Here is a 57,671-nt window from a genome sequence, read left to right on the forward strand (position 1 = left end):
AAAACTCCATGCCTTGCGATATCGCTGGCGCGAACCACCACGAAAGCGCAAGTTTCAGTCCATGCCAAAGCTATCTTAGCGCCTATGCCCTTGTGGGGAGGGTCGCTGCGAAGCAGCGGGGTTGGGGTCGGCGCGAGGCCCCCACCCGGACCTGCGGTCCGACCTCCCCACAAGGGCCCAAGGGGGAGGTAGGGGTTTGCGCTAGGCAGCGCAGACTTCGCGGATCGAGCTTTCCAGAATGTCGAGCGCCTCGTTCATGACATTGTCCTGGATGGTGATCGGAGCCAGGAAACGGATGACGTTGCCGTAGACGCCGCAGGTCAGCAGGATCAGCCCCTTGTCGAGCGCCTTCAGCCGGATCGCATTGGCGATCTCGGCCGACGGCAGGCCCTTCTTGACGTCGTTGAATTCGACCGCGTTCATGAAGCCGAGACCCCTGATGTCGACAATCTCGGGCACATCGTCGCGGATCGACTGCAGCCGCTGTTTCAGCCGGGCGCCCAGCGTATTGGCGCGGTCGCACAGCTTTTCGTCCTCGATTACGTCGAGCACGGCGTGTGCTGCGGCGACACCGATCGGGCTGCCGCCATAGGTGCCGCCGAGCCCGCCAGGACCGGGCGCATCCATGATCTCGGCGCGGCCGGTGACCGCCGCCAGCGGGAAGCCGCCGGCCAGGCTTTTCGCCATGGTGGTAATGTCGGCCGCGACCTCATGATGATCCATGGCGAACATCTTGCCGGTGCGGGCAAAGCCGGTCTGCACCTCATCGGCGATCAGCAGCATGCCGTGCTGGTCGCAGAGCTTGCGCAGCGCCGTCAGGAATTCGCGCGGCGCGTCGTAGAAGCCGCCCTCGCCCTGGACCGGCTCGATGATGATGGCGGCAACGCGAGCCGGATCGACATCGGCCTTGAACAGTTTGTCGAGTGCGACCAGCGAATCGGCTGTAGACACGCCGTGCAGCGGCACCGGAAACGGCGCGTGGTAGACGTCGCCCGGCATGGCGCCGAAGCCGACCTTGTAGGGCACGACCTTGCCGGTCAGCGCCATGCCCATGAAGGTGCGGCCGTGGAAGCCGCCGGCAAAGGCGATGACGGCTTGGCGGCCAGTGGCGTTGCGGGCGATCTTGATGGCGTTCTCGACCGCTTCAGCACCCGTAGTGACGAAGATGGTCTTCTTCTCGAACTTGCCGGGCAGCATGCCGTTCAGCCGTTCGGCCAGCCTGACATAGCTCTCATAGGGCACGACCTGGTGGCAGGTATGGGTGAAGCGGTCGAGCTGTGCCTTGACCGCCTCGATCACCCTGGGATGGCGGTGGCCCGTGTTGACGACGGCGATACCGGAGGAGAAATCGATGTATCGGCGGCCTTCTACATCCCAGATCTCCGAATTCTCGGCGCGGTCGGCATAGATCTGCGTCGTCATGCCGACGCCGCGCGAGATCGACTGGTTCTTGCGCTCAGAAATGGCTGCGTTCTTCATTTCGTCCCTCATCGGGCCGACGCCCGTTCTCGTTAGATGAATGCCAAGGCCTCTTCTGACCTTATTTCACGTTTTCCTCAAGTTGGCACCGCCGCCGGGCGATTGGGCCTGTCGTCGATGCGGGCCACTTCGACAGACCGGTCTTAACCAGCCGACCGATACACGTACGGGGCAGTCCGTGACAGCTCACCCGTCACCGGGAACGGCGAAGCGATCCCGCTCGCCGCGGTGGCGAACTTCCGCTACGACCTCGAACAGCCGACGGTGTGGCGGCGCAACCGCATCCCGACGATCACCGTTCGCGCAGGCCTCGTTGGCGACGTGCTGCCGGCCACCGTCGTCAACGAATTGAAGCCGTCGGTCGACGCCTTCATCGCCAAACTGCCGCCCGGCTATTCCGTTGCAACCGCCGGCTCGGTCGAGGAAAGCGCCAAAAGCCAGGGACCGATCGCAGCGGTGGTGCCGCTGATGCTGTTCGTGATGGCGACCATCCTGATGATCCAGTTGCAAAGTTTTCAGCGCCTGTTCCTGGTCGTGGCGGTGGCGCCGCTCGGCCTGATCGGCGTGGTCGCGGCCCTGGTGCCGAGCGGCGCACCGCTCGGCTTCGTCGCCATTCTGGGCGTCCTGGCGCTGATCGGCATCCTGATCCGCAACTCAGGTGATCCTGATCGTGCAGATCGAGGATCTGGTGGCCGAGGGCCAAGACCGCTGGGAAGCCGTGATCGAAGCGACCGAGCACCGCATGCGGCCGATCGCGCTGACGGCCGCGGCCGCCAGCCTAGCGCTGATCCCGATCGCGCGCGAAGTGTTCTGGGGCCCGATGGCCTACGCCATGATGGGCGGCATCATCGCCGGCACGGCGATCACGCTGCTGTTCCTGCCGGCGCTTTATGTGACGTGGTTCAGGATCAAGGAGCCTAAGCAGGGGGACGAACCATCTGTTCCGGAGAACGGCGAACTGGCGCAAGACCCCGCTTAAGGCTTTGCCGGATCATTCGTTATCGTTAGAGGGTTCGGGGCGCGATTTCGCTCGCTGCCATGGCGATGATTTTGACGTCCGCCAAGCATGCCAGCCTTTTGGCAAGTCGGCCAATGCCAGGATGCTTTCATCCTGCTGCACCACCTCTTGCAGGCCAACGAGCATTATCTCGCGTTCATCCCAATCTCGAGAGTCGCTGCTATAGAATTGCCAACTGCCCCCTTCATCGTTGTAGTTCTCGTCATCGTCAGCTTCATGCACAACGTATGCGATCCAGTCGCCCCGTTTGAATATGCTCTTGTCCGATAGCACCGCGACATTGGGCGGATCTGCAAACTTCCATTCTTCCATGGAATTCCCCAAGCGATTATTCTGCGGAAGAAACTAGTTCACGCCGTCCGAACAAACCCCTCGCTCGCCCTAAGCAAATTGCGTGTGTAATCCTTCTCCACGCGGTGCCCGATCAGCTGGCCCGCCGTCAGGTTCTCCACCGCTTCGCCATTCTGCATCACCATCAGGCGCTCGCACATATGGGTGATGATGGCGAGGTCGTGGCTGACCATCAGGAAGGTCAGCTTGCGCCGACGGCGAACCTCTTCCAGCAGGTTGAGCACTTCCGCCTGCACCGAAGCGTCGAGCGCCGAGGTTGGTTCGTCGAGCAGCAGGATCGACGGTTCGAGGATGAGCGCCCGCGCGATCGCCACGCGCTGACGCTGACCGCCGGAGAGCTGGTGCGCGTAGCGGAAACGGAAACCGTTGCCTAATCCGACCTCGTCGAGGGCGCGCTGGATGCGTTGCTCGCCATCGGCAAAGCCGTGAATGGCGAGCGGCTCCTGCAGCAGGCGGTCGACGGTCTGACGCGGGTGCAGCGAACCATAGGGGTCCTGGAAGACCATCTGCACTTCGCGATAAAAAGCCTTGTCGCGGCGCGCTCCCAGCGTCTTGCCATTGACCGTGATAGTACCGGATGCGACAGGCACCAGGCCGGCAATGGCTTTGAGCAGCGTCGACTTGCCGGAACCGCTCTCGCCGACCAGGCCGAAGGATTCGCCGGACTTCACCTCGAGGTTCGCCCCTTTCAGCGCGCGAAAACGGTCGAACACCACCTCCAGCCCTTCAATCGAAATGGCTGGCGTCATGCCGCCCACTCCGGCTTGCGGTCGAGCACCGGCAGCGGGTGGCGTTCGTAACCGATCCTGGGCATGCAGTTGAGCAGGCCGCGCGTGTAGGGATGCTGGGCGTCGCGCAGCTCCGACGCCTTGAGCTGCTCGACCACCTTGCCGGCATACATGACGATGACGCGGTCGCAGAAGGAGGCGACCAGCCGCAGATCGTGCGAGATGAAGATCAGACCCATGCCGCGCTCACTGACCAAGCGGTCGAGGATGCCGAGCACATCGAGCTGAACGGTGACGTCGAGCGCCGAGGTCGGCTCGTCGGCGATCATCAGTTCCGGTCCGGCGATCAGCATCATTGCGATCATGGCGCGCTGGCCCATCCCGCCGGACACCTCGTGCGGATGCAGGTCGAAGACACGCGAGGGATCGCGGATCTGCACAGCTTCCAGCATGGCCAGCGCCCGCTCGCGCGCTTCGGCCTTGGAGACCTTTTCATGCGTGCGCAGCGTCTCGACGATCTGGCGGCCGATGCTCATCACCGGGTCGAGCGAATATTTCGGATCCTGCAGGATCATGGCGATGCGTTTGCCGCGCAGCGCCCGGCGCTGGCGGGCGGGTATGTCCAAAAGATCGATGCCGTCCAAGGCGAGCTTCTTGGCCGAAACCAGAGCCTGCGGCGGCGTCAGCCCCATGATGGCGCGGCCGGTCTGCGACTTGCCGGAGCCGCTTTCGCCGACAATGCCCAGCCGCTCTCGGCCGAGCGAGAAGGTGACGCCGCGCACCGCCTGGATGAGGCCGGTCCGAGTCGGGAAGGTGACGCGCAGGTCGTCGACATCGAGAAGTGCACCGCTCATTGGTCACCACTCATTGGTCGCCACTCCGGGGATCGAGCGCATCGCGCAGGCCGTCGCCCAGCAGGTTGAAGCCGAGACTGACGATCAGGATGGCGAAGCCGGGCGCGCCGGCCACCCACCATTGGTCGAGCACGAAGCGACGGCCGGACGCGATCATGGTGCCCCATTCCGGCAGCGGCGGCTGCGCGCCGAGGCCAAGGAAACCGAGGCCGGCGGCGGTGAGGATGATGCCGGCCATATCGAGCGTCACCCGGATGATCAGCGAAGAGATGCAGAGCGGCATGATGTGGCGCAGCACGATGCGGAACGGCGAGGCGCCCATCAATTGCACCGCCTTGATGTAATCGGAATTGCGCACGGTCATCGTCTCGGCCCGCGCAATTCGCGCGTAAGGCGGCCACGAGGTGATGGCGATGGCCAACACCGCGTTTTCGATCCCGGGGCCAAGGGCGGCGACAAAGGCCAGTGCCAGGATCAGCTTGGGGAAGGCGAGGAAGATGTCGGTAATGCGCATCAGAATGGCATCGGTCCAGCCGCCGGCATAGCCGGCGACGGTGCCGACCAAAAGGCCGATGGGGGCTGCGATGACAGCGACAAGAATGACGACATAGAGGGTCCAGCGCGAGCCGAAAAGAATGCGCGAATAGATATCGCGGCCGAGATCGTCGGTGCCGAACCAATGCGCCGCACTCGGCGCCAAAAGCCGGGCATTCTTGAGATCGCCGATGGTCGGCAAATAGGGCGCCAGCACATCGGCAAAGGCTGCGACCAGCAGCAGCGCGATGATGATGAGCAGGCCGAGAAACGCCAGCCGGTTGGCGGAAAAGCGCCGCCAAGCGACGTAGGCGCGGCCGAGCCGTGCCTGCATGCGCGAGGCCGGCCGATCGCTGAGCAGCCAATCGCGGCGCGTTTGGATTGCTTCGGCGCTCATCCTGTCTTCGTCCTCGGATCGAGCACCTTGTAGAGAACATCGGACAGGAGATTGATGCCGATGAACACCGAACCGATGACGATGGTGCCGCCGAGCACGGCGTTCATGTCGGCGTTCTGCAGCGAATTGGTGATGTAGAGGCCGATGCCGGGCCAGGAGAACACCGTCTCGGTCAGCACCGAACCTTCGAGCAGCCCGGCATAGGACAGCGCGATCACCGTGACCATCGGCACCGCGGCGTTGCGCAGCGCATGGCCCCAGATGATTCGCGTTTCAGACAGGCCCTTGGCGCGCGCGGCGACGATGTATTCCTGCGACAGCTCGTTCAGCATGAAGGAGCGCGTCATCCGGCTGATATAGGCGAGCGAGAAATAGCCCAGCAGCCCTGCCGGCAGGATGATGTGGCGGTAAGCGTCGTAGAAGACATCCCACTGGCCCTGCAGCGCGGCGTCGAGCAGGTAGAAGCCGGTGATCGGTGTGAATGTGTACTCGTAGACGATGTCGAGGCGGCCGGGAAAAGCCACCCATTGGAGCTTGGCGTAGAACAGGACAAGCCCCAAAAGCCCGATCCAGAAGATAGGCACGGAATAGCCGATCAGGCCGACAATGCGAACGATCTGGTCGATGAGACTGCCGCGTTTTACCGCTGCCAGCACGCCGAGCGGCACGCCGATCAACGAGCCTATCAAAGTGCCCAAAGTCGCCAGTTCGATCGTTGCCGGAAAGGCACGGCGGATGTCGGTCATCACAGGATTGGTGGTCAGCACAGAGGTGCCGAAATCACCGTTCAGCGCATGCTTGAGATAGATATAGAATTGCTCGATCAACGGCAGGTCGAGCCCCATCTCGCGGCGGGTGCGCTCGATGACATTGGCCGGTGCGCGGTCGCCGAGCACCGCCAGCACCGGATCGATCGGGATGACGCGGCCGATGAAAAAGGTCACCGCGAGCAGGCCGAGATAGGTGGTGACGGCGATGACCAGGAAGCGGCCGATCGCCAACAAGATAGCGACGGCGCGGGCGCTTCCCTGCCCCGCCGTCGCCTGGTTTTCAATCGCGCTCATCAGGGCGCGTCCGCCGGCGCTATTCCTTGGAGACCGGGCCGACGAAGTTGGTGTCGAAGCTCGGACCGAGCGCAAAGCCTTTCAGGTTTTTGCGCAGGCCTGCCACTTCCAATTGCTGGTGGATGATTACGAAGGGGCTGGTGTCGAGGATCGTCTTTTCAAGGCTCTTGTACATATCGGCGCGCTTGCCGGCATCCTTCTCCAGCAAGGCTGCTTCGGTCTGCTTTGTCAGGTCCGGGATGTCCCAGGCATTGCGCCAGGCCAGCGTCTTGGTCTTGCCTTCATCCGAATTGTCCGGGTTTGAGGCAAAGGTCTGGGCGTTGGAGTTCGGATCGAAATAGTCCTGGCCCCACTGGCCGATATAGATGTCATGATTACGGGCGCGGTATTTGGTCAGCGTCTGCTTGCCGTCGCCCGGGATAATTTCCAGCTTGATGCCGGCCTGGCCAAGCGTCTGCTGGATCGATTCCGCCATGCCGGTGGTCGGCTGTCCCGTGCGTACGTCCATGGTTACGCTGAAGCCGTCGGCCAGGCCGGCCTTGGTCAGCAGTTCCTTGGCCTTGGCGACGTCGAACTTGAACGGATTTTCGTCCAGTTCGCCCAGAACGCCCTTGGGCAGGAAGGTCTGGTGAATCTCGCCAATGCCCTTGAGGATGGTCGTGCTCAGCGCATCGTAGTCGACCAGATATTTGAACGCCTGGCGAACCTCGGGCTTGGCGAGGTTCGGATTCTTCTGGTTGAGGCTGATATAATAGACCGTGCCCTTCGGCGCGCTGGTCGTGGTGAGATCGGCATTCTTGGCGATGGCGTCGAGATCGTTCGGCTCGAGGTTGCGAGCAACGTCGATGTCGCCTGCTTCGAGCGCCAGGCGCTGCGCCGAGCTCTCCTTCATGTTGCGGTAGATGACGCGCGCGAGCTTGGCCTTCTCGCCATTGTAATTGTCGTTGCGCTCGAGCACGACGACCTCATTGGCCCGCCATTCGCGCAGCTTGTAGGCGCCGGAGCCGGCATAACCGGTCTTCAGGAAGGCGTTGCCGAAATCGTTGTCCCATTTGTAGTCGGCACTCGGCGTCACCGCGGCGACATGTTCCTTCACCAGCTTTGCGTCGACGACCGAAGCGACCGTTGCCGACAGGCAGTTTAACACGAAGCTCGGCGCATAGGCCTTGTCGACGGTGAACTGGAAGGTGGTATCGTCGACGGCCTTGGCCTTGTCGGCAACATTGTCGCCGCTGATGCCGAACTGGTTGATGATGAATGCCGGCGGCTTGTCCAGCTTGATGGCGCGCTCGAAGGAATAGGCGACATCGGCGGCCGTCAGTGGATTGCCCGAAGCGAACTTTAGGCCGGGCTTGAGCTTGAACGTATAGACCAGGCCGTCGTCGGAGACGGTCCAGCTCTCGGCAAGGTCGCCCTTGACCTTGGAGGTGTCGCTGAGATCGAGGCGGACCAGCAGATCATAGGTGTTGCCGGTGACCTCTGCGGTCGACAGTTCGAAGGCCTCGCCCGGATCCATGGATATGATGTCGTCGATGGCAAAACCTTCGACCAGCGTGTCGGCGGGCGTCACGGCGAAGGCGGGCGCAACGCCAATGAGCAGAGCGGACATGGCTGCACCTGCGAGCCAGACGCGCGAACGTAGAGCAAACTTTTCCATCATCATGATGATTGTTCCCTGTTTTGTTGATTGTTGACCCCGAGTTCCCGGCTCAGGGCTGCAGTAATCTTTTTCGCGGCCGGAGGACGACCGTTAGACCCCATACCGTGTTGATTTTTTTCCAGTTGGTCAACACCCTATCCGGCAGCCCTCCAACCGGCAACGGGCATTTTGCGAGCCGGCATACTGGACCGGAATATGCTGTGCGCGTCGAAGCATGGGCAAGCCAATTGCAGCCGCCGATGGGGAAAAATCTGCTCTTTTCGGTGTTACTTGATGGCAGCAACCAGATCGGCGTCGGGGAAGCAGGTGGCGGGGCGGCCATTCTTTTCCTGCCAGCTGCCGATCGAGCGGCGGGTCTTGAAGCCGGGCAGGCCGTCGGCGCTGCCGACATCGTAGCCCTTGGCCTCCAGCGCCCGTTGCAGCGCGGCGATGTCGGAACGATGCAGGCCGCCAACCGCACCCCAGCTGCCGACGAAATCAGCATCGCCATGGGCGATGCGGTCAGCGCCATGGCCGATGAACAGGGCGTACAGGTCGCTGGTGTTGTACTGTTTCAGCACGTAGAAATTGGGCGTGGCGATGAAGGCGGGGCCGCTGCGTCCGGCCGGCATCAAAAGGAATCCTTCCGCTTTCAGTTCGCCGGCCGGAAAGGCTTTGCCGCCGACGCGGCTGATTCCCATCGCCGCCCAGGCTGAGATTTTCTTGCCCTGGTCGGGACCTTCGAGCGAGCAGGAAACGCTTTCCGGCACCGTCACCTCGAAACCCCAGCCACGCCCCTTCACCCAGCCATAGTGGACGAGATAGTTGGCGATCGAGGCCAGCACGTCCGGCGTCGAATTCCAGATGTCGGGGTGGCCGTCACCGTCGTAGTCGACGGCGTGCTTCAGGAACGAGGTCGGCATGAATTGCGGCTGGCCGAGCGCGCCGGCCCAGGACGATTTCATGGCGCCGACCGGCGCCAACCCATGCTCGACGATCTCGAGCGCCGCCAGCACTTCGGTGCGGAAGAAGTCTTTCTTGGTCGACATGAAGGCCTTGGTGCCGAGCACTTCGAAAGCGTCGTAGGGCATTTTCGCCGCGCCGAAGCCGGTCTCGCGGCCCCAGATCGCCAACAGTATCTCGCCCGGGACACCGTAGCGCTTTTCGATCGCAGCCAGCGTCTTGGCGTTGGCCGCCTCGCGCGTGCGCCCACCTGACGTGACGGCGCGCACCGTCTTTTCGGCGAAATAGGCGCCGGGCGAACCGAACTCGGCCTGATGCTGTTTTTGCGGGGTTTTGGGTTTCTCGCCGGGCAGGACGAGGTCGGGCAATTTGAGGTTCGGCTTCACGCCATCGAAAGCGGCGTCGAAGGTGGATTTGGAGATGCCTTTGGTCTGGGCTTCCGGCCAGAGATCGGTTTGCAGCCAGGCGCGGAACTGGTCGTCGATTTTGGCGGCGGAGGCGGGGGCTACAAAAAGCAGGGCAACAAGGGATGCGAGAAGCGCAACGAGCGCCAATCCGAAAGGTCCGCTTTCTGTCGCGCCCCCCTCTGTCCTGCCGCACATCTCCCCCACAAGGGGAGAGATTGGCTGTCGCTTCGGTTTTCGCCAACCACCAGCGTTGAAAGAAGAATGCCGCCCGAGAAGCTGCTGATCTCCCCCCTTGAGGGGGAGATGTCCGGGAGGACAGAGGGGGGTGTTTGGCGCAAACCTCGAAGAATGCGAAGCTTTCATGTCGCACATCCTGCCCGCCAATTGCGTCAAAACGCCGTCCGCGAGCGCAAGGCCGCCGCCAGCGTCCCCTCATCCAGATAGTCGAGTTCGCCGCCGACCGGCACGCCATGTGCAAGCCTGGTGACCTTGATCTTGAAACCCGAGAGCTGGTCGGTGAGATAATGCGCCGTCGTCTGGCCCTCGACCGTGGCGTTGACGGCGAGGATCACCTCCTTCACCTCGCCGCCGGCGACGCGGTCGACCAGCGAGCGGACATTGAGCTGGTCGGGGCCGATGCCGTCGAGCGGCGACAGCGTGCCGCCGAGCACATGGTAGCGCACATTCATGGCCGCCGCCCGCTCCAGCGCCCAGAGGTCGGAGACATCCTCGACGACGATCAGCGTCGAGGCATCGCGGCGCGGATCGGTGCAGATCATGCAAGGGTCGGAGGTATCGACGTTGCCGCAGGTCGTGCAGATGCGCACCTTGTCGGCGGCTTCAGCCATGGCGGCGGCGAGTGGCGACAAAAGCTGCTCCTTCTTCTTGATGAGGTGCAGTGCCGCACGCCTGGCCGAACGAGGCCCTAGCCCCGGCACCTTGGCCAGGAGTTGGATCAGGCGTTCGATCTCGGGACCGGCGATTCGCTTCGACATCGCACTGATCTAGGATTTTTCCGCGCGCTTTGAAACATGCGCATACGCACCGAGCCCGCCATGCTGCCATGGCGGGCTCGGAAACTGTTTTAGGCGTCAGTAAGCTGACGCTGGCCGGGTCTGGTCGATAATCATCGCGCCGATAGCGTCGGTATTCTCAGGCGTCGACTGGAAGCCCATCGACGCTTCCTGCGTTGCCGATGGAACCGAGGTGATGTAGCGGGCGTTCAGCGTGCCGCCGAAACGCGAGGCATCGGGCTCGGCCATCGGCTCCTGCATCGCCACCTCCGTCTGCTTGGCGGCGACGCGGGCGCTCTTGGCGGGCGCCGCGGAAGCCGTCACATAGGTCTGCTCGGCCGGGGCACGTGTCGCCTTGGCTGCGCGAACCGCCGCGGCCTGCTTGGCCGGATCTGGACGGACAATGGTCTTCACCACCGGCTCGGCGTAGGCAACCTGCAACGGCGCTTCAGGCACAGGCGCGCGCGGCTGCGCCGAGGCAACCATGGTCGTGGATTCATCCGGCAGCGGCTGCCAGTTGCGACCGCGCTTCTCGTAGAAGGCGTTGCCGCCGGCAACCATGGTGTAATGCATGTTCTTGTAGGGGAACCTCAGGCCGGCGGTGTGGAAGTACATCGTGTTCTTCAGCTTGGCCTTGCGCTCGCCCTTGAGCACCGCATCGGCGGCCTCCTCGACATCGGGCATCGCTTTCGAATTCATCGCCCGCGTCATCACGCCGGGCGCGAACTGGCCCGGTTCGCCAACCACTTGGCAAATGGTGCTGCCATGATTGCCGGAGCGCAGCCGGTTCATCACCACCGTGCCGACGGCGATCATGCCGTCACGGCTCGAGCGGTTGGACTCGAAGAACATCGCCCGCTCCAGGCATTCCTTCTCCTTCGGCGTGTTGCGGTAGGCGCGCGTCGAAAGGAAGCTGGGCGTGATGGCGTCGGTCAGGCTGGCGACCGACAGGCCGTGCGAAGACGTGGTCTGGCTACAACCCGCCAGGAACATAGGGGAGAAGATGATGCCGAGCAGAAGCGGCGTCTTCCATCGCGTCGCGATCAACAAAAATGCCTCATTGTCCAGATGCCAGCCCGCCCCGAGATGTGGCAAGAATGAGACTCTTAAAGGCAAAAAGATGGCTAAAGGATTAGCTTTCGTGCAGCATAGGTAAAACTTTATAAATGCCCGGATATGTCCGCGTGAGCAAAGCCGGAGAAAGTCTTAACAACAGCTCCGCAGCCGATTTCCCTTCATAATCAATTAACTGGTTGGAGCCGGCTCAGAACGGCAATTTCATTCCGGGCGGGATCGGCAAGCCTGCCGTTAGCGCCTTGGTCTTCTCCTGCATAATCTGCTCGACCTTATTTTTGGCGTCATTGTGAGCGGCCAGCAGCAGGTCTTCGAGAATCTCGACCTCGTCCTCCTTGAACAGCGACGGATCGATCTTCAGCGACTTCATTTCGAACTTGCCGGTCAGCGTGACATTGACCAGCCCGCCGCCCGCCTGCCCGCTTGCTTCAATCGTCGCGATCTCGTCCTGCATGGCCTGGAACTTGGCCTGCATTTCCTTCGCCTTGCCCATCAGGCCGAGAAGATCTTTCATGGTCGGGTCCTTTGCGGATTCGTGGCTATGGTCAGGTTTCGTCGTCGTCGGACGGCGGCTCGACCGGCGCTTCGGCCTTGTCGGTGTCGACTTCCGGCGCGTCGGGAATGCGCACGTCGATGATCTTGGCGCCGGGAAAGCGCGCGAGGATGGCGGCCACCGCCGGATCGCTTTTCGCGTCGGAGAAAGCGGTCTCGCGCCTGGTCGATTCCATCTCGGCTAACGTCTGGCCGCCCTCTTCCTTCGACAATGACACCAGCCAGTTGCGGCCGGTCCAGGCCCGCAGCTTCGTCGTCAAGTCGTTGAGCAGCATCTTGGGCGCATCGGCGGTCAGGCCGACGTCAATACGGCCGGGCTCGATGCGCACCAGGCGAATACAGCTCTTGACCAGCACCTTGAAGGCGATGTCACGCTGCGCGTCGGCAAGAGCGACAATATCGGCCAGCGATTTCAGCGGCGGCGATTGCGGCTCGACGACCGGCTGCGGAGGCGCGACAAAGGCGACCGGGGGCGCGTCGACCAATCGCATGGTTTGCGCACCGGCTGGCCCGGACGGCATCCGGGTCTGCGCTACCGCGCTGGCGCCGCCGCCATTGCCGGCATTTACCGGCGCATCATTCGGGCGTGACGCACCACCGGACGCCGGAGCGCCGCTCTCCAGAGATTTCAGCGCCTCGTCCAGCGTCGGCAGGTCGGCGGCATGCGCCAGCCGGATCAGCACCATCTCGCCGGCGCTGACCGGTCGGTTGGACGACTGCACCTCGGGAATGCCTTTCAAGAGCATCTGCCAGGTTCGCGACAGAACCTTGACCGACAGCGTGCTGGCGAAGTCGGCGCCGCGGCGGCGCTCATCCTCGGACAGGGAAGCGTCGTCAGCAGCCGTCGGCACGAAGCGCAGGCGGGTGACGAGGTGGTTGAATTCGGCCAGATCGGTCAGCACGGCAGCCGGATCGGCGCCGGTGTCGTACTGGTTGCGGAATTCGGCAAGGGCGGCCGCCACATCGCCCTTCATGACATGTTCGAACAGGTCGACGATGCGGGCGCGGTCGGCGAGACCCAGCATGGCGCGAACCGCTTCGGCGCTGACGGCGCCGCCGCCATGGGCGATTGCCTGGTCGAGGATGGAGAGCGAATCGCGGGCCGAGCCTTCGGCGGCGCGCGCGATCATCGCCAGCGCGTCGTCGTCGACCGATATGCCTTCCTTGCCGGCAATCGAGGAGAGGTGCGCGACCAGTGCGCCGGCATCGATGCGTCTCAGGTCGAAACGCTGGCAGCGCGACAGCACGGTGATCGGCACTTTGCGGATTTCGGTGGTGGCAAAGATGAATTTGACGTGCGGCGGCGGCTCTTCCAGCGTCTTCAACAGGCCGTTGAAGGCCTGGGTGGAGAGCATGTGCACTTCGTCGATGATGTAGACTTTGTAGCGCGCCGACACCGGGGCATAGCGCACGCGCTCGATAATGTCCCTGATGTCGTCGATGCCGGTATGCGACGCGGCGTCCATCTCGATGACGTCGACATGGCGGCCTTCCATGATCGCCTGGCAGTGCTCGCCCAGGAAGGCGAGGTCGACCGAGGGATGGTCGACCGTCGGCGTCTTGTAGTTGAGCGCGCGTGCCAGGATGCGCGCCGTCGTGGTCTTACCGACGCCGCGCACGCCGGTCAGCATCCAGGCCTGGGCGATGCGGCCTGTGGAGAAAGCGTTGGTCAAAGTGCGGACCATCGGCTCCTGGCCGATCAGTTCGGAGAAATTCGACGGACGATATTTGCGCGCCAGCACGCGATAGGCGACGGCCTTTTGCTTCTCCAGGTTTTCGGGGTCCGAATTTCCGGCTTCGCTCATTCGCCCGTAAAGCTCCAAAAGGCCGCGTCTCAGCGTAGCCGATTCCTGCTAGATCGTTTCACCGTCTTCTGAAACGGCAAACCGCTCTACCCTTTGCTTTAACGCAATTCCGGACGGGAAACCGCTCACACTTTCCCTGGAATTGCTCCAATAGTCTCGCCCGCGCTGCAATGCGTCGTCAATGTCGCGAGAGGGGCCGATGAGGTGGGAGGCTGGAACAATGACCCGTTCCGGGCTCGTTAGGGCTGCTTCCTTCCGGACCTGACCCGGTTGGCGAGTGGATCGTCCACCACCAACCTCCCGCGTTCCATATCGGCAATTCAGCGATCAAATGCAAGGGTGCATTGAGAATCGGATGCCCGTGAACTCCGCCGCTCAATGAATCGCTTGCAGCCCCCGTGCAGCCGCTCTAGCGTCATGAGTTTGGGAATAATGCGAGAAGCGCAAGGGAAACGCCAATGCTACCGGGCCTCAAGGCCGGATTCACGCTCGACTCCAGGCTGGAGGCGGATAGCGAGCAGCTGATGTGGCTCGGCCTGTGCGAGCTCAGGGTGATGAACGATAGCCGCTGGCCATGGCTGGTCCTGGTGCCGCAGCGGCCGGGGGCCGAAGAAATCCACGACATGACGCCGCTCGACCAGGCGATGTTGACCTTCGAAACCAACATGGTGGCGCAGGCGCTGAAAAGAACCACGGGCTGCACCAAGATCAACACCGGCGCGCTCGGCAACATCGTTCGGCAATTGCATGTCCACGTCATCGCCCGCTCGGAAGGCGATCCGGGCTGGCCGGGGCCGGTGTGGGGGCACGGTATGCGCGAGCCCTATGAGCGTTCAGGCATCCGCCAATTTGCGCAACAGATCAAGGCGGCGCTATAAGCCGCCTGTGTCCATCCCTAGACGTTCGAGCTTCCATGACCTTTCGCCTTTTTGACGCGCCCTTGCGCGAACCGAGCCAGTTCGTCGGCTTCGCCGGAAACACGATTGATCGGCAATCCGAGAACCGCGCCGACGATTCCGTCGAAAGGGCGTTGGCCGATCCCTCGGCACGTCTTCTGCCGATGCATGGCGGACGGCTGTATCTGAAATTGCACGATGGCAGCTTCGACCCTTGGTTCGATCTGGCTGAGAGCCAGAAGCTGCAGCCATCACTCGCACAAGGCGTGCTGCTTGGCTTTGCCGAGAGCGGCCCGGTCCTTGCCGTGCCGGTCGGCCTCGATCCCGAACAGCTGCCGGAGACCATGAAGGCGATCGATTATCGCTCGGTCTATATGCAGGGGCTGATCGACGAGGCGGCAGCGGGCGCGCTGGCGCAAGGCGCCGCCCTGCTTGCCTGGCATGCCACCCATCGCTTCTGCAGCAAATGCGGCCATGAATCGCAAATGCGGGCCGGCGGCTACAAGCGCCATTGCCCAAATTGCGGCACCGAGCACTTTCCACGCACCGATCCGGTGTCGATTATGCTGACGGCGACGCGGGAAAAATGCCTGCTCGGCCGCGGCCGGCATTTCGGGCCCGGCATGTACTCGGCGCTTGCCGGCTTCATCGAGCCGGGCGAGACGATCGAGGCGGCGGTGCGCCGCGAAACGCTGGAGGAAGCCGGCATCCGGCTCGGCCGCGTCGTCTACCATGCCAGCCAACCCTGGCCGTTCCCCTATTCGCTGATGATCGGCTGTTTCGGCGAACCGCTCAATGACGACATCCAGGCCGATCTCAACGAGTTGGAAGATTGCCGCTGGTTTTTTCGCGACGAGGTGCGTTCGATGCTGGAGAGGACGCACAAGGACAATCTGGTCACGCCGCCGAAAGGCGCGATCGCGCATCATCTGATCCGCGCCTGGGTCGACAGCGAATAAGACTTGTTATTTTACGCAATTCCGGACGGAAAACCGCTTCACACTTTTCCTGGAATTGCTTAACGGGAGCAAAAAATGATCCGTCACACCGTGGTTTTCACCCTGAAGCACCCGCAGTACTCGCTGGAGGAAAAGCGGTTCCTCTCCGATGCCAAGCGCATTCTCAGCGCAATCAAGGGCGTCACCCATTTCGAGCCGCTGCGGCAAGTCAGCCCGAAGAACGACTACCACTTCGGCTTCTCGATGGAGTTCGTCGATCAGGCCGCCTACACCAGATATAACGAGCATCCCGACCACGTTGCCTTCGTGCGCGACCGCTGGATCCCGGAAGTCGAAACCTTCATGGAAATCGACTATGTGCCGCTGACCCTGCTGGTTTAGGGAACCTTAGTCCGCGACCTTCCACTGCTCGCGCGACTCGCTGGCGGGATAGACACCCAGAATGCGCACTTCGCGCGAGAAGAAGCGCAGTTCGTCCAGCGCCAGCTTGACCAGTGGATCGTCGGGATGGCCCTCGATATCGGCGTAGAACAGCGTCGCGGTGAAGGCGCCCAGTTGATAGCTCTCCAGCTTCGTCATGTTGACGCCGTTGGTGGCGAAACCGCCCATTGCCTTGTAGAGCGCAGCCGGCACGTTGCGGACACGGAACATGAAGGTCGTCATCATCTTGGTGTCGGCCGAGGGCCGTTCGGCCAACCGCTTGTCCTTGGTCAGGACGACGAAGCGGGTGACATTCGAGTCCGTGTCCTCGACATTCTTCTCGATGATGTCGAGGCCATAGAGTTCTGCGGCGAGCGCAGGCGCCAGCGAGGCCATGCTGCGGTCCTTGAGCTCGGAGACCAGCTTCGCCGAACCCGCCGTGTCGCCGGCAATCACCGGCTTCCAGCCATTCTTGCGGATGTATTTGCGGCACTGTCCCAGCGCATGGATATGGCTGTGCACGGTCTTGATCTCTTCGCGTTTGACGCCGGGCAGCACCATCAGTTGGAAATGGATCGGCAGGAAATATTCGCCGACGATGTGGAGTTTCGATTCCGGCAAGAGATGATGGATGTCGGCGACGCGGCCGGCGATGGTGTTTTCGATCGGGATCATGGCGAGGTCGGCCTTGTTGGTCTCGACCGCGTTGAAGGCATCCTCGAAGGTGGGGCACGGCAACGGCTCCATGGAAGGGAACATGTTGCGGCTGGCGGTGTCGGAATTGGCGCCCGGTTCGCCCTGGAAGGCTATTCTGTTGGTCTTGTCAGGCATGCCGATATCTCAGGTTTGAAAGGATCTGCGGTGTCAGGAAAGAATTTGTCTTCTCAGCAAAGAATTTGTCTGGCGCGTTCGAGGTCTTCCGGCGTGTCGACGCCGAGCGGCAGCGATTGCACGATCTCGGCATCGATGCGCATACCGGCCTCGAGCGCCCGCAACTGCTCCAGCCGCTCGCGCCGCTCCAGCGGCGACGGTTTTAGCGCGACGAAGCGTTCGAGGGCTGAGCGCCGATAGGCGTAAAGGCCGACATGGTGATAGAGCGGCCCCTCGCCCCAGGGCGCGGTGGCGCGGGTGAAATAGAGCGCCTTCAGCCGCGTCGCCGACAACGGCGAACCGACGATCTTGACGACGTTGGGGTTGGCCTTTTCCTCGTCGCGGACGATCTCGACGCCGAGCGTGGCGATGTCGACCGCAGCGTCCTCGAACGGTTTCAGCGCCGCACCGATGATCTTGGGATCGATGGTCGGCAGGTCGCCCTGCACATTGACGATGGTTTCGACCTTGCGATCGGGGTCGAGGGCGGTCAGCGCCTCGAAGATACGGTCGGAGCCGGATTCGTGGTCGGTGCGCGTCATCACCGCCTCGAAACCGTGCGCGCGCACCGCTTCGGCCACGCTGCGCGTGTCGGTTGCCACCACCACCCGGCCAAGCCCAGCCTCAGCGGCGCGGCGGGCGACATGGACGATCATCGGCGCGCCGGCTATGTCGGCCAGCGGCTTGCCCGGCAGGCGCGTCGAGGCCATGCGGGCCGGGATCAGGATGAGGGTGGACATCGAGGTTGCAAGGCGTTCGAAAGAGGATGGGGAAAGTGGCAAAAGGTCTCACTGGAAGCGCCCTTATAGGTGTTGCAACGCCCAAGCAAAAGACCTAGTTTCCGCCCGATTTGACCGGCTCGACGGGGTGGGTCACGATACCGACGGACGGAGTGGACGGAGAGGTCCGCCGGAAAAGGGAGCCCTGGGGCGTATGGATTCCAACGAAGTCAACAAACTGCTCGCCGGGTTGCTTGGAACCTGTTTCGTCGTCTTCTCGGTCGGTTTGGTGTCCGACGCCCTGTTTGCCTCGCCGGCGCCGGAAAAACCCGGCTTTGCCATCGAGGCGACGGAGCCTGCCGAAGGCGGCGCCGCCGGACCCGCAGCAGAGGCGAAGCCGATCGCCGACCTTTTGGCCACCGCCAATGTCGAGCAAGGTGCGGCCGTCTTTAAGAAATGCCAGGCCTGCCATTCCGGCGAAAAAGGCGGCCCCAACAAGGTCGGCCCGGATCTCTGGGACATCGTCGACCGCCCCGTCGCCGAGCATGAGGGCTTTGCCTATTCGGCCGGCATGAAGGAGTTTTCCAAGGGCGGCGCCGAGAAGTGGACCTATGACAATCTCAACCACTTCATCACCTCGCCGAAGAAATTCGTGAAGGGCACGGCGATGGGCTTTGCCGGCCTGCCGAAGGACGAGGACCGCGCCAACGTCATTGCCTATCTGCGCACGCTGTCGGATAGCCCGAAGCCGCTGCCGACGCCAGGTGCCGCCGCCGATGCAACGGCGCCGGCCAAGCCGGCCGAGGGTGCCGCTCCGGCCAAGCCGGCTGAAGGTGCAGCTCCAGCCCCTGCGACGCCGGCACCGGCGCCCGCCAAATAACCGAATTGTCATCTCCATGACCTCAAAAAAGCCGGGTTCAGCCCGGCTTTTTGTTAGGAAAATCGCATATGCGGCGACAAAGCCGCCGCATGGCGGTTTTCACCGGCGTCAAATCATTTAGGATTGCCGGGCATCGCGACGAGGAGAACGCATGACGGTTGGCCGAACGCTTCTGAGGTCCTTTCTGGTTGTGGGCGCCCTCGCAGGCGGCCTGCAGGCATCCTTCCCCCAGGAATGGCACACCACCTCTTCGCTGATCGGCCCCTCCAAATATGGCGAGAACTTCCAGCGCTACGATTATGTGAATCCGGATGCACCGAAGGGCGGTACCTACAATTCGGTCGTTTCCGGCACGTTCGACAGCTTCAATCCCTACGTCGTGCAGGGCTCGCCGGCGGCCGGCCTGCAGCCATTTGGCGGCGGCCTGCTCTACGACACGCTCATGGATCAAGCGACTGACGAAGGCAGCGTCAGCCACCCGCTCATCGCCGATGCCTACAAGTACCCTACCGACTATTCCTCGGCCACCTACCGGCTCGACCCACGGGCGAAATGGCATGACGGACAGCCGATCACCACTGACGACGTGATCTGGTCGTTCCAGGTGCTGAAGGCCAACAGCCCGATGTACAGCCGCTATTTCGAAAACGTCACCGACGCCGTCGCTGTCTCGGACCGTGAGGTCGAGTTCCACTTCGACCAGAAGGGCAATCGCGAACTGCCCAAGATCCTCGGCGACCTTGTCGTGCTGCCCAAGCATTGGTGGGAAGGCACCGACGACAATGGCAAGAAGCGCGACATCACCAAGGGGACGCTGGAGCCGCCGCTGGGCTCGGCTGCATACAAGATCGCCAGCTTCAAGGCGGGGTCGGAAATCGTCTGGCAGCGCGTCCCCGACTATTGGGGCGCCAAGCTGGCTGTGAAGATCGGCCGGGAGAATTTCGACACGCAGCACTTCACCTACATTCTTGACGACAACGCCTCCTGGGAGGCGTTCAAGAAAGGTGGCCTCGACGATATCAAGCCGGAAAACAGCTCGAAGCGCTGGGCGACATTTTATGATTTCGCGGCGATCAAGGCCGGCGATGTGATCAAGCAGGAGTTCAAGACCACCTCGCCCGAGCCGATGCAGGCTTTCATGCTCAACCAGAGACATAGGTTGTTTGCCGATCGTCTGGTCAGGGCCGCGCTCACCTACCCGTTCGATTTCGAATCGATGAACCGCACGCTGTTCTTCGGTTTCAACACTCGCACCCACAGCTATTTCCAGGGCACGGACCTAGCCTCTAGCGGCTTGCCGCAAGGCAAGGAATTGGAGATCCTGGAGAAGTACCGCGACAAGCTGCCGCCGGAAGTATTCACCCAGGAATTCAAGTTGCCGGTCTACGATTCGCCGCAGGCGGAGCGCAAATATCTGAAGCAGGCGGTCGACCTGTTCGCCCAGGCCGGCTGGGTGATCAAGGGCGGCAAGATGGTCAACGCCAAGACCGGCGAGCCATTCAAGTTTGAAATCCTAGGCTCGAATGAAACCGACCAGGTCATTTCCAGCCCCTGGATCGCCAATCTGCGCAAGATCGGCGTCGATGCGACACTGCGCATCGTCGACCCGAGCCAGTACACCAACCGCGTCAGAAATTTCGATTACGACGTCATCACAGGACAGCTCCAACAGTCGGAATCGCCCGGCAACGAGCAGCGCGATTTTTGGAGCTCCAAGTCCGCCGGCACACCGGCATCGCGCAATTATTCCGGCATCAAGAACCCGGTCGTTGACGCCCTTGTCGACCGCATCATTTTTGCCACGGATCGCGATGACCTCGTCGCCACCACCCATGCGCTCGATCGCGTGCTGCTGTGGAATTACTATGTGGTGCCGCAATACTATCGCGCCGTTGTGTGGCTGGCTTACTGGAACAAGTTCGGCATTCCGGAAAAGCAGCCCGGCTACCGTGGCGCCGATATCGATTCCTGGTGGATCGATGCGGACAAGGAAAAGGCCCTGGCCGCCAAGTACAAGGGCAGCAATTGATGGCGGGGCTCCCTCGCCGCGATTTCCTGGCCCTCAGTGGCGCCGCGGCTGTTGCTGCGCTGCTGCCGGGCAAGGCTTTCGCCGCCAGCCCAACCCGCGTGAAACTGCATGGACTGTCGGCTTTCGGCGACCTCAAATACAAGCCGGACTTCACTCATTTCGACTATGTCAATGTCGATGCGCCGCAAGGTGGCGTCTTCAACTTCCTGCCGCGCAACTGGCTTGCCAACCAGACGCCGCTGACCTTCAACACGCTGAATTCGTTCGTCCCCAAAGGCGATTCGCCCCAGCGCACGGAGATGTGCTTCGATTCACTGATGGTGAGAGCGTACGACGAACCTGACGCCGTTTACGGGCTGATCGCTGACGGCGTGACGATTTCCGACGACCGCAACGACTTCACCTTCTCGCTGCGCCCGCAGGCCCGCTTCCATGACAGCACGCCATTGACCGCAGAGGATGCCGCCTTCACCTTCAAGCTGCTCAAGGACAAGGGGCACCCGTACTATTCCCTGCCGCTAACGCATCTGGATGACGGGATTGCCGTGGATGCCCACACGCTGCAGCTTAGGTTTTCCGGCAAGCAGACAAGCCGCACCATCCTCAACGTCGTCGAGTTCCCGGTCCTGTCGAAGGCGTTCTACACGACCAACCCGTTCGATTCCTCGCAGATGAACCCGCCGTTGGGGTCAGCCGCCTACAAGGTCGGTCGCTGGTCGGCAGGGGCCTGGATCGAATATGAGCGTGTGGCTGATTATTGGGGCAACGACCTGCCGGTCAATCGCGGCCAGAACAATTTTCAGCGGATTCGCGTTGAGTTCTATCAGGACCGTAGCGTTGCCTTCGAAGCGTTCAAGAAGGGAGAAATCCTCTACAGGGAGGAATTCACCTCGCGCGTCTGGGCGACCGGCTACGACTTCCCAGCCTTCACTGCCGGCAAGGTGGTGAAGCACGAATTCCCGGCCGAAACGGTGCCTTCGATGCAGGGCACCGCCGTCAACCAGCGGCGCGAGCAGTTTCGCGACTCGCGCGTGCGGCAGGCGATCGGGCTGTGCTTCGACTTCGAATGGACGCGGCGCAATTTCTTCTACGGTTCCTATGAGCGCTCGCAATCCTGCTTCGAGAAATCCGAATTTCGCGCCGAGGGCAGACCGTCGCCACAAGAATTGGCTCTTCTTGAGCCGCTGCGTGAGCAGATTCCCGCCGAGGCTTTTGGCGAAGCCGTGATCCAGGACGCGTCGAACGGCTCCGGCCGCGACCGGCAGTTGCTTGGCAAGGCGGCCAAGCTTCTGGCCGAGGCCGGCTGGAAACGGTCCGGCAATTTCGTCGTGAACGACAAGGGTGGTCGGTTGTCCGCAGAGTTTCTTGTCGACGACGAAGTCTTCGAACAGGTCTACTCGCCCTGGGTCGAAAACATGAAGGCGGTCGGCATCGATGCCTCGATCCGGCTGGTGGATGCCGCGCAATATCAGCTGCGGCAGAATTCGTTCGACTACGACCTCGTCTCGGTCGCGGCCTCGTTTCCGGCGACGCCAACCCGTGATGACCTCGAAACCATTTTCCATTCGCGAGCAGCTACCGTATCGGGCTCTCGCAATCTGCCGGGAACGTCGAGCCCGGCCATCGACGCCCTGGTTGACGCCGCAGGTGCCGCCGAGGGTCGCGAAAGCCTGACAATTGCCATGCGCGCGCTCGACCGGGTCTTGCGTGCACGGAGGGATTGGATTCCAAGTTGGTTCCTGGCGAATCATCGAAGCGCCTATTGGGACATGTTCGGTTTTCCCGAGCGGAAACCCGATTTCGACTTCCCGGTCGAAGCGCTGTGGTGGGTCGACAAGGGCAAGGCGGCAAAAATTGGCAAAGGGTAGGCTGTTGCGCGGCACTTTACCCTCCCCCTCGTGGGGAGGGTCGGTGAGCACTTCGTGCGCAGCGCGAATGGCGAACCGGGGTGGGGGTGTGACGGCGTACGCCGGATCGAGACTACCCCCACCCCGCTCCGCTTCGCGGATCGACCCTCCCCACAAGGGGGAGGGTGAAAGCTGATGGGCGCCTACATACTGCGCCGTATCCTGCTGATGATACCGACCCTGTTCGGCATCATGGCGGTTGCTTTCGTCGTCACTCAATTCGCACCGGGTGGACCGGTCGAGCAGGTCATCGCCAGCCTGACCAACCAGGGCGGCAGCGACCGCCTCGGCAGCGGCGGCGGCGATGCAGGAGGCGGCGGCAATTTCGATGTGGCCGGCGATGTCGGTTCGAAGTACCGCGGCGCGCAAGGGCTCGATCCTGAATTCATCAAGAAGCTGGAAAAGCAGTTCGGCTTCGACAAACCACCGCTCGAACGCTTCGGCATGATGCTGTGGAACTATGTCCGCTTCGATTTCGGCGACAGCTATTTCCGTGACATCTCGGTGCTCGATCTGATCCTGGAAAAGATGCCGGTGTCGATCTCGCTTGGGCTGTGGATCACGCTGTTGTCCTATCTGATCTCGATTCCCCTTGGCATCCGCAAGGCGGTCAAGGACGGCTCCGCCTTCGACGTCTGGACCAGCGGCGTGATCATCGTCGGCTATGCCATACCGGCCTTCCTGTTCGGCATATTGCTGATGGTGCTGTTCGCGGGCGGCTCCTTCTGGGACTGGTTCCCACTGCGCGGCATCGTCTCCGACAATTGGGACCAATTGTCGTGGCCTGACAAGATCGTCGATTATTTCTGGCACATGACCTTGCCGCTGACGGCGCTGGTGCTGTCGGCCTTCGCGACGACGACGCTGCTGACCAAGAACTCCTTCCTGGAAGAGATACGCAAACAGTATGTGGTGACGGCCCGTGCCAAGGGCCTGTCGGAGCGGCGGGTGCTTTACGGACATGTGTTCCGCAACGCAATGCTGATCGTCATTGCCGGCTTTCCAGCGGCCTTCATCTCGGCCTTTTTCACCGGCTCGCTTTTGATCGAGAACATCTTTTCCCTCGACGGTCTCGGGCTGCTCGGTTTCAGGTCCGTGTTGGCGCGCGACTATCCGGTCGTGTTCGCCAACCTCTATATATTTTCGCTACTTGGCCTGTTCGTGACGCTGTTGTCCGACCTGATCTACACATGGGTCGATCCGCGCATCGATTTCGAGCGGAGAGACGTCTGATGACGCAGGCTGCAGCCGAGATCACACCGACAAGGATCGCCCGCCCCTGGCTGTCGCCGCTCAACAAGCGGCGCTGGCAGAACTTCAAGGCCAACAGGCGCGGCTACTGGTCGTTGTGGATATTCCTCGCTCTGTTCGTGCTGTCGCTGTTTGCCGAACTGATCGCCAACGACAGACCGATCGTCGCCTACTACAAAGGCGAGATCCTGTTCCCGGTGGCGGTCGCCTACCCCGAGGAAAAATTCGGCGGCTTCTACGCCGTCACCGACTATCGCGACCCGGTCATCCGCGACGAGATCAACGCCAATGGCTGGATGATCTGGCCGCCAATCCGCTATTCCTACCGCACCGTCAACAATGCGATCCCCGACGCCGCTCCCGCAAAACCGTCATGGGAATACGACGCGCAGAGGCGATGCAGCCAATATCCGCAAGGCGCTGCCGATCCTGACTGCATTGTCGGCAACTGGAACTGGCTGGGTACCGACGACCAGGCGCGCGACGTGCTGGCGCGCATCATCTACGGGTTCAGGATTTCCGTGCTGTTCGGGTTGATCCTGACCGCGGGTTCGTCGGTTATCGGCGTCGCCGCCGGCGCGCTGCAAGGGTATTTCGGCGGCTGGACCGACCTTCTCTTTCAACGCTTCATAGAAATCTGGTCGGCGATACCGCTGCTGTATCTGCTGCTGATCGTCGCTGCCATCCTGCCGCCGGGCTTCTTCATCCTGCTCGGGCTGATGCTGCTCTTCTCCTGGACGTCGCTTGTCAGCGTGGTGCGCGCCGAATTCCTGCGCGCGCGCAACTTCGAATATGTCAACGCGGCCCGCGCGCTTGGTGTGTCCAACCGCACCATCATGCTGCGCCATCTTCTGCCCAATGCCATGGTGGCGACGCTGACCTTCATGCCTTTTCTGGTCAGCGCCTCGATCTCGACACTGACCTCGCTCGACTATCTCGGCTTCGGCCTGCCGCCCGGCACCGCGTCGCTCGGCGAACTGCTAAAACAGGCGCAGAGTAACCTCAATGCCCCCTGGCTCGGTATATCGGGCTTCATCGTCATCTCGCTGATGCTGTCGCTGTTGGTGTTCATCGGTGAAGCAACGCGCGATGCTTTCGACCCGCGCAAGGCGTTCCGATGAGCAGCGAACTCCTGCTCTCCGTCCGCGATCTCAGCGTTGCCTTCACCCAAGGCGGCAACGAGTCGACCGCCGTCGACCACATCTCCTTCGATCTCGCCAAGGGCGAGACGGTGGCGCTTGTGGGCGAATCCGGTTCCGGCAAATCGGTCTCGGCGCTGTCGGTGCTGAAGCTTCTGCCCTACCCGACGGCCAGCCATCCCTCGGGCAAGATCCTGTTCCAGGGCGCCGACCTTTTGGCGATGAACGAAAAGCAGTTGCGCAGCGTGCGCGGCAACAAGATCACCATGATCTTCCAGGAGCCGATGACCTCGCTCAATCCGCTGCACACGATCGAGCAGCAGATCGTCGAGATCCTGGCGCTGCATCAGGGCATGGGCGACCGCCAGGCCAAGGCGCGCACGCTGGCGCTGCTCAACGAGGTCGGCATTCGCGAACCGGAAAAGCGGCTCGACGCCTATCCGCACCAGCTGTCCGGCGGCCAACGCCAGCGCGTCATGATCGCCATGGCGCTGGCCAACGAGCCTGAACTGCTGATCGCCGACGAGCCGACGACGGCGCTCGACGTCACTGTCCAGGCGCAGATCCTCGAATTGCTGGCGGGGCTGAAGAGCCGCAAGGGCATGTCAATGCTGTTCATCACCCATGATCTCGGCATTGTCAGAAAGATCGCCGACCGCGTCTGCGTGATGACCAAAGGCAAGATCGTCGAGACCGGGCCGACCAGGGACATCTTCGCCAACCCGCAGCACGCTTATACCAAGCACCTCCTGGCCGCCGAGCCGAAGGGCAAGCCGCCGGCCGCCAACGACGCCGCCAAACCGGTTATGACCGGCAAGGACATCAAGGTTTGGTTCCCGATCAAAAAGGGTTTCTTTCGCACCACCGTCGACAATGTGAAGGCTGTTGACGGAATCGACGTCACCGTACGCGCCGGCCAGACGCTAGGCGTCGTCGGCGAATCCGGCTCCGGCAAGACGACGCTCGGGCTGGCGCTGGCGCGGATGATCTCATCGACCGGCACCATCCAGTTCAATGGCAGCGACATCAACCAGCTTTCCTTCAACGCCATGCGGCCGCTGCGCCGCGAGTTGCAGATCGTTTTCCAGGACCCGTTCGGCTCGCTCAGCCCGCGCATGTCGGTCTCGGAGATCATCGAGGAAGGCTTGAAGATCCACGAGCCGAAGCTGTCGCCCGATCAACGCGACGACAAGGTCGTCGCCGTGCTGAAGGAGGTCGGGCTCGATCCGGCGACCAGGAACCGCTATCCGCATGAATTCTCCGGCGGCCAGCGCCAGCGCGTCGCCATTGCGCGCGCCATGGTGCTCAATCCACGCTTCGTCATGCTGGACGAACCGACCTCGGCGCTCGACATGAGCGTGCAGGCGCAAGTGGTCGACCTCTTACGCAATCTGCAGGCCAGGCACGACCTTGCCTATCTGTTCATCAGCCACGATCTGAAAGTCATTCGCGCCCTTGCCAATGACGTCATCGTCATGCGCAATGGCAAGATCGTCGAAGCCGGCCCTTCCGAACAGATTTTCGAGCGGCCGCAGACCGACTATACGAAGGCGCTGATCTCGGCCGCGTTCAAGATCGAGACGGCGCCGGTCGGTATCGTCAGCGAATAACAGGGAATACAATCCGCAAATGGAAAAAGGCAAAATCCTGCTTGCCGTCACCGGCTTTCATCCGCAGCGCTGGCGCGAGCTGCTGTCGGCCGAGCGCGAAGTGGTGCTGGAGCCGGACGGCGCTTCGGATCCGTCGATCACCTATGCGGTGGTGTGGAAGCAGAAGCCGAACCTACTGAAATCGCTGCCCAATCTGCGCGCAATCTTCTCGATCGGCGCCGGCGTCGACCACATCTTCGCCGATCCCGGCCTGCCCGATGTGCCGATCGTCAAAGTGGTCGCCGAGAACCTGACGCAGTACATGACCGAATATGTCGTCTGGCGCGTGCTCGACCATCACCGCCAGGGCATGCTCTATCGTGCGCAGCAGCCGAAGAAGACCTGGCACGAACCGCCGCAGCGGCCGGCCGGTGACATCTCGGTCGGCATTATGGGGCTCGGCAATCTCGGCCGCGCGGCGGCATCGGTGCTGTTGTCGCTCGGCTTTGCCGTCAATGGCTGGTCGCGGAGCGACAAGGCCATGAAAGGCGTTGCGACCTATGCCGGAGAGGCCGGGCTGATCCCCTTCCTCAACGCCACCGACATACTGGTGGTGCTGTTGCCGCTGACGCCGGACACGCACGGCATCATCAATTACGGCGTGCTGAAGGAATTGCGCAAGCGAAACGGCCTCGGCGGCTCGGTGCTGATCAATGCCGGGCGCGGCCGGCTGCAGAAGGACGCCGACATCTTGCGAGCGCTGGACGACGGCACGCTGAAGGAGGCGAGCCTCGACGTGTTCGAGGTCGAGCCGCTGCCGAAGACCAGTCCGCTTTGGAGTCACCCGAAAGTGTTCGTGACGCCGCACGCGGCGGCGACCTCCGACCCTGTCCACCTGGCGCCGAGCATGTTGCGGCAGATGGATGCCTTCGAGCGCGGCGAAAAGCTTGATAACGTGGTCGACCGCAAGGCGGGGTACTGAGGAAGTTCAGGTTCAGCTCGGCAGGGTGAACTTCTTCTGTTTGTTGGGCTTGCCGCAGTCGCGGCGGACGATCGAGCGGTTCATGGCGTCGATCTTGCCACTTGCCAGATCAGTATCGCGCTTGCTTTTGGAGCGCATATCCGGCGTGAACGGGCCGAAGCCCATCGCCGGATTGGAGAAGCTCGGCTTGGCGTCCGTCGACAGATGGTATTGCTGCGCCAGTTCGTTGCGCTGCGCCAGCAACTGGTCGCAAGGCACGTTGTCATATTGCAGCGACGATTGTACGTCCTGGTCCTGCCGCTCCGACATCGAGCTGCTGCAGCCGGCCATCGCCAGGCAGGACGCCAAGACCATCATGTTCCAGCGCATGTGTTCCTCCTCAATGCCTGCCGAGGGCTTTTCTCGGCTTGTATCCTACCTGATGCCGCGCGAGCCGCAAAAATCCTATTCACGTTTTCGAACAAGACGAGACATCAACCCTTGGACGAGGGCACCGCCAGCGCGGCAAGCCCGCCGACCGGCTGGCGGCGATCCCAGCGGATGACGGTCGGCTGCATCGACAGCACCGACAGGCCGTTTGCGGCAAGCACCCGCTCGACATAGGCTTGAGAATGGGCGTAGCGACGAGACGGCTGCAGCGCAAAACCGGCGTCGCCGCCCGCCCCGCCCTTGGCTGGCGTTTCGACGGAAAAGGCAAACAGGCCATTGGTGGCCAGAATGCCGGCGACGGTCTTCACCACGCGATCGAGCGCGCCGACATAGATGAACACGTCGGCCGCCACCACCAGATCGGCTTTCGGCCCGGCATAGGCAAAATGCTGCAGATCGGCCTTGGCGAGCAGGTCGTAGACGCCCTTGGAGCGGGCCTTTTTCAGCATGGCGGCGGAGATATCGTAGCCCTCCAGCCGTTCGGCGACCGGCCGCAGTTTCTCGCCCATCAGACCGGTGCCGCAACCGAGATCGAGCGCCAGCGAAAAGCGGCCCGGTCTTGCCGCGCGAATGGCGCGATCGAGAAACTCCGGCAGCCGGTAGCCGAGCTTGTCGACCAGCGAGTCCTCGAAAGTCTCGGCATAGTGGTCGAACAGCGTCTCGACGAAGGCGCTGGGTGGCGCTGCGGCAGCCGGCGCCTTGCCGATGAGTTGCAGCTTCAGCGCAGCACCCAGGCGATCCGCCGGGTCCAGTTTCAGCGCCGTCGCCCAGGCTTGAGCCGCCACGTCGAGCCGCTCGGCTGTCTCCTGCATCTCGCCAAGACGGAACCAGCCCGCCGCCCATTGCGGCGCCAGTTCCAGCGCGCCGAGCAGCAGCTCCGCCGCTGCCGCGTGCTCGCCCGAGCCGAAAAGCATCTCGGCATAGTCGGCGCGACGGTCGGCGGTCAGGTCGCCGGACGAGATTTTCAGCGGTTGCATGGCGATGGCCCCGCCGGCTGATGCGGCCGGTGGCTGGCTGTAGGCCGAGTCAGCAGTCTCTTGCAACAGGCTTCCCGCGCTGGAATTAGCCACTATCTTGACTGGATGCGCGCCAGCGACCTGCTCCATCCCCGGCCTGAAGGCCTTTATTGCCCATCCGGCGATTTCTTCATCGACCCGGTGCGGCCAGTCGACCGGGCGTTGATCACGCATGGCCATTCCGACCATGCCCGATCCGGCCATCGTTCGGTGCTGGCGACGCAGCAGACGCTCGACATTATGGGGTTGCGTTATGGCGAGGATTTTGCCGGGACAACGCAAGCGGCCGTGCTTGGCGAAGCGATGGCGCTGAACAATGTCAGCGTCACCTTCCATCCGGCCGGCCATGTGCTGGGCTCGGCGCAGATCGCGGTCGAGCACAAGGGCAGGCGCATCGTCGCCTCCGGCGACTACAAGCGCCAGAAGGACGCGACCTGCGCACCGTTCGAACCGGTCCAATGCGACGTCTTCATCACCGAGGCGACCTTCGGCCTGCCGGTGTTTCACCATCCGCCCGACACGGAGGAGATCGCCCGGCTGCTCAAATCGGCGGCGCAGTTTCCCGAGCGATCGCATCTGGTCGGCGCCTATGCGCTGGGCAAGGCACAGCGGGTGATGCGGCTGCTGCGCGATGCCGGTTATGACAGGCCGATCTATATCCACGGCGCGCTGGCCAAGCTCAGCGAATATTACCAGAGCCAGGGCATCGACCTCGGCACGCTGGAGCCGGCAACCGTCGACAGCGGCGGCAAGCAGGATTTCACCGGGGCCATCGTTGTCGGCCCTCCATCGGCCTTCGCCGACCGCTGGGCGCGGCGCTTTCCCGACCCGATCTCATGCTTCGCCTCGGGCTGGATGCGCATCCGCCAGCGCGCCAAGCAAGGCGGCGTCGAACTGCCGCTGATCATTTCCGACCATGCCGACTGGGATGAACTGACCGCTACCGTCAAGGAGACGGGCGCCGGCGAAATCTGGGTGACGCACGGCCGCGAGGAAGCGCTGGTGCGCTGGTGCGAGCTGGAAGGCATCGCCGCCAGGCCACTGCACCTGGTGGGATATGAGGACGAGGGCGATTGATGGTGATTTTTGATCCAGAAATCGCCGGCGCGGCGATCCTTCCCACCCCCCTCTGGCCTGCCGGCCATCTCCCCCGCAAGGGGGGAGATCAGATGTCACCTCCGCTTTCGCCAATCGCCAACCTCGCAAGATGGGCGGCAAGATCAAGGCTGCCAATCTCCCCCCTTGCAGGGGAGATGTCCAGCAGGACAGAGGGGGGTGCGCCAGAACGCAAACCTCTGCCGTCAACGCGGTCCTTGCATCCATGAACCGCTTTGCCGAACTCCTCGACCGCTTGGTGCTGACGCCGTCGCGCAATGGCAAGCTGACGCTGCTCGTCGATTATTTCCGCAGCGTCGAGGACCCCGACCGCGGGCTGGCACTGGCGGCGATCACTGGCGACCTCAACATTGCGGCGGTGAAGCCGGCGATGCTGCGCACGCTGGTCACCGAGCGCATGGATCCGGTGCTGTTCGGCTATTCCTACGACTATGTCGGCGACCTTGCCGAAACCGTCTCGCTGGTTTGGCCGCAGACGCCGGGACATATCCCCAACCGGGAGCCGACGCTTGGCGATGTCGTGGCGACGCTGCAGGCGGCGAGCCGCTCGGACGGACCCAAGGTGCTGGCCGGGCTGCTCGACAGCGCCGGCATTTCGGCGCGCTTTGCCATCATCAAGCTCGTCACCGGCGGCTTGCGTATCGGCGTTTCGGCGCGGCTGGCCAAACAGGCGCTGGCCGATTTCGGCAAGGTCGATGTCGCCGAGATCGAGGAGCTGTGGCACGGGCTGACACCGCCCTATATCTCGCTGTTCGCGTGGCTGGAAGGCAAGGCCGAGAAGCCGAAGCGGACCGCACTTGCCCTGTTCAGTCCGGTGATGCTGTCGAACCCGGTCGGCGACGGCGACCTCGAAAAGCTCGATCCGGCCGACTATGCCGCGGAATGGAAATGGGACGGCATCCGCGTTCAGGCGGTGTGCGAGGGCGGCGTGCGCCGGCTCTATTCGCGCACCGGCGACGATGTGTCCGGCGCATTCCCCGATCTCGCCCAGGCAATGGATTTTTCCGCCGCGCTCGATGGTGAATTGCTGGTCGGCGAGCCGGTGGCGACCGGCACCTTTTCGGACCTGCAACAGCGGCTCAATCGCAAGAGCGTGGCCCCGAAGATACAGCAGCAATACCCGGCATTCATGCGCTGCTACGATGCGCTGCAGATCAACGGCGAAGATTTGCGCGCGCTACCTTTCCGCGAGCGGCGGGCCCGTCTTGAGGCCTTCATCACAACGCTGGACCCGCACCGTTTCGATCTGTCGCCGTTCGTCGAATTCCCGGATTGGCAAACGCTGGAGGAACTGCGCCGCGCGCCGCCGCACCCGATCATCGAAGGCGTGATGCTGAAGCGCTGGGATTCGCCCTATCTCGCGGGACGGCCGAAAGGCCCGTGGTTCAAGTGGAAGCGCGATCCGCACACGGTCGATGCTGTGCTGATGTATGCGCAGCGCGGCCATGGCAAGCGGTCCAGCTTCTACTCCGATTATACGTTCGGCGTCTGGTCGGGGCCGGAAGGCGCAGAGGAACTGGTGCCGGTCGGCAAGGCCTATTTCGGCTTCACCGACGAGGAGCTGAAGCAGATCGACAAATTTGTCCGCGACAACACGGTCGAGCGTTTCGGCCCGGTGCGCTCGGTGCGCGCCGACCGCAGCCAAGGCCTGGTGCTGGAGGTGGCGTTCGAAGGTCTCAACCGTTCGACCCGCCACAAATCCGGCGTTGCGATGCGATTTCCCCGCATCTCACGGCTGCGCTGGGACAAGCCGACCGCCGAAGCCGACCGCATCGAGACGCTGCAGGCGCTGCTTGATCGCTAGGCGGCGCTTACGGTTCGATCGAAACGCGGATCTCGTAGATGTCGACCGCCTTGCCCTGCTTGTCGAAGTCGGAGTTGATGGCGATGCTGCCGGCCGCGCCCGGGGGCTTGTCGGGGAATTTCACGTCGAACAGATATTCGTTACGCTGCTGGCCGACCGCATAGCGCTTGCGGCCGCAGTCGCCGAGATCGCCGAAATTGCAGTCGACGGAGATCTGCGTGTCCTTGCCGTCCTCGGCGCGGGCGACGATGTCGAACACGGCATGTTTGCCGGCAAGCTTCTCCAGCACGCCCTGCCCGACATCGAAGCTGATGGCCGAGCCGGAAGCACCGGAGCGGATGCGCAGGAAGGAGCCGGTGTCATCCTGCACGACATCGGCCTTGGCGTCGGACGGGGTCGCCACATGCGTTGGATCGGTGGGTGTAAACACGTTGATCCAGTCGCGCGTCTGTTCGGCGACACCAGGCTGCTGCGGCGCGCCAGGCTGCTGCGGCTCAGTTGTATCGGCAGGCGGCGTGAAGTCGTCATCGTCGACGGTCGGCGGCGCTTCGGGCGGCGCCGTGTCGAGCTGCGCCGGCGTCTTGAAGACCCCGGTCTGCACGGCGAAATAGAGGCCGATGCCGGCGGCGGCGAGCAACGTCACGCCAAAGAAGATCGCCGTCAGCGGCAGGCGGCGGCCCCTTATCCGCCTTTCATCACGGTCAGGCGCCACTTCCGCCGCGGCCTCGGCCGGCGCGGAATCGGCCATATCGATCGCCGGGGCGCCGGGCAGCGTGGCGTCAGGCATGATGTCGGGGACGACCGGCAGCACGCGCGAACGCGGCGCGTCGGATGCCTCGGGCTGAACCGGTTCATCAACGACGATCGCCGGCGACGGTCCGGCCGCGACACCTGTCGGGGCATCGACCGCGGGCGCCTCGGCGGCGCCCTGTACGGCGTCTTGCGGCTGCGCAACGCGTTGCGTCAGCGCGGTATCTTGTGTCTGCGCAGCGCTCTGCGTCTGCGCGGCGACATCGGGGACTGCGGGCAGGAATTCGGATTCGATCTCGGCGATCTTTTCCTGCACCGCCTTACGGCGCTTGATGGCGGCTTCCACCGTCACGCCGGGATTGGCCTGGAGCACGCGGTCGAGCGCCGCGAAAGCCGACCGATAGACCCGCTCGCGAAATGCCCGGTCCTCGGCGTTGCCTTTCTCGAAGGCGTTGCGGATCGCTTTTTCGATCGCGTCCAAAAGCGAATTCCCCTGTCCGTTCGCTTACATTGCCATGATCGTTAGCCGCAGGCGACCAATCAATCAACGGGCGAGCGCCCGCATTCTGCCTTACAGGCCTGTTCAAGGCCCATTTCGATGCGTTTTGGCAATAAAATCAGTCCGTTTTGCCGCCTTGCCGGGCAGTTTGTGCGCAGTCCACCGCGACGTCTCCGCGTAGCCGAAAAAGCAAATGAGGCGGTGGCTCATTGCGCGCCAATGGAAAATGCCGGGACGAATTGCCGGATGCCGGCTCGAAATCGCGGTTGCCCATCTTGAATTAGCGGCCGGTTGAGTCTATCACCCAGCCGATCCTGGAACCTCGCGCTTCCCGGGCCGCTTTAGCTCAGTTGGTAGAGCACATCATTCGTAATGATGGGGTCAGGTGTTCGAGTCACCTAAGCGGCACCATTTCTCTACTGAAAATGCTTTATTTCCAGTATGATACAAGAAGTTGATAGATTCCCATCCACCCGAAAATCCACCTCAGAATGCTTCGTTGGCAGGCCCGATGAGGGTCGCGTCCAGCCCGTATCATGGCCATCTGGGCGAAGGTATCAGTCATCAGATTGAACAATCCCGCTTACCTTGTAGGCGGTGGCAAGGCTGTCCAATTGGTCGCTCTTGGGTCTCAAGCAAAATCACCCTGGATAGGTTCTGTTTCGATGAAATCACAAAAATGAAATCCGGTCCTCTCTAAGGCGGGCGCGTTCCTAATTCCGCCCTGTTGGGACCACTTTCAATAGTCTACTGAGCATAATATTGGCTCTGCCGCGCCTCTTCCTCATCCGGATCTCTCAGGTAACTAATCAAATCTCGCAGGCAAATTACTTCCAATCTTTTTTCCCTTAGCTGGTACAACGCGTGTGTTGATCCGAAGAATTCCCTTACAGATCCCTCTTCGCCGACTAGATACGGGCTAACTCCAAACTCCCTTGCTGTTTTCTGGCCAACACGCCAGCACACCAATAACTTTATGTCTTGAGGATACTTTTTCTCTTTGGCGAAATCGTCAACAAGCGCGTCCGAATCATACTTATATTCAAGTACATATGGAATTGATTCCCGTCTCTCGCTGCTAGGGCTGACACCTAGCTTCCTTTCTACAGAGTATAGGGCGCTGTCGTCCTCATAATTCGTCACGAAGATAGAGTCGTAACGTTCACTCTCTGAGGTAGCCAGAAATCCGTAGCCTTCAAATATTCCCATGCCTACGAGTTCATGAAATAATGCAATGACGTCTTGTTCACTTTGAGGTTCGGATTGCAGGGCGCAAGCGCGATTACGAAACCTAAGCGCAAGGGGTTTACTCTCACGGTAGGTCTCCTGCTGTTTAATAAAGTCGCGAAGATCTCGCGCAGCCGTACCTGTTGGCGCGCCGGTATCTTCCCGCATCAACGATAGATAGCGCTTGAACACATCGACGGCGCGCCGTCCCAGTTCATCAGCCAAGGCCTTTATCTCCGGCTGAAAAACCTTTCTACCCATGTCCGGGTTTCCATCGCGCAGATGGACTACGATGTGGGTATTATTTTGATATCCGATGGTGCTGGTCAGAGGGATAACAGATAAGTCTCCCTGGGGCATAAAATCGGATGCCAACTGCAAGCCTCCTCGCAGCAAGACTGCGTTTGGATGGACCTTAAGAATATCCTTCTGAAAAGTCGTCCACGTCTTAGCCGAACTCAGGAAGCAGCCGTATACAGTTATATCGTGCTTAGAGACGAGAATCTTTTGATCTTCGTCAAGGTTTCTCGAGATATGAATTTCCTTCAAGATATCCTCAGATTTCCACACGTCCCAAACGGCGTCCAGACGCCGGAACTCGTCCGGCAATTTTTGCAGCCGGGTAGACAAGTCTCCTGAGATGGACTGAATTTTCTTTTCTATTTCAGAAAGAGATTTCTGCTTATAAATAAGGGGTATCTCGTGGGGATAATAATAATCAATATCCCTATTCTTCGCATATGTTGACTTGCCACTCAGGTCCGTAACCTTGACATGATATTCTACATTGATGTCACGGCCAGAGGCGGAAAGATATATCCCGCCTATTGGGGTCTTGATCCGAAGTAAATCCAGCCACTGATCGGCGTTTGTAGCTTGGATCCAGGCTAGCTTTGGTCTCTGTTGGCTTTCAATGAGAACTTCAACACATGTCCCCGATGTTTCATGCTCCAAACCTTCGGCATGATGGGCAATTGCGCTAAAGCGCGGTCTTGGAAATGAACCGGATGTGTCTTCTGCCCATTGGCGTCCGCTATTAAGTTGCCCTGCAATAGAGCCTCCTTTTTGCTTGGTGATCAACCTCACGCTGGAAAAGCCGTATGCTACGAAGGTAGCGCCGACACCCTTGTGTCCCCTAGAGTCCTTACGGCTCTTGAAGCTTACATTTGGCCGAAAACAAAACCGAAATTGATCGGAATCCATGCCGCAACCATTATCGCAGACCCGCACGCGATTTTTGCTTATATCGATCTCAATTTGGATACGGGGTTTATAATCGTCTCCTTCAAGCTTCTTCCGGATGTCTACAGCATCCAGTGAATTTTGTAGTAACTCCGAAAACAGGTCGAAATATCCAGTATAACTCTTCAAGATATTCAACACCTCACGGCGAACAGCTTCTTCTGCGATAGACTTTTCAAGGCCGCCAGGAATGTGATTTTCTGCAAGTGGATCAAACCCTTCGATGTCGTGTGGTGTCATAAAAAGTTCCCCCGGCCTTTAGAAGTGTGAGGCGCTATTATGACAACACCCGCCCAGGGATGTCCACCAAGCAAGGCCAGACAGCGCCCAAGACCGTGGCCCGCCAAATTGGAACCTGCTTTGCGCCTCATTATAGGCCCGGCGGGTTGCAGGCATTTCCGCACAGAGAGCCACCAGCCACTTACCTAACGCCGTTGTAGGGGCCGTTTGTCGGGCGACGACAAGCATTGCTAGCTGATCGCACGGGTCGCTATCGCCGGCCCTTGGAGGAAAGCTAATTCTTCAACGCGCCCATATAGGGCTATCTGCCCGCTTATTGTACCGGCCTTCTGCCTAGCATGGTGGTAAGCGAAAACGTATGCCGTGGTTCATCCGCAGGAAGTCAGAAAAAATCTGGTGAGATTTAGAAGCAGGTCACTCCAGCCCTCCCCATCCGCAAATTGGGACCGGCCCCTCCCTCCTCTAAAGACTTGGTGGAAGCCACCGTGGCGCGCAGTCATCCTGATACTGTATAAGCTCACTGCATTTCCATAGAGGCGGCGTCACCCGCGCCAGGAAACTCTATGATGAACCCTCCACTCTTCCGCCGATTCCAATCCGGTGTGAGGGTCGCGATCAGGCCTGCCTCAGCGCCAAGCATCATATCAACGGGCAGTTTCTCGACCCATCGCCCACGCTTCTCAAAGGTTAGACAGAGAACGTAGACCTCAGCTTTGTAAAGTGCGGTGTGGAGCAGCTTGTGCACGGGACGCGGACTAGTAGCGCCGGCGTTTTGCCTTCTCAGGTAGGACCCAAGTCGTCTCCTCAGGTTCTCGGCTGAACCGATGTAACAAACCTGGTCCTTGTGGAGGAGCGCGTAGATTGCGCTTGCATTCGGGAGCTCTTTCAGCGGTGGCTCAATATGACACCCTCCGTCCCACCGCAGTCGTGCGATGACTATGAATCCGGGTAGTTTATCACTTACCGCCTTTTTGATTTTCCAACCAAGCTGCTTCGCTGCGCGCATGCCCCACTACGCACCCATTTGGACGCTGCCAGTTGCCAAAAAACTGGCGAACTCCTTCAGCCATTCTACGGCCGTTTCTCACGTCGCCAGGTCGGCTTTTAGTAGCGGTCTGTGCCTGACCCGCTTGGCTCTGGAATCACCTTTCCAGATCGCGCGCGGCTGCAAGTTCGCGCCTTGTGGATGTGTTCAATCTGCCTCGGTAACATCTGGCCCTGGTACGCCAGCTTCTTTCAATGCCCGAGCCAGTTTTCTAAACAAGTTGGGGTGGCCCCGCTTGCTTCCTCGTCGGCATTAACGGTGGTGTGAAACCAGCCGGAGTGAGGTAACGTCAAATGAATATGTCCTGTTTCTGCGTTGTACCATGCTCCAACGCTGAGATACGCCGTATTTCCGCCCTTTTCACTCTTACGAATGTCGTCAACCATATTCCCCTCCAATGCGATCCAAATCTAGTCGCCAAGAATGGACACGGCATATCTCGACCGCAACCCGTCTAAGTGACGCTGCAACCCGCCGGGCAGTCCAACCTTGTCCCATGAAGCCCACAAGTCCAAATAGGATAGGGCCATAAATACCGGACCGCCATTCCCATTCACCGCGTTTGCAAATTGTCGGATTTCCTGCCGGTGTTCTTCAAACACTGGGTGGGCGTGAGGATTTAAAGGCTCCCAAAAGAGGTAGAGCAATGTCGTAGGGCGGTCGGGAAACGTGTAGGATATGCCAAGCGCATGCTTGATCAACTGACCCGCATCAAGCCACCTATAGGGGCTTGGGATCAGAGTTAGTCGCGTCATTTCTGCAAACCAAGCCGTTTCCCGCCTGCTATCTGTAATTTCACGAAAGTACGCAGGGGCGAACTCTGGCTTGTGGGCTGACAGCGGTTCCAGGCATTTTGATTCTACAGCAACGATACCGCCCGGATGTTCTGCGACCAGGTCCAGGTTAGGCGATCTTCGTCCGTGGAGGCCATGTGGGCATTTCCGCTCAAAGCTCAGATGTATGAAGCGATCCCCGCCTGGCAATCGAAGTGCGCTGGGGTCTGACTTGAACGGCGCGAACGTGTTTACAGCTAGGGCAGACGATGAATGTGCGGCGCGGAATTTCCCGCCAAGCTCATTGCCATCCCCTTGCATGAGGTCGCTGACAAAATCTTCCGGTCGCACTCCGGAAATCAGGTTCTCCTCCATTTCCTGGGTATAGCCGTTCTTGTCCAACTGGATATGCGGAGCATATCGCAAAAGGCCGCTAGCAAGGGCAGTTCGGCATGCGACCGCCGCAGCGCTCGCGGATAGCGGTCTGACTTTGTCAGCTTGTATCGTCATGCTCCCCTCCGTGGTCTGATCTGCCGCCGCTCAGGCGTCCCTCATCGTTCGATTTCGGCGGAACGGTCGCCGCCGGCGCGGAGTATGAGCATAAGTCCAACGTCTGACCTCCAACAGCCGCTCATTCCTGAATCTGGTGGCGACCATTCCCAGTATCGTTTGGCTTGGAAAGATTTGCGCGCGCTGCCGCGCCGCATTTATGAATGCGCTTGGTGCCAGTGCCGCAACAATGGCATGCCCTTCAACGCGTTCCGGCAACAGACACCAGAGCGTGCGATTTGGCCGTGACGGCTCACTTGTTGCCGCGGCATCTTCAAAATCAAAGAACACCGGCGTAGTGCATGTAACCCACGTCATAGGGAAGCTCTCCCCTGGGCTATGCGTAGTGAAAATGCTTGTCCCCGGTATCGGCTTGAAAAGCCTTCGACCACGAAGAAACCGGGATCGATCTCTCTTCAGCCTCGCTCCGTCCACGACCCAGACCATATTTCGATGGAACGCCTCGCGTGCTGCCTTCTCCTGTATTGGCAAATGCGAGTGCTGGAACTCGATGACCAAGCCATATTCGGTCTTCACATCGGCAATATGTTTCTCACCTGCCTCGTCACGCTGGATCACCTCCTGCCATCCTGCAGGAAATTGGTCCTTCCAACCGCGATGCCACGGGGTTTCCGGCTCCCACCACGGGTCGCAGTTCCTGCTGCCGCGATGCGCCCAATGCCAGACCCTTTGCGTTCCGCACCTTGCAGTCATTGGCTGCGTGCAGCCCGGGCAGAAAGCGATCATTCCAGGCGATGCCTCACACCGAATATTGTTCACCAATGCAAACCGCATGTTCTTCTCCATAAGCGTTCAGGGCCGCACACCATCGCAGGCGGCAGCCAGATTCTTGTTTGGGAAGCTATGTCGGCAGCGCGGCCAGCCTGAGCTGGTGCTGTTTCTTTTTATCTTCGACGTGAGGTCAGACCGTCGTCGGTTATCATGCGGCTCAGAAAATGCCCGGCGCCGCTTCTTCTCAAAGCACGCACCAAAAATATCTGACTTGCTGGTTCAGTCAAGTCTGTCGGGTCCGGCGCGGTGCCGTCAATCTATGACGCGGACGGGCGAGGGCCTAATGCTGCTGCCAGCAAGTACGAGTCAGGGCCATGTCGGCGCGTGAAGGGCACGGCGGCTAGCAAAGCACAGGCCACATATCAAACGCCGCTGTCGGGCGTTTGTCGGGGGCGATGACCGCTGATTGTACCGGCCGTCTGCCAACCATGGTGGTCAGTAAAAATGTGTCTGCGGGGTTCATCAGTAGGAAGTCAGAAAAAATCTGGCGCGATTTCGAAGCAAGGTCACGCCAGAAGAGGACCCTCCGGCGCCGCAAATCAGGAGCGGCCCCTCCCGATGGCGTGCCTTCCTGGCGCGCCATATGCCAACGGCGTATCCACTCGGCGGGGTATATGTGGTTGAATGACGTTGTTGCCGAGTTGTCCGGTGCCCGAGTCGCCGTCGTAGGTGATCAGAATGTCGAGAACAATAGGTCTCTATCTTTCGGTTTTGGTTGGGTCGGTCGCTGCAATGAATAGCGCTTCTGCTGACGATCAAGAGAAGATTGTCGTTGCAATGAGGCAGATAGCGTCCGCTTGGCAGGACGCTATTTCCTCGCAGAGGCCGCTTCTAATGGCGTGTGGGGACAACACGTTCCAAGTACGAAGATTCCTAACGGACAGCACAGTTAGTGTGGATCTGCGACGCACTGATTCCCTTATGAACCCGTATTTGGGAATAATTTTTATACAAGGGGGTCAGGAGTCAAATGGGCTAAGCCAGCGGGCGAATGGAGCAAGAATGGACACTCTAAACGGAAATAGAGTATCCTGCTTTAAAACAAAGAGTGACGCCTTGTCTGCAAATGAGTTGAACGACTTTTCGCAAGAATTCCTTGGAAGCACCATTGCGTACACCGTATACTATCATCTTGATGGTGACGTCATGAAGCTTAATAATGGCGATGACCAATTTGTGAGAAATTTCGCCTACCATCTTTCCAATATCAAGGATAATATTCAACTCTGGAAGGACGTCTTGGTATCAACGTTTCAGTAACCATTCAGCGGTCTAGACATTTGAAGTCCGGGAAACGTTGGTCTAGACCGTGCATGGGGGTGCTCGCCGAACTATCCACCGGCGCCCCTGATGCACCTGGATATAAGGCTGTCGCGGGGTTGGCACGTGTTGCCGGTGTAGGGGCGCCCGTCAAGCGCGCAGCGGCACCTGTCCATTCATTTGTCGGCCGCACGACAACGCCATCCGCCCGCCAAGCCCACCTATGCCGTCGCAGTCCTTTCTGAAGCCGTGCGGGAGTCAGGAAAGGAGCATGTTCCACTGCCGCTTTGGCGTGTGGTAGGAGCGGCCCCTCCTGCGCCACTGCGGAAACGAGACATGCTGTTTCGCGCTTCCATTTACATGAACATTAGCTAAGATGAAGATTCCCAGACAGGATGACTGAGCGGACCGCGAAATCTGCATCCGGTTTGATTTATTGTTGGCTGTAAGCGCATTCCTTGAGCATTCCAAGCAAACAGGAGAACTCGCAATGGCTGCACTCTCTCCACTATCGGTAGCTGGCCTGTCAGTATTTTTGCTACCCTTGTTTTCGATCCCGGCGCCGGCCTACGACTTGTTCAACATAACGCATGACCATTACGCAATCCCAATTTCTGGATCGATCGGCTCCAATGTCGTTCTCGGTACAGGCTTGATATTAGACGACCCTACAACTCCGATTGTTGCACCCTTTGGCCCCTTCAAGGGCACTAAAGCGGCCATGGAAAGTGTCACCGACCGCGCACTCAATAAAGATGAAATCGATACTAGTACGGTTACCTTTATCGAAAACACGTCGGCGTATGAATATTCTAAAGTTATCCAAGCCAATATGAAAGCGACGTTTGATTTCGGTTCCGGGGGCGTTGCCTACAGTTATATGAAGAGCGTAACTGAAGACTCCGACGTTATAATAGCGATAATCAGGCGTTCGGTCACCAGTCCGCCAATCGATGAAACGAAGCTGAGTTGGGCCAGCAAGCCACGGTCCGAAGACATTGATGACCCGAATGAACGCCTCAAACAATTTATAAATGACAACGGGTCCCACTATGTTCAGGCCATTCGCTACGGCTACAGAGTCGCCGTATATGGACGGATACATTCCAGAGTCGATAAAGAGGTAAAACAGTTCAAATCGGCATTCAAGGCGGCTTTCTCAAGAGGAGTTGGCGGGTATGGAATTGACGCCAAAGAAAGCAAAGTCCTAACCAAATCTGAAGTCGAGCTGAAAGCGGAAGTCACTTCTGGAAAAATTGTTCCAGAAACCTCGCCCGTCCTTACAACATTTAGTGACATAAATGATTTTCTTAAAAAAGTTAAAAATGGAGACGTTACCCTGTATCCTGGGCCAATTGAAGTTCAAGCCAATTCTTACTGGCATACCTTGATCGACTATCCAAAAACAAGAAAGTCCCTCGATGCAGTAGATGCTCGGCTGGAAGCTCTATACGGGGTACCAAAGGGTAGTATCATATCGTGGTCCCCACCTCAGGAGGCGCAGCGGAAGAATGATGATGGCACAATAACGATTGTTACCCCTGAGGGGTGGAAAATCTGTGATGGGAACGGCGCGCCAGACCTGACGGGAAAATTTGTCATGGGCACAGGCAGTGTTAATGAAGTCGGGTTAACGGGAGGATCCATTAAGCACACGCATAAAGCGAGTGTTAAGTATGTGACCCGCAATACATATGTCGAAGATACATACCGCAAACCTGTATATAGGAACAATGTAGCTGTGCCTGTGGTGAGCGAGACTGAAGTCTTGCCGCCCTATGTGGAGCTGGTGTATTTGATGCGGATGTGAAGGAGTTGGAGGCGATAGCTAGGACTATGGGGCCGCGCAGGTGCGCTGCCGGACATAAGCCGCGATTGTGGGCCTTAATGTCCAAGGCTATGACAAATGAGCTCAGCCTGATCAAAGTATTCGGACGCTGCACGGGTCGGATGCCGGGTCAGGATCGCAAACCGCCCAGCCGAATGGCCTAAACACATGAACCCGTCGGGCGTTTGGACTTTCTCCGCTGGGCCATAACCCAGACCCGACAACACACCTAAGATGTCGTTCTTGAACTTGGAGCCAGTAACGAACAGCGCGACCTGCGGTCTGAGAGAAACCAGCTCTTCTGCCAATGCAGCACAGCAAGCACTGGCCACTTGGCGCCATTCCCCGTCCATAGGGGTCTCCGCCGAAGTCGGTTCAATTTTGCAGACATTCGTCCACGCCAACGAGTGTCTTGAGCGATCAAGGCGATCAGCCAACTTCCAGAAAGCTCGGCTGCCCGGATGACTGCGTTCTCGCTTCAGCATCCAACTCAGCGAATTCTCGGCGCTAGTTAATTGGTGATAGTTGATGCGGACGTGCGGACCTGCCGGACCTAGGCTTTGTCCCACACAGAGAATGCTGGAAAGATCCCCTGGGCGGTACTCCGGGCCGACTGCGCCTGAAAATACGCCGTCTGCCGCCCAGCCGTTGGCTGTAGCTGCTCTGCCTGCTTTCACCAAACCGTTCCAAGCTTTCAGACTGATCGGAGACATTCACATCCCCCATGCTTCTCGGGTTTCCGACTTTCGTCGCGTCTGGGAGATCTACGTCATACATCAGGGTGGTCGCCCATGCGAAGCTGGCTGCGAGCTGAGTTAGCCTTCGGTAAAAGCCCGTGCAGAGATTGTTGCATTTTTTCTAAATTAGTCTCACCTTGTATTGGGATTGTCCGAATTGGCGACCGGAGTGCGAGGGACTCGAAGCTCCGGCACGACAAGCGGAGATCTGCATTTGTGCGGCGAAAACTTTTGCCTTTCTCAGTGCGGAAAAGGTTGGGGTTGTTATGAGCGCACGGAACCATCTGGTCTGCCTTGTCTTCGCAAACGCAGAGGACTTTCTCCGGCCGTTTCAGTGCGTTCCCGCGTGGAACCTCTCACAAAGCTTTTCGCCCAGCAAACATAAGAGAGGTCGACAACGCTCCGGAGGAACGCAATGCGAAGCAGGATAGCCGCCCTCGCTATCATGTCATTTGCGGCACTGAATAGCGCCAGCCAAGCAGGACCTCCCGTGCCAGAAAACACAGATGCGGGGAACAACTTGGCCGATGCACCAGCTTCCAAGGAACAAGATGATCTAAGAGACGCGGTTTCGCTACTTGAACTGGCTATCAAATGCCCGGTGCCAAACCGCGACGTCGAACGCTTCATCGCGGGCAGGAAATGGAAAGAGCAACGGGCCGCGCGTTATACGGGCACGGCGGCGGAGTTCAAAATTGAACTAGATAAGAAGCAAGTCGATACGGGAGACGATAATAGATACCCGGTTTTCATCGTTAGGGAGACACTATCGGCAAGTTTTATTCAGCTTGAAGTGTCCAATCCGAAGCCAATGGTAGTCCGGCTCTCATGCAAGGCCCACGACTCTTGCATCTCAAGCGACTTAGTTGAAACAAACTATAGTGCAAGTTGCGGCGAAAACTACGATGGTTGTGGCCAAAGCGTTAGCGAGCCATCTCATGATAACTTGAGCGGCACGAATATCAGGCTATGCGACGAGGCGTCGACGAACGACGCTATGGCCGCCTTGGGATTTTTGGTCAATGGCAAATAGGTTGGTGTCGAAAATGGGCAGGAGGGCGAAATAATGCGCTTCTACTTAGTTTTACCGTGGCTCATGTTAGTCGTTCCAATCGCGGCAGCGCAAGGCAACAAACCGACAATCACTCAGTCATGCATTGTATCGACCAGTCTCGCTGAAGAATATAGGACTGAATTATTGCCGCCCGGGGTATGTCCGATGGCCTTCTTGAGCTCCCTGGCACGTGACTCCACAAAGCGGCCAAATCCAGCGTCGTCCATGAAACCCAGCCGACTCTGGTCCTCAAGAAGAGTCATGGCATTGATCCCGGAGGCGAGGCGCCTCAGGTTATTCAGTCCGACGCGCTGGCAAGTTCCAACGGAAAAGAAACGCAGTTCCAAGTGAGCGCATGGACCGAGGCCCGTTTTTGACGGCCGATCTGAATACATGGTGACGTTGCGTGTCGTCTTGTTGATGCTCGTGTAGACCGTTGCGGCGACAGAGTTCGTCCGCCTTGCTCCGTGGAATTTCTGCAGAAAGCAGTTCTCAAGCAACGAGCCGGCCAAGCCGGCGTGCCGCTTAGAACGAGTTATGAAATCGACCGCAATATCTACTCTCGCGACCGAGAAGATGGGGCGTACACTTGTTTGTCCATATGAGTAATGGGTATTCTTGTCGAGATAACTGAGAGCTGCGGCCGTCGGCTGCATCAATACCCAAACGCTGCCCGCGCGCATTCTAGGCGGGAGCTTCTGGGCATTGTTCCGGCGTCGAGGAAACGGGGCCGAGCCATTCAGGCGTCTTAGCTCACGATAAAGATAACCTGGCAGTTTGGGATAAAAGACGATCTCCAACTGATCGATGTAGGCTACGGTGTCAATAATCGAATCTGCTGCGGCAAGCTCCCTTAGCAACGGTATAGACATTGGTGCTGTCATAGCGCTGCCCTCCTCAAGCCGCTTCTATCAAGGTGCACACGAAAACGCTTGGTCTTGGATGCCGGCGCCGGCAGTGACGACGCATTTATGTGCGTCTGGCGGGTTGCCATTTTCTGCTCGATCACGGCCAGAACTTCCGTCTCGATCCACCATGTGTGACCATCTATCCTGATGGGTTCTGGCAGCGTGCCGCGCTGCGCATAGCGCCAGACGGTCGCGACCGAAACGTGCATCACAGTCGCTACTTCCTTGACGCTCAGAAATTTCGTTGCGTGGGCTGTCATTGGGCGCAAGGCAGCAGCCGCTTCTTGCGAAACGTTGGCCCGGAGAACTCTCCGTCGGTCGTGCAGGGTCATTACAAGCTCCTTTGTTTTTCGTTACCCTGCTCTAATAGACGTGAGCCGATGTTTTGCAGTTGGCCAAATTTGTGGTTTTTGGTCGATTTTCGCCGGGGTGCCCGCTGCCAAGTATTTGACTGGGAACAGTTATAAATTTCTTTTTGTTAGCCGACGAAGAATACGGAGGCCTCATGAGCGGAGTGAGGCCGCCAATCCAGCTAGAGCCGGACACGCGCACGGTAGTTTTTCCCAACATGGCTTGTGACATGGACAGCCCAGCGATCCAGCAACTCACGCCTTTGATCCAAATAGTCAGTGCGGCGGTAGGACCTTTCAACGCTTGAGCCGATCGTATGGCCAAGCACGGTTTCGGCTACCTCGTGCCGCGCGTCGGTTGTTTCCGCCAGCCAATCCCGCAGCGATGAGCGGAACCCGTGCGGTCTGTATTCCAGGCCGGCACGTTTCATGTGTTGGCTCATCGCCATGTCGCTAATGACACCCTTCTTGGGGTTGGCAAAAAGGTGGCCGTCACGCTCAAACTGCTGGGCTTTCTCAATCACAGCCAGCGCTTCGGCCGACAAGGGCACCCTGAATTCCGTGGTGGCGTCCCGCCGCCCCTTCATTGCCTCGGCCGGTATCGTCCACACGTCACCTTCTATCTGGTCCTCATGGATATGCCTGATAGGCGCCGACCTCACCCCCGTGAGGATTAGCAAGCGCAGGGCCAGGTGCGTGATGTTGTCCTCTTTAAGCGTGGCGTAAAACGCCGGCAGGTGCGACCAAGGCATCGCGGGAATATTCTCGGCTTTGTGCCGCTGCTTTCCCAACAAGGCCCTTGCCTTATCCGTGGCCTGTAGGTCCACCTCCAGGCCCAGCGCGGCGGCATGTTTGAGGCATATACTCAGCCGGTTCATAGCCTTGCGCGCCGTGTCGGCCTTGGCATGCCAGATGGGCGCTAGGGTGTCACGTATGTCGCGCTGGTCTATTTCTCCGACGGGCACCTTCCCAAGTTTGGGCAGCACATGCAGTTCCAATGGCGTGAACCACCGGCCAGCTTTCCCGTCTCCTTTCAGCTCCGCCTTGCGCGTCTCAAAGGCATCTTTGGCGATGTCGGCCAAAAGATGCAGGTTGCGCGCGGCTTCCCGCTTTTCCCGGTCCCGTATCTTGATGGGATCTTTTCCAGCCCGCGCAACCGCCCGCCATTTGTCGGCACCATCGCGCGCTTCCTTGAGGCTGACGTCCGCGATAGAGCCAAGGCCCATTTCCCGCCGCCTACTGTGTATGGTGTAGCGCAGGAACCATTGGCCTCCGCCGTCATTGCGTCTGAGCAGCCACAATCCACCTCCGTCGGCGTACTTGCCCGGCGCCAACTTCTTGACGGCAATAGCACTTAGTCGGTTGAGGGCGCGCATGGCATCCACCTCTCCAAAATACCTAAAACCACCTATCACAAACCACCGTAAAATCCACCTTTCTATCTATGATAAGTTGCATTCAATTGCGACAGTGTGAGACATGAGAATCGGCTAAGTGTCTACGGTATATGGCAATAGGATATAGCGTGATACACGCTGAGGTCGTATGTAAATGCCCCTAAGCGGCACCAGTTCTCCATCCGACGCAAGCGTGACGGCAGGTGCAAGGCTAATGCACGTCACTCCCTACGCCAACACCGGCACTTCCTGTCTGCCTCGTCGACATGCGCCATATGGCCGCCGCCACAGGATTGCGTCGTCAGACGCTTGACCATCGACTATGCTGCATCGCGCAAGATCGACAGCCTAGAGAACCCGACAATACAAGCATAATTTATAAGATACAAAACGACTATCTTGGAATAATCTTCGTCAATTTTGACCTATATCAGACACTCCGGATTATAGTTGTGTAATTAAACCGTGCCTTTTCTGACATGGTACTACTGCTCATGCAGCATTGCGGACGTGAAAAACCCTGATCGACGCAACGCACTCGCAAATCATACCCATTTTTAGCACTAACTCACACAAATATTACAGCTCGATAGATATTTTGTGTTGCACTGCACCATTGCCCGGTTGCACCATTTCTTGGGGGATTTGGTACTGGGAAGTGCGCCGTGGAGGATTCCGCCAAGTTGATCAGCTTGAATTTTTCGCTGGCCAGCACCGATTTCGAGGCTGCCCCGCGCACAAGGCGCGGGTTTGATGTTGTCGGCGCACTCTCGACGCTGGCAGGCCTCGACCTGAGGCCCGGAATGCAGGGCCGCTGGCTTCATCGGAGATTTCAGACCGGCGGAAATGGCTGATGGCGGTCGCGCGTGACAATCAGTTGGACGCTCTGCGCGCCATCGCTGTCACGATGGTTCTCTATTCCCATTTCCTTGCACCCAACGGGTCCTCCTTTTGGGGCCACATCGGGGTGCGGCTTTTTTTTGTGCTGAGCGGCTTCCTGATCACACGACTGCTGCTCGAAGCGCGCGCCGCGGCCGAATTCAAAGCCGGCCCTGCATTGAGTTCCTTCTACATCAGGCGCGCGCTGCGCATATTCCCGCCCTATTTCGCCGTGCTTGGGTTCGTCTGGCTGACCGATCTGGAGCAGTCCAGTGGATCGCTCGTCTGGCATGCGCTTTACCTGTCGAATTTTTGGTACGCGCTGCGCAACGAATGGACGCCCTGGCTACTCTGCCATTTCTGGAGCCTGAGCATCGAGGAGCAGTTCTATATCGCCTGGCCGCTGGTCGTGCTTCTCGCACCCCGCCGGCGGGTGGAAGCGATCACTATCGGCGTCATCCTGTTGTCGCTGGCCTATCGCTTCTACTGGCCGATCACCGCCACCCCGGCGCTAGCGCGCGACCTGCTGCCGCCAGCATCGATGGACGCGCTGGCGTTTGGTGCTTTGCTTGCCTGCCGGCGGACCAGAGGCGCCGGCCTGCCGCAATGGATGCGGCTAGGCTGGCCAGCCCTTGCGGCTGTCTTCCTGGCGATTGAGTGGCTTATCCCTGCGCCGGCCGATCCTATGCTGGAATGGGCCCGCTGGGCGTTGCTGCAGATCCTGCCCCTAGTGCCGCTGGTGGCCGTTGTGGCCGCCTGTTCAGCCGGCCTTGGCGGCGTCCTCGGCAGGGTTTTCGAACTGCCACCGCTGCTGTCACTGGGCCGCATCAGCTACGGCGTCTATCTTTACCATCCGATCCTTCTGTCGCTCGCCGTCAAGTCACAGCCCTGGATCCCGCTCAATGTCTCGGAGCAGGGGCCAGGGCGTTTCCTGGTCGCGAGCGCCGCCACGATCGCCGTCGCTTCGATCTCGTGGACGGCTTTCGAAAAGCCGCTCAACGGCCTCAAGCGCCGCTTCCCCTATGTAGCGCGCCGCCGCTCCCAGGCACGCTCTGGCGATGCCGGCTGGCTCGGCAGGGCGGCGGACGCCTATCCCGGCGGATCCCCCGATGGCCGCGCCGCACTCGAACTCCGGCGAACGGATGCGCAGAGATGACCACCGCGCCGCTCGTCTCCGTCCTGCTGCCGGTCTACAATGCCGGGCCTTATCTCACCGCTGCGCTGGAGAGCATTCTGCGGCAAGACTACGATCGCCTGGAGGTCATCGCTATCGATGACGGATCGACTGACAACTCGCTCGAGATTCTCGAACGATACCGCCGGGCAGACAATCGCGTTTCTGTCATCTCGCGTGAGAACCGCGGCCTCGTCGCCACCCTCAATGAAGGGCTACGACTGGCCCAGGGCGAGCTTGTTGCGCGAATGGATGCGGACGATGTCGCCTATCCCCGGCGCCTCTCGCGCCAGGTCGCACTGTTCGAGCGGCGGCCCGATCTCGGCTTCTGCGGCGCCTGCGTCGATACCTTGCTTCACGGCCGTATCGCCAAAGGCAGGCTAGACCCGGTGTTCCGGCTCGGCCGGCTCGACATATTGTCGATGTTCTTTACGATATTCTTACATCCGACGGTGATCTATAACAGGAAGGTTATTGGGAACAACGATCTCTATTACGATCCAACATATAGGCATGCCGAGGATTTCGATCTCTTCAGACGGCTTGCCGGCCGTTTCCCGGCGACCATATTGCCCGATAGCCTGCTCGTCTATCGCATCCACGCGGGAAGCGTGACCATGCGGCATGCCAAGGAAATGCGCAGGACGCATTTGCGGATCGTGGCCGAAAATCTCGAGCGTGAGGGGCTTGCGGAAACCACAGCGGATCTGCGCGACATCGGCGAGGCCGTCTCTTTCGACACGGTTTCGCGCGCAGCCGATTTCATCCGTGCGCTCGAAGAGCGGATTTCCGAGCTGCCGACCGACACACGGCCAAGCTTCGAGGCAGGCGCGCTGAACCTGTTCTATTTCCTCTACCAACTCGTCGGCGACGAAGGAGAACCGCCGCTGACCCACGAATTGCTCACGCGGACGGCGAGATGGAATTTCATCCGGCGCCGCGAACAATATGCGCTGCGTCCCGGCGTCTGGGCGCCTTGGCTCAGCCTGCTCTCGATAAGGGCCGGAAAGCGGGCGGACGCGGTGGCCTACTTCTTCAAAACCACGCCGGCCGAAGCGGTGCTTGCGCGTTATCAGCGGGGACTGGTATGACCGACAGGCCCCACCCGCTCCTGCGCGATCACCAGTTTGCGAGTGCGCCTGTCCCGACATCTCCCCGATCGGAGCGGCCGTCGCTCGAGGTCAGTTTCATCGTCTGCACGCGCGACCGCGCCGCTGTGCTGGAGGCTTGCATAGCCTCGATCCAGGCCGCATGCCGGGTGCACGCCACCTTCGCGGCAGAGTTGGTGGTGGTCGATAATGGTTCACGGGACGGCACGTCAAAGCGGCTGGCCGCTATCGCCGAAACTTCCGACATCCCAGTCACAGCCGTCTCGGAGACTCGCCCCGGACTAGCCGCTGCCCGCAATGCCGGATTGGCGCGAGCGCGAGGCCGCGTGCTGGTCTTCGTCGACGACGACTGCAAGCTCGACCGCGACTATCTCCGCGACCTGGAGCGGCACTACCGGAGTGGCGAGAAGTGGCTGATCCGCGGCGGCCGGGTCGAGCTCGGTGATGCCCGGGACCTGCCCTTCACCATAAAGCTCCGCGAGGCAAGCGAGCGGCTGACCCCGGCGGTCCACCCCGGCGGCTTCGTGCTCGGCTGCAACATGACCATGCACCGCGACGTCGCGGCCCGCATCGGCTCGTTCGACGAACGCTTCGGCGCTGGCGGCCCGCTACGCTCGGCTGAAGATACTGATTATCTCGTGCGGGCGATGCTGCTCGGCATGCCGGTCGAGTACGTGCCCGACATGACGGTGTTGCATCATCACGGCCGGCGAGACCGCAAATCGATCGACAGGCTGCACCGCGACTATAGCCTCGGTAATGGTGCGCTGTGCCTGAAACATGTCCGCCACGCCCCTTGGCTGCTTCGCCATGTCTATTGGTCCGCGCGGGCCGCGTTCAGGGAACTGGCGGGCCGTCCTCGCTTTGACCGCGACCTCGATCTGTCGCACTGGCCTATTGTCGTTATGAATCTGGCAGGTGCCGCCAGATTTGCGCTGCTCGTCATGATGGGATGGCCAAAACGGCTGCCGCTGCGCCACGACCGAGAAGCCAGCGAAGCCAATGCGGAGGCCAGAGCGCGATAATGTCACTGATTCCGTCAGCCCTGCCAATGCTGCGCCGCGCGCTTGGTGGCAGGCTGTTGCGGCTCGTTCCCGTCGTGGTGGGGCTCGGGCTTGCGGGCGCCGCGCTGGAAGGCCTCGGCATCGGTCTCATCATTCCGCTGCTCGGCATCATTATGGGACGTGGCGAAACATCAGGCATGGCCGGTTTCTCCGCCCTCCTCCAGCAGGTTGGAGCGGACCTCGGCGAGCGCCAGCGGCTGATCGCCATTTCGGCCGCGATCCTCGGTTCGATCGTACTGAAAAATGTCTTTGCCTTCGCCAACACTCTGCTGACCAGCTACATCTACGGCAAGGCAGGTTATTCGATCCGTAGCGCACTGTCGGAGCAGTTGCTCAGGGTCGGCTACCCCTTTTTCCTGCAGCAAAGCCCCGGGCGGCTGCTCAACATCATCTCCAACGAATCCTGGCGAGCATCCGACGCTATCCAGGCCCTGCTCGGCGCGATCGTCAGTGCCTCGGCCGCCGTCATCCTGCTCGCCTTCCTCCTGCTCCTCTCTTGGCAGATGACGCTGCTGGTGACGCTAGGGCTGGCGCTCGTCCAGCTGGCGCACGGGGTTTTGTCGTCCAATCTGAAGGCGCCGAGCCGCAGCGTCGTCTCGCGCAACAGCGCACTGGCGTCGCAGATGCTGCATCTGGTGCATGCCGGGCGCCTGATTCGCATTTTCGGGCAGGAGAACCGCGAAAAGGCGGTCTTCGCCAAAGCGTCCGACGGGGTGCGGCGGGCGGCTTTCGTGCTTTCAATCCGCCAGGGCGTCTTGCCGCCACTGACCGAGGTATTGCACGCAATGCTGTTCCTGGCGGTGGTGATCGGAGCCTGGCTGGCGAATGTAAGCTTCCCGCTGACCGTCGCCTTCCTCATCCTGCTCTACCGACTGCAGCCGCATATGCGGGCCTTGCAGATGTCCTGGAGTCAGTTGCAAGGCATGAGCGGCTCGCTGGAGGAGGTACAATGGCTGCTCGATCCTTCCGACAAGCCCGAGGCGCCGCAGGGCAGCCTGCCGTTCGACGGCTTGCGCCAAGGGATCAGCTTCGATGATGTGAGCTTCGCCTATTCCGGTCCCCTGTCAGGCCCCGACGCGCGCGAGGCGGTGCTGCATAAGGCGGTGTTCGACATCCGCAGCGGCCGCTCGACGGCGCTGATCGGCCGCTCGGGCGCCGGCAAGACGACGATCGTCAATCTCCTGTGCCGCTTCGTCAAACCCGACAGCGGCAGGATCCTCGTCGATGGGGCACCGCTCGATGAAGTCGACCCAAGCCAGTGGCGGCGGAACATTGCCCTGGCCAGTCAGGAGCTGGAGCTGGTCGATGGCACCATTTTTGAAAACATTATCTACGGCTACGACACGGCCTCGGCCAGCGACGCCATGCGCGCCGCAAGGCTGGCCGAGGCACATCAATTCATCGAACACCTGCCGCAGGGCTACGCGACACTGGTCGGATACCGGGGCATCAACCTGTCAGCCGGACAAAGGCAAAGGATCGCCCTGGCGCGGGCGCTGGTGCGCGATCCCGATATTCTCATCCTCGACGAAGCCACCAGTGCGGTGGATGGGTTGTCAGAAGCCGCTATTGTCGAGACGCTGAAATCGCGGGCCGGCCGCCGCACCACCATTGTCATCAGTCATCATTACAGCACCATATCGTTCTGCGACGACGTGGTGATCTTGAGCCGCGGTCGGGTGAAAAAACAGGCCCCCTTCGCAACCTTGGCAATGCTCAGCATGGACGAGCTTTACCAGCACGGAGCGGGTGAGTGATGGGGGGCACCCCGACCTGCGACGCGGCTTGCGCCCGGCAGATCGCAGATTGCGATCAATCCTGCCAGCAAACCACCGCCGCGATGCATTTCCGATTGTTCAAAAACAATTCTCGGTGAGAGGTCAGGCGGCCTTCTTCTTCGCCAGCCGCGCCTTGATCGAGGCGACGTCGGCCCGCGGGGTCGCGGCGAACAGCGTCCTGGTGTAGTTGTGCTTGGGGTCGGCGAAGACCTCCTCGCGCGAGCCGTATTCGACGGCTTCGCCGAAATACATCACCATCACGTCGTCGGCGATGTAGCGCACGACAGACAGATCGTGGCTGATGAAGACATAGGTCAGCTGGAATTCGTCCTGCAGGTCGGCGAGCAGGTTGAGCACCTGCGCCTGCACCGAAAGGTCGAGCGCGGAGACCGGTTCGTCAAGCACCAGCAGGCTCGGGTTCAGCATCAGCGCGCGGGCAATGGCGATGCGCTGGCGCTGGCCGCCCGAGAACATGTGAGGGTAGCGATTGTAGTGCTCGGTGCCGAGGCCGACCTTCTTCAGCATCCTCATGGCAAGGTCGCGCCGCTCTTCGGCCAGCTTGTCGGTGTTGATGAGCAGCGGCTCGCCCAGCACATCGCCGATCTTTTGGCGCGGATTGAGCGATCCGTAAGGGTTCTGGAAGACGATCTGCACCTTGCGGCGCATCTCCCTGGTCAGGCCGTTCCTTGCGATGTCGACCTTGTTGCCGTCGATGAACAGTTCGCCCGACGTTGCCGGATCGATCAGCGTGATGATGCGCGCCAGCGTTGACTTGCCGCAGCCCGATTCACCGACGATGGCCAGCGTCTTGCCCTTGTCGACGCTGAACGAGACGCCCTTGACCGCATGCACGGTGCGCGCGCCGCGAAACAGGCCGCCGCCGACGTGATAGTCGCGCACGATGTCCTTGCCTTCGACGACCTTGATGCTCATCAGACGCCCCCGGCAGCCGGTTCGAACAGCATGTCCGAGACGGTCGGCAGCCGGTCGCCGACGGCATTATCCGGCAGCGCCGACAAAAGTGCGCGGGTGTAATTGCTCTTCGGCGATTCAAACAGCGACAGCACGTCGGCCTCTTCCATCTTGCGGCCCTTGTACTGGACGATGACGCGGTCGGCGGTCTCGGCCACGACGCCCATATTGTGGGTGATCATGATCAGGCCCATGCCGTATTTGACCTGTAGCGACACCAGCAGGTCGAGGATCTGCTTCTGGATGGTGACGTCGAGCGCGGTGGTCGGCTCGTCGGCGATCAGAAGCTTGGGATTGCAGGCAATGGCGATGGCGATCATGACGCGCTGGCACTGGCCGCCCGACATCTGGTGCGGGAACGAGTTCAGCCGTTCGGCCGGCTCGGCAATGCCGACCTGCGTCAGCAATTCGATGGCGCGCTCGCGACGCTGGGCCTTGTCCATGCCCATATGGAAGCGCAGCACCTCCTCGATCTGAAAGCCGACGGTGAAGCACGGATTGAGACTGGCCATCGGCTCCTGGAAGATCATCGACATGTCCTTGCCGACGATCTTGCGCCGGTCGGCCGGGCTCATCTTCAGGAGATCGCGGCCGTTGAAGCTCATCTCGTCGGCAGTGACCGTCGCCGTCCACGGCAACAGCCCCATCACAGCCAGCATCGACACCGACTTGCCGGAGCCGGATTCGCCGACGATGGCCAGCACTTCACGTTCGTTCACATGGAGCGAGACGCCATCGACCGCGCGGAACGGGCCGGATGCGGTCTGGAACTCGACGACGAGATTGCGGATGTCGAGCAGCGCCATTACGACCTCCTCAGCTTCGGATCGAGCGCATCGCGCAGACCGTCGCCGATCAGGTTGATGGCAAGCACGGTGATGAGGATGGCCAGACCGGGGAAGGTCACCACCCACCAGGCGCGCAGGATGAATTCACGCGCCGAGGCGAGCATGGTTCCCCATTCCGGTGTCGGCGGCTGGGCGCCAAGGCCGAGAAAGCCGAGAGCGGCCGCCTCCAGGATGGCGTTGGAGAAGGACAGCGTGCCCTGCACGATCAGCGGCGCCAGGCAGTTGGGCAGGATGGTGCGCAGCATAAGCCTTATATGGCCGGCGCCGGCGACCTTGGCGGCGACCACATATTCGCGGCTCTTTTCGGCCATGACGGCAGCGCGCACCAGACGGGCAAAGTGGGGTTGCAGGACAAGCGCGATGGCCAGCATGGCGTTGAACAGGCCGGGGCCGAGGATGGTGACCAGAACCAGCGCCAAGAGCAGCGACGGGAAGGACAGGATCAGATCCATGACCCGCATGATCGCCACGTCGACCCAGCCCCGGAAATAGCCAGCCAAAAGGCCGAGCGTGATGCCGCCAACAAGCGCCAGCGTGACCACGACGGCGCCGATGAGCAGCGAGAAACGCGCGCCATAGAGCAGGCGCGAGAGCATGTCGCGGCCGACCGCGTCGGTGCCAAGCAGATATTCCATGCTGCCGCCTGCCTGCCAGGCCGGCGGACGCAAGAAAGCGGTCTTGTCCTGGATGTCGGGCGCATAGGGCGCGAGCAGCGGTGCAAAGAGCGCGGCCAGCACCAAAAGGATGAAGACGAACAGGCCGATGACGGCGCCGCGGTTTACCGAGAAATAGTGCCAGAAAGTCCTGAAGCCGGTCAGTCGGTCAGGGTTGCCGGCGGCCATCGGGGCGATTTCGGTCGACTGGCTCATCACGCCGCCCTGATGCGCGGGTTGATGACGGCATAAAGCACGTCGACGATCAGGTTCACCGCCATGACGATAAGGGCGATCAGCAGCAAGCCTGACTGCACGACGACATAGTCGCGCTTGGATATGGATTCGACCATCCACTTGCCGATGCCCGGCCAGGCGAAGATGGTTTCTGTGAGAATGGCGCCGGCGAGCAGGGTACTGACCTGCAGGCCGATGGTGGTGACCACCGGGATCAGCGCATTGCGCAGCGCATGCACGCCGATGACGCGGGACGACGACAGGCCCTTGGCGCGGGCGGTCCGCACATAGTCTTCGCCCAGCACTTCGAGCATGGCCGAGCGCGTCTGGCGCGCGATCACCGCCAGCGGGATGGTGCCGAGCACAATTGTCGGCAGCACCAGGTGGCTCAATGCCGAGCGGAAAGCATCCCATTTGCCGTAGAGCAGGCTGTCGAGGGTCAGGAAGCCGGTGATCGGCTTGATAAAGAACTGAAGGCCGATGCGTCCTGAAACCGGGGTCCAGCCGAGATAGCCGGAGAAAAAGATGATCAGCAGCAGACCCCACCAGAAAATCGGCATGGAATAGCCGACGAGGGCGGTGCCCATCAGCCCCTGGTCGAACCAGGAGCCGCGTTTGACCGCAGCAATGATGCCGGCCGGTATGGCCAGCACCATGGCGAAGATCATGGCGAAGACGGAGAGCTCGATGGTTGCCGGGAACAGCGTCATGAAATCTTCGATGACCGGCCGCTTGGACGAAATCGACACGCCGAAATTACCGGTCGCGGCATCGCGGACATAATGCGCGTATTGCTGCCAGATCGGCAAATTGTAGCCGAACTGTTCCTTCAGTTCCGCGTAACGCTCGGGCGACACGCCATGCTCGCCGGCCATGGCAAGAATGGGATCGCCGGGCAGCAGCCTGACGAAAGCGAAGGCGCAGATGGTGATGCCGATCAGCGTCGGCAGCACCAAGACGATTTTGTTTAGGAGATATCGGAGCATCTTGAAAAGCGGGCGGCGCCTGATTGCGCGCCGCCCGCCTAACAGTTCTATTCGGCCTTGTCGACGCCGTCGAAGCGATGAATGCCGAGCGGGTCCATCATGAAGCCGCTGACATTCTTGCGCACGACTGCGTAGACTTGGCTGTGTGCCATGAGGAAGGCCGGAGCCTGCTTCTGGAAGACAACCTGCGCCTCTTCATAGAGCTTGGTGCGTTCGGCCTGGTCGCTGGTCTTCTTGGCCTTCTGGATCAGATCCTCGAAGTCCTTGTCGCACCAGCTGGAGTAGTTCGACACGCCGATGGCCGAGCAGGCGAACAGCGTGGCGAAGAAATTGTCCGGATCGCCATTGTCACCGGTCCAGCCGATCTGGAAGGCGCCCGGGCGTTCCTTCTTCTTGCCTTCTTCGCGGTACTTCGTCCACTCGTAGCTGACGATCTCCGCCTTGACGCCGACCTTGGCCCAGTCAGCCTGGATCAGTTCGGCGGCGCGCTGGAAGTTCGGGTTGTAGGGACGGACGCGGTCGGAGGCCCAAAGCTGGATCTCCTTCAATCCGGCATCGGCCAGCACCTTCTTGGCGGCTTCCGGATCATAGGCGTCGGACTTCACGTCCTTGTTCCACGACCACATGGTCGGCGGGATCAGGTTTACGGCCGGCGTGGCGCCGGCGTCTTGGAACAGCGACTTGATGAGCGATTCCCGATCGATCGCCTGGTTGAGCGCATGGCGCACTTCAGGCTTGTCGAGCGGCGGGATGGTGGTGTTGTAGCTCATATAGCCGATGTTGAGGCCAGCCTGATCCATCAGGGTCACGTCGGCGTTGGCCTTGATCGTGCCGATGTCGGCAGGATTCGGATAGGGCGCGATATCGCATTCGCCGGCGAGCACCTTCTGGATGCGGGCGGTGGCGTCAGGCGTGATCGCGAAGACGAGATCGTCGATCTTTTCCTTGCCCTTGAAGTAGTCCGGGTTGGCCGCATAGCGGATGACCGAATCCAGCTGGTAGTCGACGAACTGGAACGGACCTGTACCGACCGGCTTGGTCGAGAAGTCGGCCATCTTGCCGTCTTTTTCCAGCTGGTCGGCATATTCCTTCGACACGATCGAGGCGAAGTCCATGCCGAGATTGGCCAGCATCGGCGCGTTCGGCTCGGTCAGCGTCAGCTTCACGGTCAGGTCATCGACCTTTTCCCACTTGGCGACGTATTTCGGCATGTCCATGCCGGTGTAGTAGTCCCAGGTCAGGTTCGGCAGGTACTTCTCGCCGTTCCAGGGGTTTTCCTTGTTGAACTGGCGATCGAACGAAAAGACGACGTCGTCGGCATTGAAATCACGCGTCGGCTTGAAGAAATCCGTCGTCTGGAACTTCACGCCCGGATGCAGGTGGAAAGTATAGACCAGGCCGTCGTCCGAAATCTCCCATTTGTCGGCGAGACCGGG

The 57,671-nt window shown here is 60.4% G+C and carries 50 protein-coding genes, 1 tRNA gene, 1 other RNA gene and 1 pseudogene (1 of these 53 running past the window's edge); 21 read left to right on the top strand and 32 right to left on the bottom strand.

The window, feature by feature from the left end:
- Nucleotides 1-201: 201 nt before the first annotated feature.
- A complete protein-coding gene (locus X757_RS155740) occupies nt 202-1,479 on the bottom strand; it encodes a 4-aminobutyrate--2-oxoglutarate transaminase (RefSeq protein WP_023699447.1) in 1,278 nt (425 codons plus the stop codon).
- 195 nt (nt 1,480-1,674) lie between these two features.
- Between X757_RS155740 and X757_RS1000000166345 the strand changes: the two are divergent.
- A pseudogene (locus X757_RS1000000166345) lies at nt 1,675-2,458 on the top strand (efflux RND transporter permease subunit); the annotation flags it as partial.
- A 12-nt stretch (nt 2,459-2,470) separates the two neighbouring features.
- Here X757_RS1000000166345 and X757_RS155730 read toward each other — a convergent pair.
- From X757_RS155730 to ffs, 12 genes are all read right to left on the bottom strand, one after another.
- Complete coding sequence (locus tag X757_RS155730) at nt 2,471-2,809, bottom strand: DUF2185 domain-containing protein (RefSeq protein WP_023696743.1); 339 nt, start codon at nt 2,807-2,809, stop codon at nt 2,471-2,473.
- Between the two features lie 38 nt (nt 2,810-2,847).
- Nucleotides 2,848-3,597 carry an ABC transporter ATP-binding protein gene (locus X757_RS155725; protein ID WP_023669527.1) on the bottom strand — a complete coding sequence of 250 codons (750 nt, stop codon included), beginning with the start codon at nt 3,595-3,597 and terminating at the stop codon, nt 2,848-2,850.
- On the bottom strand, nt 3,594-4,430 hold the full coding sequence (locus X757_RS155720; RefSeq protein ID WP_023669526.1) for an ABC transporter ATP-binding protein: 837 nt from the start codon (nt 4,428-4,430) through the stop codon (nt 3,594-3,596). The genes X757_RS155725 and X757_RS155720 overlap by 4 nt, the downstream gene beginning before the upstream one ends.
- Before the next feature lie 10 nt (nt 4,431-4,440).
- Nucleotides 4,441-5,361 (bottom strand): ABC transporter permease, encoded by a 921-nt coding sequence (locus X757_RS155715; protein WP_023669525.1) that lies wholly within the window; start codon nt 5,359-5,361, stop codon nt 4,441-4,443.
- Nucleotides 5,358-6,425, bottom strand: a complete 1,068-nt coding sequence (locus tag X757_RS155710; protein ID WP_023725784.1) for an ABC transporter permease — start codon at nt 6,423-6,425, stop codon at nt 5,358-5,360. Before X757_RS155710 ends, X757_RS155715 begins: the two co-directional genes overlap by 4 nt.
- A 19-nt stretch (nt 6,426-6,444) precedes the next feature.
- Entirely contained in the window at nt 6,445-8,088 is a 1,644-nt protein-coding gene (locus X757_RS155705; RefSeq protein WP_023725785.1) for an ABC transporter substrate-binding protein, read from the bottom strand.
- A 263-nt stretch (nt 8,089-8,351) separates the two neighbouring features.
- Nucleotides 8,352-9,629, bottom strand: a complete 1,278-nt coding sequence (locus X757_RS155700; RefSeq protein ID WP_023725786.1) for a lytic murein transglycosylase — start codon at nt 9,627-9,629, stop codon at nt 8,352-8,354.
- A gap of 194 nt (nt 9,630-9,823) precedes the next feature.
- Nucleotides 9,824-10,429, bottom strand: a complete 606-nt coding sequence (recR, locus tag X757_RS155695) for a recombination mediator RecR (protein ID WP_023692600.1) — start codon at nt 10,427-10,429, stop codon at nt 9,824-9,826.
- A gap of 96 nt (nt 10,430-10,525) precedes the next feature.
- Complete coding sequence (locus tag X757_RS155690) at nt 10,526-11,494, bottom strand: cell wall hydrolase (RefSeq protein ID WP_023725787.1); 969 nt, start codon at nt 11,492-11,494, stop codon at nt 10,526-10,528.
- 217 nt (nt 11,495-11,711) lie between these two features.
- Nucleotides 11,712-12,035 (bottom strand): YbaB/EbfC family nucleoid-associated protein, encoded by a 324-nt coding sequence (locus X757_RS155685; RefSeq protein ID WP_023669519.1) that lies wholly within the window; start codon nt 12,033-12,035, stop codon nt 11,712-11,714.
- Between the two features lie 31 nt (nt 12,036-12,066).
- Nucleotides 12,067-13,878 carry a DNA polymerase III subunit gamma/tau gene (locus X757_RS155680; RefSeq protein WP_023696748.1) on the bottom strand — a complete coding sequence of 604 codons (1,812 nt, stop codon included), beginning with the start codon at nt 13,876-13,878 and terminating at the stop codon, nt 12,067-12,069.
- A 204-nt stretch (nt 13,879-14,082) separates the two neighbouring features.
- Nucleotides 14,083-14,179: signal recognition particle sRNA small type (ffs, locus tag X757_RS1000000166350), an RNA gene on the bottom strand.
- Nucleotides 14,180-14,336: 157 nt separating this feature from the next.
- Here ffs and X757_RS155675 point away from each other — a divergent pair.
- The 3 genes from X757_RS155675 to X757_RS155665 all read left to right on the top strand — a co-directional run bounded on the left by X757_RS155675 (nt 14,337) and on the right by X757_RS155665 (nt 16,114).
- Complete coding sequence (locus X757_RS155675; RefSeq protein WP_023682032.1) at nt 14,337-14,756, top strand: HIT domain-containing protein; 420 nt, start codon at nt 14,337-14,339, stop codon at nt 14,754-14,756.
- A gap of 35 nt (nt 14,757-14,791) precedes the next feature.
- Nucleotides 14,792-15,733 (top strand): NAD(+) diphosphatase, encoded by a 942-nt coding sequence (gene nudC / locus X757_RS155670; RefSeq protein ID WP_023696749.1) that lies wholly within the window; start codon nt 14,792-14,794, stop codon nt 15,731-15,733.
- A gap of 75 nt (nt 15,734-15,808) precedes the next feature.
- Nucleotides 15,809-16,114, top strand: coding sequence for a Dabb family protein (locus X757_RS155665; protein ID WP_023669515.1), 306 nt, complete (start codon nt 15,809-15,811; stop codon nt 16,112-16,114).
- A 6-nt stretch (nt 16,115-16,120) separates the two neighbouring features.
- Here X757_RS155665 and X757_RS155660 read toward each other — a convergent pair whose 3' ends face one another.
- Both X757_RS155660 and X757_RS155655 read right to left on the bottom strand, forming a co-directional pair.
- Complete coding sequence (locus X757_RS155660) at nt 16,121-16,984, bottom strand: prephenate dehydratase (RefSeq protein ID WP_023696750.1); 864 nt, start codon at nt 16,982-16,984, stop codon at nt 16,121-16,123.
- A 53-nt stretch (nt 16,985-17,037) separates the two neighbouring features.
- Nucleotides 17,038-17,763: a 3-deoxy-manno-octulosonate cytidylyltransferase gene (locus tag X757_RS155655; protein ID WP_023696751.1), complete on the bottom strand. Its 726-nt coding sequence runs from the start codon at nt 17,761-17,763 to the stop codon at nt 17,038-17,040.
- Between the two features lie 193 nt (nt 17,764-17,956).
- Here X757_RS155655 and X757_RS155650 point away from each other — a divergent pair, with 193 nt between their 5' ends.
- The 7 genes from X757_RS155650 (at nt 17,957) to X757_RS155620 (ending at nt 27,519) form a co-directional block, all read left to right on the top strand.
- Complete coding sequence (locus tag X757_RS155650) at nt 17,957-18,622, top strand: cytochrome c family protein (protein WP_023669512.1); 666 nt, start codon at nt 17,957-17,959, stop codon at nt 18,620-18,622.
- A gap of 151 nt (nt 18,623-18,773) precedes the next feature.
- The gene (locus X757_RS155645; RefSeq protein ID WP_023725788.1) at nt 18,774-20,651 is read left to right on the top strand and encodes an extracellular solute-binding protein; all 1,878 of its coding nucleotides are present in this window, start codon (nt 18,774-18,776) and stop codon (nt 20,649-20,651) included.
- Entirely contained in the window at nt 20,651-22,519 is a 1,869-nt protein-coding gene (locus tag X757_RS155640) for an extracellular solute-binding protein (protein WP_023712586.1), read from the top strand. The genes X757_RS155645 and X757_RS155640 overlap by 1 nt, the downstream gene beginning before the upstream one ends.
- Before the next feature lie 174 nt (nt 22,520-22,693).
- A complete protein-coding gene (locus X757_RS155635; protein WP_023712587.1) occupies nt 22,694-23,791 on the top strand; it encodes a microcin C ABC transporter permease YejB in 1,098 nt (365 codons plus the stop codon).
- Entirely contained in the window at nt 23,791-24,930 is a 1,140-nt protein-coding gene (locus X757_RS155630) for an ABC transporter permease (RefSeq protein ID WP_023682037.1), read from the top strand. The genes X757_RS155635 and X757_RS155630 overlap by 1 nt, the downstream gene beginning before the upstream one ends.
- Nucleotides 24,927-26,558, top strand: coding sequence for an ABC transporter ATP-binding protein (locus tag X757_RS155625; protein WP_023688772.1), 1,632 nt, complete (start codon nt 24,927-24,929; stop codon nt 26,556-26,558). The genes X757_RS155630 and X757_RS155625 overlap by 4 nt, the downstream gene beginning before the upstream one ends.
- Before the next feature lie 19 nt (nt 26,559-26,577).
- On the top strand, nt 26,578-27,519 hold the full coding sequence (locus X757_RS155620) for a glyoxylate/hydroxypyruvate reductase A (RefSeq protein WP_023696755.1): 942 nt from the start codon (nt 26,578-26,580) through the stop codon (nt 27,517-27,519).
- 12 nt (nt 27,520-27,531) lie between these two features.
- Here the strand turns inward: X757_RS155620 and X757_RS155615 are convergent, their stop codons facing one another.
- Both X757_RS155615 and X757_RS155610 read right to left on the bottom strand, forming a co-directional pair.
- Nucleotides 27,532-27,888, bottom strand: coding sequence for a hypothetical protein (locus X757_RS155615; protein ID WP_023725789.1), 357 nt, complete (start codon nt 27,886-27,888; stop codon nt 27,532-27,534).
- A gap of 104 nt (nt 27,889-27,992) precedes the next feature.
- Complete coding sequence (locus X757_RS155610; protein ID WP_023725790.1) at nt 27,993-28,925, bottom strand: class I SAM-dependent methyltransferase; 933 nt, start codon at nt 28,923-28,925, stop codon at nt 27,993-27,995.
- Nucleotides 28,926-29,030: 105 nt separating this feature from the next.
- Here X757_RS155610 and X757_RS155605 point away from each other — a divergent pair, with 105 nt between their 5' ends.
- Both X757_RS155605 and X757_RS155600 read left to right on the top strand, forming a co-directional pair.
- Entirely contained in the window at nt 29,031-30,041 is a 1,011-nt protein-coding gene (locus X757_RS155605) for a ligase-associated DNA damage response exonuclease (protein ID WP_023725791.1), read from the top strand.
- A 244-nt stretch (nt 30,042-30,285) separates the two neighbouring features.
- A complete protein-coding gene (locus X757_RS155600; protein ID WP_023688777.1) occupies nt 30,286-31,884 on the top strand; it encodes a cisplatin damage response ATP-dependent DNA ligase in 1,599 nt (532 codons plus the stop codon).
- 7 nt (nt 31,885-31,891) lie between these two features.
- On the opposite strand, the gene X757_RS155595 is transcribed toward X757_RS155600, so the two are convergent.
- Nucleotides 31,892-33,115, bottom strand: coding sequence for a hypothetical protein (locus tag X757_RS155595; protein WP_023669501.1), 1,224 nt, complete (start codon nt 33,113-33,115; stop codon nt 31,892-31,894).
- Nucleotides 33,116-33,468: 353 nt separating this feature from the next.
- Between X757_RS155595 and X757_RS155590 the strand changes: the two genes are divergently transcribed.
- A tRNA-Thr gene (locus X757_RS155590) sits at nt 33,469-33,544 on the top strand.
- A 336-nt stretch (nt 33,545-33,880) separates the two neighbouring features.
- On the opposite strand, the gene X757_RS155585 is transcribed toward X757_RS155590, so the two are convergent.
- The 5 genes from X757_RS155585 to X757_RS1000000166355 form a co-directional block, all read right to left on the bottom strand.
- Nucleotides 33,881-35,842, bottom strand: coding sequence for an ATP-binding protein (locus X757_RS155585; protein WP_084629483.1), 1,962 nt, complete (start codon nt 35,840-35,842; stop codon nt 33,881-33,883).
- Between the two features lie 517 nt (nt 35,843-36,359).
- Nucleotides 36,360-36,848, bottom strand: a complete 489-nt coding sequence (locus X757_RS155580; RefSeq protein ID WP_023725794.1) for a GIY-YIG nuclease family protein — start codon at nt 36,846-36,848, stop codon at nt 36,360-36,362.
- Nucleotides 36,849-37,078: 230 nt separating this feature from the next.
- Entirely contained in the window at nt 37,079-37,273 is a 195-nt protein-coding gene (locus tag X757_RS1000000167865; RefSeq protein ID WP_156933422.1) for a hypothetical protein, read from the bottom strand.
- A gap of 24 nt (nt 37,274-37,297) precedes the next feature.
- A complete protein-coding gene (locus X757_RS155575) occupies nt 37,298-38,170 on the bottom strand; it encodes a hypothetical protein (RefSeq protein WP_023725795.1) in 873 nt (290 codons plus the stop codon).
- Nucleotides 38,171-38,200: 30 nt separating this feature from the next.
- Nucleotides 38,201-39,016 (bottom strand): competence protein CoiA, encoded by an 816-nt coding sequence (locus X757_RS1000000166355; protein WP_084629485.1) that lies wholly within the window; start codon nt 39,014-39,016, stop codon nt 38,201-38,203.
- Between the two features lie 1,735 nt (nt 39,017-40,751).
- Here X757_RS1000000166355 and X757_RS155565 point away from each other — a divergent pair.
- Nucleotides 40,752-42,071 carry a hypothetical protein gene (locus X757_RS155565; protein WP_023725797.1) on the top strand — a complete coding sequence of 440 codons (1,320 nt, stop codon included), beginning with the start codon at nt 40,752-40,754 and terminating at the stop codon, nt 42,069-42,071.
- Nucleotides 42,072-42,145: 74 nt separating this feature from the next.
- Here the strand turns inward: X757_RS155565 and X757_RS1000000167870 are convergent, their stop codons facing one another.
- On the bottom strand, nt 42,146-42,802 hold the full coding sequence (locus tag X757_RS1000000167870) for a uracil-DNA glycosylase family protein (RefSeq protein ID WP_156933423.1): 657 nt from the start codon (nt 42,800-42,802) through the stop codon (nt 42,146-42,148).
- Between the two features lie 439 nt (nt 42,803-43,241).
- Here X757_RS1000000167870 and X757_RS155555 point away from each other — a divergent pair, with 439 nt between their 5' ends.
- Entirely contained in the window at nt 43,242-43,859 is a 618-nt protein-coding gene (locus X757_RS155555; RefSeq protein WP_023725799.1) for a hypothetical protein, read from the top strand.
- Between the two features lie 113 nt (nt 43,860-43,972).
- Here the strand turns inward: X757_RS155555 and X757_RS155550 are convergent, their stop codons facing one another.
- From X757_RS155550 to X757_RS155545, 3 genes are all read right to left on the bottom strand, one after another.
- Nucleotides 43,973-44,764 carry a hypothetical protein gene (locus X757_RS155550; RefSeq protein ID WP_156933424.1) on the bottom strand — a complete coding sequence of 264 codons (792 nt, stop codon included), beginning with the start codon at nt 44,762-44,764 and terminating at the stop codon, nt 43,973-43,975.
- The gene (locus tag X757_RS1000000165715; protein WP_023725801.1) at nt 44,761-45,120 is read right to left on the bottom strand and encodes an AlpA family transcriptional regulator; all 360 of its coding nucleotides are present in this window, start codon (nt 45,118-45,120) and stop codon (nt 44,761-44,763) included. Before X757_RS1000000165715 ends, X757_RS155550 begins: the two co-directional genes overlap by 4 nt.
- Before the next feature lie 200 nt (nt 45,121-45,320).
- Nucleotides 45,321-46,514, bottom strand: coding sequence for a site-specific integrase (locus tag X757_RS155545; RefSeq protein ID WP_023725802.1), 1,194 nt, complete (start codon nt 46,512-46,514; stop codon nt 45,321-45,323).
- A gap of 686 nt (nt 46,515-47,200) precedes the next feature.
- Between X757_RS155545 and X757_RS155540 the strand changes: the two genes are divergently transcribed.
- The 5 genes from X757_RS155540 to X757_RS155520 are packed head-to-tail and all read left to right on the top strand — an operon-like array spanning nt 47,201 to nt 52,518.
- Nucleotides 47,201-47,389: a hypothetical protein gene (locus tag X757_RS155540; protein WP_023682045.1), complete on the top strand. Its 189-nt coding sequence runs from the start codon at nt 47,201-47,203 to the stop codon at nt 47,387-47,389.
- Nucleotides 47,389-48,570, top strand: a complete 1,182-nt coding sequence (locus X757_RS155535; protein ID WP_023669499.1) for an acyltransferase — start codon at nt 47,389-47,391, stop codon at nt 48,568-48,570. Before X757_RS155540 ends, X757_RS155535 begins: the two co-directional genes overlap by 1 nt.
- Nucleotides 48,567-49,679 carry a glycosyltransferase gene (locus X757_RS155530; RefSeq protein ID WP_023725803.1) on the top strand — a complete coding sequence of 371 codons (1,113 nt, stop codon included), beginning with the start codon at nt 48,567-48,569 and terminating at the stop codon, nt 49,677-49,679. The genes X757_RS155535 and X757_RS155530 overlap by 4 nt, the downstream gene beginning before the upstream one ends.
- Nucleotides 49,676-50,722 (top strand): glycosyltransferase family 2 protein, encoded by a 1,047-nt coding sequence (locus tag X757_RS155525; RefSeq protein ID WP_023725804.1) that lies wholly within the window; start codon nt 49,676-49,678, stop codon nt 50,720-50,722. The genes X757_RS155530 and X757_RS155525 overlap by 4 nt, the downstream gene beginning before the upstream one ends.
- Nucleotides 50,722-52,518, top strand: coding sequence for an ABC transporter ATP-binding protein (locus X757_RS155520; protein WP_027049321.1), 1,797 nt, complete (start codon nt 50,722-50,724; stop codon nt 52,516-52,518). The genes X757_RS155525 and X757_RS155520 overlap by 1 nt, the downstream gene beginning before the upstream one ends.
- A gap of 123 nt (nt 52,519-52,641) precedes the next feature.
- Here the strand turns inward: X757_RS155520 and X757_RS155515 are convergent, their stop codons facing one another.
- The 5 genes in view from X757_RS155515 to X757_RS155495 are tightly spaced (at most 47 nt apart) and all read right to left on the bottom strand, a layout consistent with a single transcriptional unit that may run on beyond the window.
- Nucleotides 52,642-53,472: a dipeptide ABC transporter ATP-binding protein gene (locus X757_RS155515; protein WP_023725805.1), complete on the bottom strand. Its 831-nt coding sequence runs from the start codon at nt 53,470-53,472 to the stop codon at nt 52,642-52,644.
- The gene (locus tag X757_RS155510) at nt 53,472-54,317 is read right to left on the bottom strand and encodes an ABC transporter ATP-binding protein (protein ID WP_023696764.1); all 846 of its coding nucleotides are present in this window, start codon (nt 54,315-54,317) and stop codon (nt 53,472-53,474) included. The genes X757_RS155515 and X757_RS155510 overlap by 1 nt, the downstream gene beginning before the upstream one ends.
- Complete coding sequence (locus X757_RS155505; protein WP_050485757.1) at nt 54,317-55,201, bottom strand: ABC transporter permease subunit; 885 nt, start codon at nt 55,199-55,201, stop codon at nt 54,317-54,319. The genes X757_RS155510 and X757_RS155505 overlap by 1 nt, the downstream gene beginning before the upstream one ends.
- 26 nt (nt 55,202-55,227) lie before the next feature.
- Nucleotides 55,228-56,235, bottom strand: coding sequence for an ABC transporter permease subunit (locus X757_RS155500; protein WP_023669492.1), 1,008 nt, complete (start codon nt 56,233-56,235; stop codon nt 55,228-55,230).
- A 47-nt stretch (nt 56,236-56,282) separates the two neighbouring features.
- A protein-coding gene (locus tag X757_RS155495) for an ABC transporter substrate-binding protein (protein ID WP_023669491.1) crosses the window boundary here: on the bottom strand, nt 56,283-57,671 show its 3' portion. The gene runs 210 nt beyond the window's last position; only the last 1,389 of its 1,599 coding nucleotides appear in the window; the start codon falls outside the window, past its right edge; the stop codon is at nt 56,283-56,285.

This window comes from Mesorhizobium sp. LSHC412B00 (assembly GCF_000503035.1).
Classification (GTDB): Bacteria; Pseudomonadota; Alphaproteobacteria; order Rhizobiales; family Rhizobiaceae; genus Mesorhizobium.

Coding starts and splice junctions, on each gene's coding strand:
- X757_RS155555 (WP_023725799.1), top strand. CDS start 43,242: ATGCGAAGCAGGATAGCCGCCCTCGCTATCATGTCATTTGCGGCACTG.
- X757_RS155640 (WP_023712586.1), top strand. CDS start 20,651: ATGGCGGGGCTCCCTCGCCGCGATTTCCTGGCCCTCAGTGGCGCCGCG.
- X757_RS1000000165715 (WP_023725801.1), bottom strand. CDS start 45,120: ATGACCCTGCACGACCGACGGAGAGTTCTCCGGGCCAACGTTTCGCAA.
- X757_RS155610 (WP_023725790.1), bottom strand. CDS start 28,925: ATGCAACCGCTGAAAATCTCGTCCGGCGACCTGACCGCCGACCGTCGC.
- X757_RS155585 (WP_084629483.1), bottom strand. CDS start 35,842: ATGACACCACACGACATCGAAGGGTTTGATCCACTTGCAGAAAATCAC.
- X757_RS155605 (WP_023725791.1), top strand. CDS start 29,031: ATGCGCGCCAGCGACCTGCTCCATCCCCGGCCTGAAGGCCTTTATTGC.
- X757_RS155515 (WP_023725805.1), bottom strand. CDS start 53,472: ATGAGCATCAAGGTCGTCGAAGGCAAGGACATCGTGCGCGACTATCAC.
- X757_RS155650 (WP_023669512.1), top strand. CDS start 17,957: ATGGATTCCAACGAAGTCAACAAACTGCTCGCCGGGTTGCTTGGAACC.
- X757_RS155655 (WP_023696751.1), bottom strand. CDS start 17,763: ATGTCCACCCTCATCCTGATCCCGGCCCGCATGGCCTCGACGCGCCTG.
- nudC (WP_023696749.1), top strand. CDS start 14,792: ATGACCTTTCGCCTTTTTGACGCGCCCTTGCGCGAACCGAGCCAGTTC.
- X757_RS1000000167865 (WP_156933422.1), bottom strand. CDS start 37,273: ATGGTTGACGACATTCGTAAGAGTGAAAAGGGCGGAAATACGGCGTAT.
- X757_RS1000000166355 (WP_084629485.1), bottom strand. CDS start 39,016: ATGGAGAAGAACATGCGGTTTGCATTGGTGAACAATATTCGGTGTGAG.
- X757_RS155565 (WP_023725797.1), top strand. CDS start 40,752: ATGGCTGCACTCTCTCCACTATCGGTAGCTGGCCTGTCAGTATTTTTG.
- X757_RS155615 (WP_023725789.1), bottom strand. CDS start 27,888: ATGCGCTGGAACATGATGGTCTTGGCGTCCTGCCTGGCGATGGCCGGC.
- X757_RS155510 (WP_023696764.1), bottom strand. CDS start 54,317: ATGGCGCTGCTCGACATCCGCAATCTCGTCGTCGAGTTCCAGACCGCA.
- X757_RS155530 (WP_023725803.1), top strand. CDS start 48,567: ATGACCACCGCGCCGCTCGTCTCCGTCCTGCTGCCGGTCTACAATGCC.
- X757_RS155730 (WP_023696743.1), bottom strand. CDS start 2,809: ATGGAAGAATGGAAGTTTGCAGATCCGCCCAATGTCGCGGTGCTATCG.
- X757_RS155505 (WP_050485757.1), bottom strand. CDS start 55,201: ATGGCCGCCGGCAACCCTGACCGACTGACCGGCTTCAGGACTTTCTGG.
- X757_RS155580 (WP_023725794.1), bottom strand. CDS start 36,848: ATGCGCGCAGCGAAGCAGCTTGGTTGGAAAATCAAAAAGGCGGTAAGT.
- X757_RS155635 (WP_023712587.1), top strand. CDS start 22,694: ATGGGCGCCTACATACTGCGCCGTATCCTGCTGATGATACCGACCCTG.
- X757_RS155520 (WP_027049321.1), top strand. CDS start 50,722: ATGTCACTGATTCCGTCAGCCCTGCCAATGCTGCGCCGCGCGCTTGGT.
- X757_RS155600 (WP_023688777.1), top strand. CDS start 30,286: ATGAACCGCTTTGCCGAACTCCTCGACCGCTTGGTGCTGACGCCGTCG.
- X757_RS155725 (WP_023669527.1), bottom strand. CDS start 3,597: ATGACGCCAGCCATTTCGATTGAAGGGCTGGAGGTGGTGTTCGACCGT.
- X757_RS155535 (WP_023669499.1), top strand. CDS start 47,389: ATGGCGGTCGCGCGTGACAATCAGTTGGACGCTCTGCGCGCCATCGCT.
- X757_RS155710 (WP_023725784.1), bottom strand. CDS start 6,425: ATGAGCGCGATTGAAAACCAGGCGACGGCGGGGCAGGGAAGCGCCCGC.
- X757_RS155575 (WP_023725795.1), bottom strand. CDS start 38,170: ATGACGATACAAGCTGACAAAGTCAGACCGCTATCCGCGAGCGCTGCG.
- X757_RS155645 (WP_023725788.1), top strand. CDS start 18,774: ATGACGGTTGGCCGAACGCTTCTGAGGTCCTTTCTGGTTGTGGGCGCC.
- X757_RS155500 (WP_023669492.1), bottom strand. CDS start 56,235: ATGCTCCGATATCTCCTAAACAAAATCGTCTTGGTGCTGCCGACGCTG.
- X757_RS155700 (WP_023725786.1), bottom strand. CDS start 9,629: ATGTGCGGCAGGACAGAGGGGGGCGCGACAGAAAGCGGACCTTTCGGA.
- recR (WP_023692600.1), bottom strand. CDS start 10,429: ATGTCGAAGCGAATCGCCGGTCCCGAGATCGAACGCCTGATCCAACTC.
- X757_RS1000000167870 (WP_156933423.1), bottom strand. CDS start 42,802: ATGTCTCCGATCAGTCTGAAAGCTTGGAACGGTTTGGTGAAAGCAGGC.
- X757_RS155720 (WP_023669526.1), bottom strand. CDS start 4,430: ATGAGCGGTGCACTTCTCGATGTCGACGACCTGCGCGTCACCTTCCCG.
- X757_RS155740 (WP_023699447.1), bottom strand. CDS start 1,479: ATGAAGAACGCAGCCATTTCTGAGCGCAAGAACCAGTCGATCTCGCGC.
- X757_RS155620 (WP_023696755.1), top strand. CDS start 26,578: ATGGAAAAAGGCAAAATCCTGCTTGCCGTCACCGGCTTTCATCCGCAG.
- X757_RS155625 (WP_023688772.1), top strand. CDS start 24,927: ATGAGCAGCGAACTCCTGCTCTCCGTCCGCGATCTCAGCGTTGCCTTC.
- X757_RS155675 (WP_023682032.1), top strand. CDS start 14,337: ATGCTACCGGGCCTCAAGGCCGGATTCACGCTCGACTCCAGGCTGGAG.
- X757_RS155660 (WP_023696750.1), bottom strand. CDS start 16,984: ATGCCTGACAAGACCAACAGAATAGCCTTCCAGGGCGAACCGGGCGCC.
- X757_RS155550 (WP_156933424.1), bottom strand. CDS start 44,764: ATGACAGCACCAATGTCTATACCGTTGCTAAGGGAGCTTGCCGCAGCA.
- X757_RS155630 (WP_023682037.1), top strand. CDS start 23,791: ATGACGCAGGCTGCAGCCGAGATCACACCGACAAGGATCGCCCGCCCC.
- X757_RS155665 (WP_023669515.1), top strand. CDS start 15,809: ATGATCCGTCACACCGTGGTTTTCACCCTGAAGCACCCGCAGTACTCG.
- X757_RS155715 (WP_023669525.1), bottom strand. CDS start 5,361: ATGAGCGCCGAAGCAATCCAAACGCGCCGCGATTGGCTGCTCAGCGAT.
- X757_RS155545 (WP_023725802.1), bottom strand. CDS start 46,514: ATGCGCGCCCTCAACCGACTAAGTGCTATTGCCGTCAAGAAGTTGGCG.
- X757_RS155680 (WP_023696748.1), bottom strand. CDS start 13,878: ATGAGCGAAGCCGGAAATTCGGACCCCGAAAACCTGGAGAAGCAAAAG.
- X757_RS155705 (WP_023725785.1), bottom strand. CDS start 8,088: ATGATGATGGAAAAGTTTGCTCTACGTTCGCGCGTCTGGCTCGCAGGT.
- X757_RS155525 (WP_023725804.1), top strand. CDS start 49,676: ATGACCGACAGGCCCCACCCGCTCCTGCGCGATCACCAGTTTGCGAGT.
- X757_RS155685 (WP_023669519.1), bottom strand. CDS start 12,035: ATGAAAGATCTTCTCGGCCTGATGGGCAAGGCGAAGGAAATGCAGGCC.